Annotated in this window: 79 protein-coding genes and 1 pseudogene (2 of these 80 cut by a window edge); 15 read left to right on the forward strand and 65 right to left on the reverse strand. The window is 43.5% G+C overall.

The genetic code is table 11. The features are described 5' to 3' along the window. Window positions 1-499 carry the 5' portion of a hypothetical protein gene (locus tag ACFYKX_RS11390; protein ID WP_389361108.1) on the reverse strand. It extends 167 nt beyond the left edge of the window, so the window shows 499 of its 666 coding nt (coding positions 1-499); the start codon lies at window positions 497-499; its stop codon lies beyond the left edge, outside the window. 13 nt (window positions 500-512) lie between these two features. Continuing rightward, complete coding sequence (locus ACFYKX_RS11395) at window positions 513-920, reverse strand: LPD28 domain-containing protein (RefSeq protein ID WP_389361198.1); 408 nt, start codon at window positions 918-920, stop codon at window positions 513-515. Between the two features lie 162 nt (window positions 921-1,082). Here ACFYKX_RS11395 and ACFYKX_RS11400 point away from each other — a divergent pair, with 162 nt between their 5' ends. Beyond that, window positions 1,083-1,247 (forward strand): hypothetical protein, encoded by a 165-nt coding sequence (locus ACFYKX_RS11400; protein WP_389361110.1) that lies wholly within the window; start codon window positions 1,083-1,085, stop codon window positions 1,245-1,247. A gap of 74 nt (window positions 1,248-1,321) precedes the next feature. On the opposite strand, the gene ACFYKX_RS11405 is transcribed toward ACFYKX_RS11400, so the two are convergent. The 26 genes from ACFYKX_RS11405 to ACFYKX_RS11530 all read right to left on the reverse strand — a co-directional run bounded on the left by ACFYKX_RS11405 (window position 1,322) and on the right by ACFYKX_RS11530 (window position 13,435). Next, window positions 1,322-1,780 carry a hypothetical protein gene (locus tag ACFYKX_RS11405; RefSeq protein ID WP_389361111.1) on the reverse strand — a complete coding sequence of 153 codons (459 nt, stop codon included), beginning with the start codon at window positions 1,778-1,780 and terminating at the stop codon, window positions 1,322-1,324. A 48-nt stretch (window positions 1,781-1,828) separates the two neighbouring features. After that, window positions 1,829-2,269 carry a hypothetical protein gene (locus tag ACFYKX_RS11410; protein ID WP_389361113.1) on the reverse strand — a complete coding sequence of 147 codons (441 nt, stop codon included), beginning with the start codon at window positions 2,267-2,269 and terminating at the stop codon, window positions 1,829-1,831. 9 nt (window positions 2,270-2,278) lie between these two features. After that, window positions 2,279-2,479 (reverse strand): hypothetical protein, encoded by a 201-nt coding sequence (locus tag ACFYKX_RS11415; protein ID WP_389361115.1) that lies wholly within the window; start codon window positions 2,477-2,479, stop codon window positions 2,279-2,281. Between the two features lie 10 nt (window positions 2,480-2,489). Further along, window positions 2,490-3,038 (reverse strand): hypothetical protein, encoded by a 549-nt coding sequence (locus tag ACFYKX_RS11420; RefSeq protein ID WP_389361117.1) that lies wholly within the window; start codon window positions 3,036-3,038, stop codon window positions 2,490-2,492. Between the two features lie 2 nt (window positions 3,039-3,040). After that, window positions 3,041-3,181: a hypothetical protein gene (locus ACFYKX_RS11425; protein WP_389361119.1), complete on the reverse strand. Its 141-nt coding sequence runs from the start codon at window positions 3,179-3,181 to the stop codon at window positions 3,041-3,043. Beyond that, window positions 3,181-3,756 carry a hypothetical protein gene (locus ACFYKX_RS11430; RefSeq protein ID WP_389361120.1) on the reverse strand — a complete coding sequence of 192 codons (576 nt, stop codon included), beginning with the start codon at window positions 3,754-3,756 and terminating at the stop codon, window positions 3,181-3,183. Before ACFYKX_RS11430 ends, ACFYKX_RS11425 begins: the two co-directional genes overlap by 1 nt. After that, on the reverse strand, window positions 3,753-4,193 hold the full coding sequence (locus tag ACFYKX_RS11435; RefSeq protein ID WP_389361121.1) for a hypothetical protein: 441 nt from the start codon (window positions 4,191-4,193) through the stop codon (window positions 3,753-3,755). The genes ACFYKX_RS11430 and ACFYKX_RS11435 overlap by 4 nt, the downstream gene beginning before the upstream one ends. A 23-nt stretch (window positions 4,194-4,216) precedes the next feature. Continuing rightward, complete coding sequence (locus ACFYKX_RS11440) at window positions 4,217-4,945, reverse strand: hypothetical protein (RefSeq protein ID WP_389361123.1); 729 nt, start codon at window positions 4,943-4,945, stop codon at window positions 4,217-4,219. Beyond that, window positions 4,942-5,088, reverse strand: a complete 147-nt coding sequence (locus ACFYKX_RS11445) for a hypothetical protein (protein ID WP_389361125.1) — start codon at window positions 5,086-5,088, stop codon at window positions 4,942-4,944. The genes ACFYKX_RS11440 and ACFYKX_RS11445 overlap by 4 nt, the downstream gene beginning before the upstream one ends. 628 nt (window positions 5,089-5,716) lie before the next feature. Continuing rightward, window positions 5,717-6,091, reverse strand: coding sequence for a hypothetical protein (locus ACFYKX_RS11450; RefSeq protein ID WP_389361127.1), 375 nt, complete (start codon window positions 6,089-6,091; stop codon window positions 5,717-5,719). A gap of 8 nt (window positions 6,092-6,099) precedes the next feature. Further along, entirely contained in the window at window positions 6,100-6,435 is a 336-nt protein-coding gene (locus ACFYKX_RS11455; protein ID WP_389361129.1) for a beta barrel domain-containing protein, read from the reverse strand. 80 nt (window positions 6,436-6,515) lie between these two features. Continuing rightward, window positions 6,516-6,944, reverse strand: coding sequence for a hypothetical protein (locus tag ACFYKX_RS11460; protein ID WP_389361131.1), 429 nt, complete (start codon window positions 6,942-6,944; stop codon window positions 6,516-6,518). Window positions 6,945-7,195: 251 nt separating this feature from the next. Further along, complete coding sequence (locus tag ACFYKX_RS11465; RefSeq protein ID WP_389361133.1) at window positions 7,196-7,630, reverse strand: hypothetical protein; 435 nt, start codon at window positions 7,628-7,630, stop codon at window positions 7,196-7,198. A gap of 181 nt (window positions 7,631-7,811) precedes the next feature. Beyond that, complete coding sequence (locus tag ACFYKX_RS11470; protein WP_389361135.1) at window positions 7,812-8,000, reverse strand: hypothetical protein; 189 nt, start codon at window positions 7,998-8,000, stop codon at window positions 7,812-7,814. After that, on the reverse strand, window positions 7,997-8,434 hold the full coding sequence (locus tag ACFYKX_RS11475; RefSeq protein ID WP_389361137.1) for a hypothetical protein: 438 nt from the start codon (window positions 8,432-8,434) through the stop codon (window positions 7,997-7,999). The genes ACFYKX_RS11470 and ACFYKX_RS11475 overlap by 4 nt, the downstream gene beginning before the upstream one ends. Window positions 8,435-8,918: 484 nt before the next feature. Further along, entirely contained in the window at window positions 8,919-9,536 is a 618-nt protein-coding gene (locus ACFYKX_RS11480; RefSeq protein ID WP_389361139.1) for a hypothetical protein, read from the reverse strand. Further along, the gene (locus ACFYKX_RS11485) at window positions 9,530-10,039 is read right to left on the reverse strand and encodes a hypothetical protein (RefSeq protein WP_389361141.1); all 510 of its coding nucleotides are present in this window, start codon (window positions 10,037-10,039) and stop codon (window positions 9,530-9,532) included. The genes ACFYKX_RS11480 and ACFYKX_RS11485 overlap by 7 nt, the downstream gene beginning before the upstream one ends. Before the next feature lie 24 nt (window positions 10,040-10,063). Continuing rightward, window positions 10,064-10,240, reverse strand: a complete 177-nt coding sequence (locus ACFYKX_RS11490; protein ID WP_389361143.1) for a hypothetical protein — start codon at window positions 10,238-10,240, stop codon at window positions 10,064-10,066. 31 nt (window positions 10,241-10,271) lie between these two features. Further along, window positions 10,272-10,742, reverse strand: a complete 471-nt coding sequence (locus ACFYKX_RS11495) for a hypothetical protein (protein WP_389361145.1) — start codon at window positions 10,740-10,742, stop codon at window positions 10,272-10,274. A gap of 69 nt (window positions 10,743-10,811) precedes the next feature. Beyond that, a complete protein-coding gene (locus ACFYKX_RS11500; RefSeq protein WP_389361147.1) occupies window positions 10,812-10,955 on the reverse strand; it encodes a hypothetical protein in 144 nt (47 codons plus the stop codon). A gap of 26 nt (window positions 10,956-10,981) precedes the next feature. Continuing rightward, entirely contained in the window at window positions 10,982-11,182 is a 201-nt protein-coding gene (locus tag ACFYKX_RS11505) for a hypothetical protein (RefSeq protein ID WP_389361149.1), read from the reverse strand. An 87-nt stretch (window positions 11,183-11,269) separates the two neighbouring features. Further along, a complete protein-coding gene (locus ACFYKX_RS11510) occupies window positions 11,270-11,782 on the reverse strand; it encodes a GNAT family N-acetyltransferase (protein WP_389361151.1) in 513 nt (170 codons plus the stop codon). Between the two features lie 69 nt (window positions 11,783-11,851). Next, on the reverse strand, window positions 11,852-12,043 hold the full coding sequence (locus ACFYKX_RS11515) for a hypothetical protein (RefSeq protein WP_389361153.1): 192 nt from the start codon (window positions 12,041-12,043) through the stop codon (window positions 11,852-11,854). 29 nt (window positions 12,044-12,072) lie between these two features. Then, complete coding sequence (locus ACFYKX_RS11520) at window positions 12,073-12,591, reverse strand: hypothetical protein (RefSeq protein WP_389361155.1); 519 nt, start codon at window positions 12,589-12,591, stop codon at window positions 12,073-12,075. Between the two features lie 75 nt (window positions 12,592-12,666). Continuing rightward, window positions 12,667-12,987, reverse strand: coding sequence for a hypothetical protein (locus ACFYKX_RS11525; protein WP_389361157.1), 321 nt, complete (start codon window positions 12,985-12,987; stop codon window positions 12,667-12,669). Between the two features lie 4 nt (window positions 12,988-12,991). Then, window positions 12,992-13,435, reverse strand: a complete 444-nt coding sequence (locus tag ACFYKX_RS11530) for a hypothetical protein (RefSeq protein ID WP_389361159.1) — start codon at window positions 13,433-13,435, stop codon at window positions 12,992-12,994. A 144-nt stretch (window positions 13,436-13,579) separates the two neighbouring features. On the opposite strand from ACFYKX_RS11530, the gene ACFYKX_RS11535 reads away from it, so the two are divergent. Both ACFYKX_RS11535 and ACFYKX_RS11540 read left to right on the forward strand, forming a co-directional pair. After that, a complete protein-coding gene (locus ACFYKX_RS11535) occupies window positions 13,580-14,086 on the forward strand; it encodes a hypothetical protein (protein WP_389361161.1) in 507 nt (168 codons plus the stop codon). Window positions 14,087-14,097: 11 nt separating this feature from the next. Then, on the forward strand, window positions 14,098-14,283 hold the full coding sequence (locus ACFYKX_RS11540; RefSeq protein ID WP_389361163.1) for a hypothetical protein: 186 nt from the start codon (window positions 14,098-14,100) through the stop codon (window positions 14,281-14,283). Window positions 14,284-14,497: 214 nt separating this feature from the next. On the opposite strand, the gene ACFYKX_RS11545 is transcribed toward ACFYKX_RS11540, so the two are convergent. The 9 genes from ACFYKX_RS11545 to ACFYKX_RS11585 form a co-directional block, all read right to left on the reverse strand. Then, window positions 14,498-15,499, reverse strand: a complete 1,002-nt coding sequence (locus tag ACFYKX_RS11545) for a DUF2325 domain-containing protein (RefSeq protein WP_389361165.1) — start codon at window positions 15,497-15,499, stop codon at window positions 14,498-14,500. 289 nt (window positions 15,500-15,788) lie between these two features. After that, window positions 15,789-16,019 carry a hypothetical protein gene (locus ACFYKX_RS11550; RefSeq protein WP_389361167.1) on the reverse strand — a complete coding sequence of 77 codons (231 nt, stop codon included), beginning with the start codon at window positions 16,017-16,019 and terminating at the stop codon, window positions 15,789-15,791. 24 nt (window positions 16,020-16,043) lie between these two features. Further along, entirely contained in the window at window positions 16,044-17,180 is a 1,137-nt protein-coding gene (locus ACFYKX_RS11555; protein ID WP_389361169.1) for a hypothetical protein, read from the reverse strand. Between the two features lie 626 nt (window positions 17,181-17,806). Continuing rightward, a complete protein-coding gene (locus ACFYKX_RS11560; RefSeq protein ID WP_389361171.1) occupies window positions 17,807-18,796 on the reverse strand; it encodes a hypothetical protein in 990 nt (329 codons plus the stop codon). Window positions 18,797-18,849: 53 nt separating this feature from the next. Beyond that, entirely contained in the window at window positions 18,850-19,137 is a 288-nt protein-coding gene (locus ACFYKX_RS11565; RefSeq protein WP_389361173.1) for a hypothetical protein, read from the reverse strand. Between the two features lie 49 nt (window positions 19,138-19,186). Beyond that, complete coding sequence (locus ACFYKX_RS11570; RefSeq protein WP_389361175.1) at window positions 19,187-19,339, reverse strand: hypothetical protein; 153 nt, start codon at window positions 19,337-19,339, stop codon at window positions 19,187-19,189. Between the two features lie 143 nt (window positions 19,340-19,482). Next, window positions 19,483-19,863, reverse strand: coding sequence for a hypothetical protein (locus tag ACFYKX_RS11575; RefSeq protein ID WP_389361177.1), 381 nt, complete (start codon window positions 19,861-19,863; stop codon window positions 19,483-19,485). A gap of 37 nt (window positions 19,864-19,900) precedes the next feature. Then, window positions 19,901-20,164, reverse strand: coding sequence for a hypothetical protein (locus tag ACFYKX_RS11580; protein WP_389361179.1), 264 nt, complete (start codon window positions 20,162-20,164; stop codon window positions 19,901-19,903). Window positions 20,165-20,168: 4 nt separating this feature from the next. Continuing rightward, on the reverse strand, window positions 20,169-20,453 hold the full coding sequence (locus ACFYKX_RS11585; RefSeq protein WP_389361181.1) for a hypothetical protein: 285 nt from the start codon (window positions 20,451-20,453) through the stop codon (window positions 20,169-20,171). Between the two features lie 145 nt (window positions 20,454-20,598). On the opposite strand from ACFYKX_RS11585, the gene recD2 reads away from it, so the two are divergent. Continuing rightward, window positions 20,599-22,761, forward strand: coding sequence for an SF1B family DNA helicase RecD2 (gene recD2 / locus ACFYKX_RS11590; RefSeq protein ID WP_389361183.1), 2,163 nt, complete (start codon window positions 20,599-20,601; stop codon window positions 22,759-22,761). Between the two features lie 42 nt (window positions 22,762-22,803). After that, a complete protein-coding gene (locus ACFYKX_RS11595; protein WP_389361185.1) occupies window positions 22,804-23,157 on the forward strand; it encodes a DUF192 domain-containing protein in 354 nt (117 codons plus the stop codon). An 89-nt stretch (window positions 23,158-23,246) separates the two neighbouring features. Here ACFYKX_RS11595 and ACFYKX_RS11600 read toward each other — a convergent pair whose 3' ends face one another. The 7 genes from ACFYKX_RS11600 to ACFYKX_RS11630 all read right to left on the reverse strand — a co-directional run bounded on the left by ACFYKX_RS11600 (window position 23,247) and on the right by ACFYKX_RS11630 (window position 28,092). Further along, the gene (locus ACFYKX_RS11600; protein WP_389361187.1) at window positions 23,247-23,426 is read right to left on the reverse strand and encodes a hypothetical protein; all 180 of its coding nucleotides are present in this window, start codon (window positions 23,424-23,426) and stop codon (window positions 23,247-23,249) included. Between the two features lie 21 nt (window positions 23,427-23,447). Further along, window positions 23,448-24,254 carry a PadR family transcriptional regulator gene (locus ACFYKX_RS11605; protein ID WP_389361188.1) on the reverse strand — a complete coding sequence of 269 codons (807 nt, stop codon included), beginning with the start codon at window positions 24,252-24,254 and terminating at the stop codon, window positions 23,448-23,450. Window positions 24,255-24,705: 451 nt separating this feature from the next. Beyond that, window positions 24,706-24,897 (reverse strand): hypothetical protein, encoded by a 192-nt coding sequence (locus ACFYKX_RS11610; RefSeq protein ID WP_389360551.1) that lies wholly within the window; start codon window positions 24,895-24,897, stop codon window positions 24,706-24,708. After that, entirely contained in the window at window positions 24,894-26,354 is a 1,461-nt protein-coding gene (locus ACFYKX_RS11615) for a hypothetical protein (protein WP_389360553.1), read from the reverse strand. Before ACFYKX_RS11615 ends, ACFYKX_RS11610 begins: the two co-directional genes overlap by 4 nt. Before the next feature lie 4 nt (window positions 26,355-26,358). Beyond that, on the reverse strand, window positions 26,359-27,084 hold the full coding sequence (locus tag ACFYKX_RS11620) for a class I SAM-dependent methyltransferase (protein WP_389360555.1): 726 nt from the start codon (window positions 27,082-27,084) through the stop codon (window positions 26,359-26,361). Then, window positions 27,053-27,811 (reverse strand): glycosyltransferase, encoded by a 759-nt coding sequence (locus tag ACFYKX_RS11625; protein ID WP_389360557.1) that lies wholly within the window; start codon window positions 27,809-27,811, stop codon window positions 27,053-27,055. The genes ACFYKX_RS11620 and ACFYKX_RS11625 overlap by 32 nt, the downstream gene beginning before the upstream one ends. A 116-nt stretch (window positions 27,812-27,927) precedes the next feature. Next, window positions 27,928-28,092 (reverse strand): hypothetical protein, encoded by a 165-nt coding sequence (locus tag ACFYKX_RS11630; protein WP_389360559.1) that lies wholly within the window; start codon window positions 28,090-28,092, stop codon window positions 27,928-27,930. 161 nt (window positions 28,093-28,253) lie between these two features. On the opposite strand from ACFYKX_RS11630, the gene ACFYKX_RS11635 reads away from it, so the two are divergent. Next, the gene (locus ACFYKX_RS11635; RefSeq protein WP_389360561.1) at window positions 28,254-28,856 is read left to right on the forward strand and encodes a hypothetical protein; all 603 of its coding nucleotides are present in this window, start codon (window positions 28,254-28,256) and stop codon (window positions 28,854-28,856) included. A gap of 11 nt (window positions 28,857-28,867) precedes the next feature. Here ACFYKX_RS11635 and ACFYKX_RS11640 read toward each other — a convergent pair whose 3' ends face one another. From ACFYKX_RS11640 to ACFYKX_RS11650, 3 genes are all read right to left on the reverse strand, one after another. After that, the gene (locus ACFYKX_RS11640; protein WP_389360563.1) at window positions 28,868-29,227 is read right to left on the reverse strand and encodes an endonuclease domain-containing protein; all 360 of its coding nucleotides are present in this window, start codon (window positions 29,225-29,227) and stop codon (window positions 28,868-28,870) included. 259 nt (window positions 29,228-29,486) lie between these two features. Further along, window positions 29,487-29,666 (reverse strand): Spo0E family sporulation regulatory protein-aspartic acid phosphatase, encoded by a 180-nt coding sequence (locus tag ACFYKX_RS11645; RefSeq protein ID WP_389360565.1) that lies wholly within the window; start codon window positions 29,664-29,666, stop codon window positions 29,487-29,489. A gap of 151 nt (window positions 29,667-29,817) precedes the next feature. After that, on the reverse strand, window positions 29,818-30,561 hold the full coding sequence (locus ACFYKX_RS11650) for a hypothetical protein (protein WP_389360566.1): 744 nt from the start codon (window positions 30,559-30,561) through the stop codon (window positions 29,818-29,820). A gap of 630 nt (window positions 30,562-31,191) precedes the next feature. Here ACFYKX_RS11650 and ACFYKX_RS11655 point away from each other — a divergent pair. From ACFYKX_RS11655 to ACFYKX_RS11665, 3 genes are all read left to right on the forward strand, one after another. Continuing rightward, complete coding sequence (locus tag ACFYKX_RS11655; protein WP_389360568.1) at window positions 31,192-31,710, forward strand: hypothetical protein; 519 nt, start codon at window positions 31,192-31,194, stop codon at window positions 31,708-31,710. A 136-nt stretch (window positions 31,711-31,846) separates the two neighbouring features. Further along, window positions 31,847-32,335, forward strand: a complete 489-nt coding sequence (locus tag ACFYKX_RS11660; protein WP_389360570.1) for a hypothetical protein — start codon at window positions 31,847-31,849, stop codon at window positions 32,333-32,335. Then, the gene (locus ACFYKX_RS11665; protein ID WP_389360572.1) at window positions 32,328-32,645 is read left to right on the forward strand and encodes a topoisomerase DNA-binding C4 zinc finger domain-containing protein; all 318 of its coding nucleotides are present in this window, start codon (window positions 32,328-32,330) and stop codon (window positions 32,643-32,645) included. Before ACFYKX_RS11660 ends, ACFYKX_RS11665 begins: the two co-directional genes overlap by 8 nt. A 17-nt stretch (window positions 32,646-32,662) precedes the next feature. On the opposite strand, the gene ACFYKX_RS11670 is transcribed toward ACFYKX_RS11665, so the two are convergent. Then, window positions 32,663-33,769 carry a helix-turn-helix domain-containing protein gene (locus ACFYKX_RS11670; RefSeq protein ID WP_389360574.1) on the reverse strand — a complete coding sequence of 369 codons (1,107 nt, stop codon included), beginning with the start codon at window positions 33,767-33,769 and terminating at the stop codon, window positions 32,663-32,665. Window positions 33,770-34,135: 366 nt separating this feature from the next. Here ACFYKX_RS11670 and ACFYKX_RS11675 point away from each other — a divergent pair, with 366 nt between their 5' ends. Further along, window positions 34,136-34,705, forward strand: coding sequence for a hypothetical protein (locus tag ACFYKX_RS11675; RefSeq protein WP_389360576.1), 570 nt, complete (start codon window positions 34,136-34,138; stop codon window positions 34,703-34,705). Between the two features lie 129 nt (window positions 34,706-34,834). Then, the gene (locus ACFYKX_RS11680; RefSeq protein ID WP_389360578.1) at window positions 34,835-35,575 is read left to right on the forward strand and encodes a glucosaminidase domain-containing protein; all 741 of its coding nucleotides are present in this window, start codon (window positions 34,835-34,837) and stop codon (window positions 35,573-35,575) included. A gap of 135 nt (window positions 35,576-35,710) precedes the next feature. Here ACFYKX_RS11680 and ACFYKX_RS11685 read toward each other — a convergent pair whose 3' ends face one another. Both ACFYKX_RS11685 and ACFYKX_RS11690 read right to left on the reverse strand, forming a co-directional pair. Beyond that, a complete protein-coding gene (locus ACFYKX_RS11685) occupies window positions 35,711-36,247 on the reverse strand; it encodes a protease complex subunit PrcB family protein (RefSeq protein WP_389360580.1) in 537 nt (178 codons plus the stop codon). Between the two features lie 513 nt (window positions 36,248-36,760). Further along, window positions 36,761-36,850: pseudogene (locus ACFYKX_RS11690) on the reverse strand (JAB domain-containing protein); the annotation flags it as partial. Window positions 36,851-36,986: 136 nt separating this feature from the next. On the opposite strand from ACFYKX_RS11690, the gene ACFYKX_RS11695 reads away from it, so the two are divergent. The 4 genes from ACFYKX_RS11695 to ACFYKX_RS11710 all read left to right on the forward strand — a co-directional run bounded on the left by ACFYKX_RS11695 (window position 36,987) and on the right by ACFYKX_RS11710 (window position 39,895). Then, the gene (locus tag ACFYKX_RS11695; RefSeq protein ID WP_389360582.1) at window positions 36,987-37,277 is read left to right on the forward strand and encodes a hypothetical protein; all 291 of its coding nucleotides are present in this window, start codon (window positions 36,987-36,989) and stop codon (window positions 37,275-37,277) included. 207 nt (window positions 37,278-37,484) lie between these two features. Further along, complete coding sequence (locus ACFYKX_RS11700) at window positions 37,485-37,631, forward strand: hypothetical protein (protein ID WP_389360584.1); 147 nt, start codon at window positions 37,485-37,487, stop codon at window positions 37,629-37,631. Window positions 37,632-37,748: 117 nt separating this feature from the next. Further along, entirely contained in the window at window positions 37,749-38,813 is a 1,065-nt protein-coding gene (locus ACFYKX_RS11705) for a helix-turn-helix domain-containing protein (RefSeq protein ID WP_389360586.1), read from the forward strand. 188 nt (window positions 38,814-39,001) lie between these two features. Then, on the forward strand, window positions 39,002-39,895 hold the full coding sequence (locus ACFYKX_RS11710) for a tyrosine-type recombinase/integrase (protein WP_389360588.1): 894 nt from the start codon (window positions 39,002-39,004) through the stop codon (window positions 39,893-39,895). Between the two features lie 199 nt (window positions 39,896-40,094). On the opposite strand, the gene ACFYKX_RS11715 is transcribed toward ACFYKX_RS11710, so the two are convergent. The 15 genes from ACFYKX_RS11715 to ACFYKX_RS11785 form a co-directional block, all read right to left on the reverse strand. Continuing rightward, entirely contained in the window at window positions 40,095-40,292 is a 198-nt protein-coding gene (locus tag ACFYKX_RS11715; RefSeq protein WP_389360590.1) for a hypothetical protein, read from the reverse strand. A gap of 28 nt (window positions 40,293-40,320) precedes the next feature. After that, window positions 40,321-40,587, reverse strand: coding sequence for a hypothetical protein (locus tag ACFYKX_RS11720; RefSeq protein ID WP_389360592.1), 267 nt, complete (start codon window positions 40,585-40,587; stop codon window positions 40,321-40,323). Window positions 40,588-40,601: 14 nt separating this feature from the next. Beyond that, window positions 40,602-40,868, reverse strand: coding sequence for a hypothetical protein (locus ACFYKX_RS11725; protein WP_389360594.1), 267 nt, complete (start codon window positions 40,866-40,868; stop codon window positions 40,602-40,604). A gap of 415 nt (window positions 40,869-41,283) precedes the next feature. Then, entirely contained in the window at window positions 41,284-42,024 is a 741-nt protein-coding gene (locus ACFYKX_RS11730; RefSeq protein WP_389360596.1) for a PP2C family protein-serine/threonine phosphatase, read from the reverse strand. Window positions 42,025-42,083: 59 nt separating this feature from the next. Then, window positions 42,084-42,449 (reverse strand): hypothetical protein, encoded by a 366-nt coding sequence (locus ACFYKX_RS11735; RefSeq protein ID WP_389360598.1) that lies wholly within the window; start codon window positions 42,447-42,449, stop codon window positions 42,084-42,086. Between the two features lie 170 nt (window positions 42,450-42,619). After that, entirely contained in the window at window positions 42,620-43,216 is a 597-nt protein-coding gene (gene tmk, locus ACFYKX_RS11740; RefSeq protein ID WP_389360600.1) for a dTMP kinase, read from the reverse strand. Further along, complete coding sequence (locus ACFYKX_RS11745; RefSeq protein WP_389360602.1) at window positions 43,216-43,554, reverse strand: hypothetical protein; 339 nt, start codon at window positions 43,552-43,554, stop codon at window positions 43,216-43,218. The genes tmk and ACFYKX_RS11745 overlap by 1 nt, the downstream gene beginning before the upstream one ends. Further along, entirely contained in the window at window positions 43,551-44,156 is a 606-nt protein-coding gene (locus ACFYKX_RS11750) for a DUF4046 domain-containing protein (protein ID WP_389360604.1), read from the reverse strand. Before ACFYKX_RS11750 ends, ACFYKX_RS11745 begins: the two co-directional genes overlap by 4 nt. 83 nt (window positions 44,157-44,239) lie before the next feature. Continuing rightward, entirely contained in the window at window positions 44,240-44,584 is a 345-nt protein-coding gene (locus tag ACFYKX_RS11755; RefSeq protein WP_389360606.1) for a hypothetical protein, read from the reverse strand. Between the two features lie 81 nt (window positions 44,585-44,665). After that, window positions 44,666-44,959 carry a topoisomerase C-terminal repeat-containing protein gene (locus ACFYKX_RS11760; protein ID WP_389360608.1) on the reverse strand — a complete coding sequence of 98 codons (294 nt, stop codon included), beginning with the start codon at window positions 44,957-44,959 and terminating at the stop codon, window positions 44,666-44,668. Between the two features lie 435 nt (window positions 44,960-45,394). Further along, a complete protein-coding gene (locus tag ACFYKX_RS11765) occupies window positions 45,395-47,578 on the reverse strand; it encodes a type IA DNA topoisomerase (protein WP_389360610.1) in 2,184 nt (727 codons plus the stop codon). Between the two features lie 119 nt (window positions 47,579-47,697). Further along, window positions 47,698-48,393, reverse strand: a complete 696-nt coding sequence (locus tag ACFYKX_RS11770; protein ID WP_389360612.1) for a hypothetical protein — start codon at window positions 48,391-48,393, stop codon at window positions 47,698-47,700. Between the two features lie 165 nt (window positions 48,394-48,558). Beyond that, window positions 48,559-49,221: a JAB domain-containing protein gene (locus tag ACFYKX_RS11775; RefSeq protein ID WP_389360614.1), complete on the reverse strand. Its 663-nt coding sequence runs from the start codon at window positions 49,219-49,221 to the stop codon at window positions 48,559-48,561. 160 nt (window positions 49,222-49,381) lie between these two features. Then, window positions 49,382-51,922 carry a cobaltochelatase CobT-related protein gene (locus tag ACFYKX_RS11780; RefSeq protein WP_389360616.1) on the reverse strand — a complete coding sequence of 847 codons (2,541 nt, stop codon included), beginning with the start codon at window positions 51,920-51,922 and terminating at the stop codon, window positions 49,382-49,384. 49 nt (window positions 51,923-51,971) lie between these two features. Next, window positions 51,972-52,886, reverse strand: the 3' portion of a protein-coding gene (locus tag ACFYKX_RS11785) for an AAA family ATPase (RefSeq protein ID WP_389360618.1). It continues 606 nt past the right edge of the window; the window shows 915 of its 1,521 coding nt (coding positions 607-1,521); the start codon falls outside the window, past its right edge; its stop codon occupies window positions 51,972-51,974.

Genomic DNA, 52,886 nt, shown 5'->3' on the forward strand with positions numbered 1-52,886 from the left:
GGCTTTTCTTTTGTTCCAATCGTTGATGATGATGGAACAGGGAAAGACTTGAGACATAGCCTCTTTTGTGGTCCTTTGACACATCTTTTGGGGTGCGAGGGTGTGCAAAACACCAAAATACCCACTCCCGAAATTCATCAAGGGTCATGTTTAGACTATCGGCTAAAAAGGTGACCACATGCTCAAACACCTCTTGATAGGCAAGGGATTGTTTTTGAATCCAAAGGTAAGGGTTTTGGTCTTGTTTGGAGGCATTTAAAGAAGGATGAAGGGGGAACACGTTGCCGACAAACGTTCCGGCATGGTACAGGGATTCGGGGACAAAATGGTCCATGGAGATGTCATACGTTCCGGTAAACGGGCATCGACCCCCAAAATGGTTGAGGATGTCTTCCCATTCGGCAACATGTAAATTTCCTTCAAGTCCTTTTGCTTGAGATTGTTTGTTATGAGAGGTCACACGTTGAATTTCAAGAGGGGAAAGAGTAAGTGAGGGCATGAAATACCTCCATTTAGGAGCACGTTGCAAGTAAAGCGGCTTCTTCAGAGGATAGAATGTCTTCGAGGATTTCTAAGCGTTCCGAGCTGATGATGGTTCCGAAGAAATTACTGGTCACACTTTCAGCAATCCGAACGGGAATATCTGGGTGATCTTCATGTTGCAGTTCATAGTAAAAGCGAAACGGACTTCGTTTTTCGGGGCGAATTCTTGCTTCCATGAAGACGACTTGTTCTCCACGAAATAGGATGTTGGCGGTACGGATTAGGTACGAAAACTTGTTTTCCACGTTTTCCGTATAGGACTTCACCGCCTGTACCAATACTTCACTTTCGGTCGTTCCATCGAGGGCTATGGCTTTGGTTAACCGGTCTTTTAATGATTCCGTGACACGTGCTCGAACCGTTGCGTTTTTGGCCATTCGACCCACTCCTTTCATTGGTCTAGTACCTCCATTGTAGCACAGAAGAGATACATTTTCAATGAATAACGGAATAAAATAAACTTGAAAGAGGGGAGAAAGGAGCGCTACGCTTACCCCAAGAACGATATTTTTTTCACGATGATTTAGGGGGAGTATACGATGAGAACATTAGTGGCGAAGAAGGAAGTAGTAGTACCTGTTGAATTGGAGCATGATCCTGCACTAGAAGCGAAATTCATTCGTTTTGCAGAGCGTGTCACCAAAGTGTTTTTTGTGGGAGCGATTGTGTGTGCCGTTCCTGTTTTTGTGTCCATTTTGTTCTAGTAATCCGAATTTCGTAAGAATTTCGGACTAAAACCAATTAGAGCATAATCCAAGAAGCCACATGGGCTTCCTGGTTATCGAATTTCTACGTTTTTGTTCGTTAAGTAATTGAAACTGTTTAACCAGTGCTGCGTATCGGTTTTCGGGTAACAAAGGGTTACACGAAAGGTGATATGGTTTTCTGTAGAAGAAATGTGCTGAAGGTAGTGCGTTCCCTCAAATTCAGGTGCCCAGCTCATCACGACCGTACGGAACCGATTGCGACCGCCTTTAGCAATCTGCGGAATGAGCCCATCCAACGCATCTCGATTCTTTAAACAATGGCCAATCAGTTTCTTCTTAAAGTGATCAAACATCTCGGTGTTTTTGACGTATTGCCACAACACTTCTTTTCTCACATCGAGGTTCGTTTTCGCACTTACTTCCCACGTAATGCCATCGATGATGTCGTTTCCTTTTGCATCTGGATGAGAAGAGATAGACTCTTTCACGTGTAAATCCGATAGTGTTAATGGTAGTTGAATCGTCATCATGATTACTCCCCCTGTTCATCGGTTAAGATTCCTGCTTCATCGTGCAGACTAACTTCCTACCTTGATATTCTTTTTCTTCAGGCTTAATCCTTGAATGAGTTCAAAGATGTCTTCTTTGGTGTTAAGCGGTTGTTTTACATAGAGAAGGGCATAGATCGTTTTGCCTTCAGCAAACACACGACACTCCCCGTGAACCGGGCGTTTATCATATCGATTAAACAAATCCGAGTCGTCTTTGATCTCGCTGATCGGAATGATCCATTCATCTTCTGGAAGGTTTGATAGCATCTCTTTAAAGGTGTGCTTGATGTCCTCTAATAGATTCGTCTCCTTGAGCAGTAGGTGAAGATAGGAGTGACTCATCCGGCGATTCGCTTGGAAGTTGAGTTTGATTCGAACTTCACTCGTATCCATTTTGTTAATGGTATTGTTTCTGGAGCGCGTGTATCCTTCTACAAACGATAGGTGAAAAGGAATGGTATAGTTCATGATTTCCTCCTAGAGAACTGTAATGGCTTTGATTTGTTCAAACGCAAACAAGTATTGGCTACGAATGACTTTCGGCTGCAGAATCAGAATGCCAAATTCCGTCTTTTGATAGCATCCTTTATAGGAGCGACCATCAGTTAACGTGACCAAGAGGTGTGATTCGTGAGGTGTAAGAGTTTGGGTAAGAGAGAGAATGTCTTCTGGTTTCATGGTTTGCCTCCTATTTATCGAGATGAACGATTGCATCAACAGGCGGGAAGATTCTCATATAGTCTAGTAGGGTTTCAGTTAGTTCCACTTCCCACACATCTTTGAAATCCTGGTAGGGCTTTGCTTGAATCATCTGAGGTTCTAAGAAAGTTAGAAAGGCCTTGCTTTCTCCTTTTTTTAGGTAAACCGCATAGGGTTTCTTTTTGCCTGTGTGGCGACGAATGAGTTCTTTTGCTCGGGCAAAATCCGTATTCTGAAGGGTGAGTTCTGTAACTTTTTCGTAGGTTTTGGATTTCTCCGGTTCTTCTTGACTTTCAGCCAATTGTAGAAGGTTCGAAATGTCTTGCTGGTAGTCAAGGAGAAACAAGTCAAGAATTTTCATCGCTAACACGGGAACAGAAGAAAAGGTGATGTCTTCGCCCTTTAAGAAAGCCACAGCCTCTTTGCATTCGTTGATTTCTTTTTCACGATACTCCTTGTTCACCACATCCGGGTAAAACGTAATGAAGTGGTGAGAGAATTTGGCATAGGACTGAAGCGATACAATGGCTTTTTCCATGCTTACACACCTTCCTTATCGAATGATTTTTGATCCCTTTCAAGCCACCCTCTAAAAGCGATGGCTTTTTCAAACAACCAAATGAAAACGAGGAGAAGAGACCCTAAGCCAGCAGCAAGAGCAAGAAGGAAGAGGAGGGTCATTATTCCGAATTCCCCTTGGAATTTCGGACAGATGACTCCTCTAACCGAAACGGGTAAATCGATTGACTTACGGCGAACTGGATTTGAGCAAGGGAGAATGATTTCCGATTCATTTCCTCGTACCATTCTGGAAAATTCAGTTTTAAGGCTGTCGTCAACATGCTGCTCCAATCGGTTGATGGATACTTCCATTTCTCGTCTGTCGGGGCATTCTCCAGATACTTGAACATTTTTAGTTGCCAACTGTGAAGTCTGTTTGCACAATTGGCGACATGCAGCGCATGAATCCCTGCTTTGTTTTGAAGCAGATCGTCACGAGTCGTCTGAAACACCAACGGTTCAGGAGAGAAGGAAGTCAGGTATGAAAGTTGTTCAAGCCAAGGAATGGTTGTGTCATCGGTGGTTTTCACCAGCAACGTAAAACGAGATTCATCTTCCTGTTTGTAATTGAGATCCATCATACCGGCAATTCCTTGTTTGTGATGGTCCTCAAAGAACGTGAAGCGTTCACTTTTTGGAACCAGCACCGTAATGAGTGTAAATGAAATAGTAGAATTTGAGATTGCAGTTGTCATTGGATTTCCCCCTTAGAAATTTCTTTGTCCCGATAGAAGTCGTTCTCCACTAAATCTCGGTAATACGCCACGCATTTGATTTTCTTGTCTGCCATTCTAAAAAGACTGGTTCGATGTTCACCTTTCGGGAATCTCTTGCTGTAGCCTTTAAGATTCGTACCGAGTACATGGATGATGTTTAACACTTCAAGGATGTCTTCATTGGTAGGTTTCGTAGGAGTTTCTCTGGAGTCATGGTTCATATACGGGTAATTGAATAGAGTTAGCCAAGTCACGGTGTTGTAGATACGAGTGAAGGATGGAATATCAAGTTCATGTGGACCAAACCAAACGGTGTTTTCTTCGATGGGTCTTCCTATTTCCTTCCGATAGTCAATGAGGTGCTGAGAGTCTCTACAACTCATGTAAAAATCCCAGATTTGATGTTTAAATCGCATGGAAATTCCCCCTTAATAGGCTATTAGACACCTTGTTCCTGATTTTGAATTTCACTCATTTTGTTTTTGATTCGGTCATAGACCGTATTTAAGATGAGTCGGTCAAAGAGCCCATTGGCGCGACCCGTGTAATCGAATTGCTTCATCTTCTTATCATAGAGAAGGCGAGCCGTACGATTGCCTCGGTTGCGGAAGTACAAACGACCAGAAGTTTCTTTGACGATGATGAACCCAAGAGCGGAGAGGGCTTTACGCACCAGTTCTGTTTGCTCGGTATCATCCTGGAGACGGTTATGGCATTTGGGTTGCCGTTTTGAGAACACCTTGTCCACGGCTTCCTCAAACGAAAAAGACTCCTTCATGATTTCCAACCATTCTTCATGGTGGATGAGGAAGTTAAAACGATCTGCTTTTTTGGCAGGAGTCCCATTGATGATGACCAAATGATGTTTCTCATGATTTTCAATGTACTGCCCACATACACGGCAAGCGTGGGTTTTTGCCGGGTGCTTCTTCCAGTGATGAGAACCGGTTCCCATATCTCGAGCCATCAGCACTTCACGAGCTCTCCAGCCATCCCAAACGGTTGCGTCTGGAAAATACACAGAAACTTCGTCATAGCCAACAAAGCCGGTTTTCCCATCTACAAACGTGACGGATAGCGGTTTTGGGGTGGAAGACGAACGCCCGTCAATCGTTTGAATGCATTTCCCGATATGTTCTCCCGTGTACACAATCAATTGATAGTTCATTCTTGTTCCTCCTGTTCTGATTCCGATTTCTCTAGTCCGAAGATAGAGAATTCGGATGATTGATCCCATGCTTCTTTTTGCAAGAAATGAAGAGACTTTAATAGGGATTGACAATGAGATTGCCACATTGGTCGAGTGCCCATGGTGTATCCCACCTTAAACAATAGGAGCTGGATGGCGTCCATGCGTTTACGAGGAGGGAGTGTACGCAAGTGGTTCACGAACTTGTGCGTATCGAGTCGTGGAGTGGATTCAAACCAAAGAGTCTTATTTCCCTAGAATAGGGAAATAAGATTGATGTTGCTTTCACTTGTGAGGGTGGAAACGGGTAGTGAGGGTACGGAAATGGTCATGATTTTTCCCCTTTCAATCTGAAATCAAGTTCAGAAGCCTTTTTCTTCGTATACACAAAATGTAGATACATGTATTATACCACGAATATAGGAATGATAAAAGAACATAAGGTAATAACGGTGAACATAAAAAAACACCCTCCATTCATCCGAATCTGTTGTACAGAATTGGATTGGAAGGTGTTCGGTATGTAAGAAGTTGGATAACTTTTGACCGTTCCGTTCGGTACGGGTACTCACTTATCCTCCGATGATCTTGCCGAATCTCGATACGGGTCAATCAATCGTATGGTTATTGTACTAGAAGTGTAGGTAGTCGTTCAAGAGAGTTGAGCGTAAAAAGAGGAATAACAAGAAAGGAAAACCCCTTTCTTGTAATGCTAGAGGGTGCTAGTAGATTGATAGCAAGTGCTATCTTTTAATCTAGTACCACTTTCGCAAACTCTGAAACATGTTTCACGTAAGGAAGAGAGGCTAAAAACGAAATGTCCAGCTCCGGAGAGACCAGCACTTTTACGCCGTCAAAGGCTCCCATTTGGACTCGTTTATGAGGCAATCCTTTTCCTTGCAGCAACTCAGAGAAGGTTCGAAGGTAGGTCATATCAATCGTGATTTTTAAGCGGATGGTATCAACAGGAATCTGGATGAACTCGACTTGCTCCTCATAGTAGGCGTTTCCTTCCCCAGTTGGGAGTTGAACTTCTACCGGATAGGAGACAGCAGGGCGTCTTGATTTGACCAACGCAATTTTTCCTTGATAGTCTCCAGTTAAGATTTTTACGTATCGTTCCATAGTACCTCCTAGTTATCTCGTTTGATTTGTAAGATTTCGAGGATTTGACGACTTTGCTCGACTGTCATCTTCTTAATGGCGGTTTCAATGCTCCAGCGATTTCGCATGAGTTCTTCTTCATCCAAAATCTCTTGCTTGGAGAAATACAGTTTCCATTCTGGAACGTATTCACTCTTTTCATCTAGCGTGTCTCGATGATATTGCTTGACGTTAGAACCAAACCGAACAGTGACGTATTTACGCCCGATTTTCTCCACAACGCCTTCCGCAATCTCTTTGTCCCATCTCGCCCGATTTTCCACGGGTTTCCCATATAGGGTTTGACCGATTTGTAATGGTTGCATCGAAATTTCCTCCTTCAAGTACATCGTTCTCGTTTAATATTAGAATTCTTCAATAGTCGTTACAGACATCTTCAACCCTCCTACCAGTCATGATCGCCAGCCAATTCATCCATGATGTCCTCATGCAGTTCATCGGCTTTTTCTTGCTGAATATCTTTTTCGTAGGATTTGGAGATTACGATTTTGACGGTTTGAATCAAGGAAGCCAAATCTTCTGCTTGAAAGGTATTGTTGTTTACCTTTTCCTCTAAAGAAGTGAGTTGAACGATGAGATGGTCATGTTCTTCCTTGTAGGATTGGCATTGATTAAGATTCGATAGGTTCATATTTTCGACTCCCTTTAATGGATTGGTAAACACATCATCACCAGCTATCGCATATTTGTAGTGATGGTTGGTCAAGGTTTGAGCCAATTCGTTTCTGATTTTTCTTTCTTCTGTGATTTGTTCAAACACACCTTCACTTTTCATGAGCACACTCACCAAAAGATCTAAACGCTGTGATTTCACGGAAAAACCCCCTTATCGAATTCTGGTTTTTGCCCAGCGACGAAACGTAGATTCTTGACAGACACGGGCGTATTGATACATGGCATGTTCCTCAGAAAATGCTTGTTTTCCGTCATGAAGAAGAACGTAAGAAATGAGGTCTTCCCGCTCCTTTGAGCGTTCGCTGTAGTCGGTAGAAACTCGAATCACCAGTCGTTGTTTAGAGCCATCGGAATAGACGGCTCGGGTTTTTATCGGGTGAGGAAACATGATTATGCCTCTTTAGAAGCAAGACTCAATTCAGCTCGTTCTCGGATGGTGCGTTGGATATACATGTTCGTGGTGACGGCTACTTGGTCCGCATCGATTGGGTCATAGTCTCGGTAGACCTTGCTCAACAACTCAGAGAAGGCTTCCATCTCGTAGTTAAAGAAGAGGTTCACGAGACGAGATACTAGAATCTTGACTTCGAGTGGAGCGGGAGAGTCCGGTGCATCCTTGGTGCGAATGTCGGAAATATCCAGAAAGTAAGAGGAGGGAAGGTCCCGTAAGTCGCCTTCAATAGAGAGTTTCTTAACTCCATTCTCTTCCACAATTTCACCGTTCCAGGCTCCGTTACATACATAGAACGTCGTTCCCACATCTAGTGTGCTTACATCGATTCGAGTGCCGCCGTAAGGGCCTCTTTCCACATCTAATAGTTTCATAGGATTTCCCCCTTATGATTGGTAGAATGATTAAACCCAATATTTCTTCTGACAACGCATGCATGTACATTCGCCTTTAACCACATAGGCTCCATCAGGTAACTTATTGCTATGACCGAACAACCAGCACAACCAATTTTTCAATCAAATCACTCCTTATTAAAAGTAGAATGTAAGAGAGTTAATCACAATTTGCTAACGCCTTCTCCGCAAGTTTGATGACTTGTTGATGACCACTTTCAGAAAATCCGGTTTGTTTCGTATCAGCGATCTGCTGCAGGGCGGTTTTCAGGATGGAGATTTCTTCTTTTAAGTAACACGTCTCGCAACTACGCTTCAGAAACCCGTGTTCACAGATGGTAGAACTCATCGGGATTTCCCTCCCACCGTGACAAAGTCATCCATGGAAAACTCATTGATGATGGAAACCATTCCTGCTCGGTCTTCTTTGGCGTAACACAACTGGAAAGTTCGCTTTTGGTAGTCTACTCGTCTAGCAAACCCCACAAACTCGCCATTGGTCACGATTTGCCCTTCTCGGATGTCATGTTCTTTGCGGTAAGCATCCAGATGAATCGCAAGGAGAATATTGTTCTTATAGTGAGTGTTGTAGGTGTGGTAGATGGCTCGGACTTTTTGAAGGGTCTCGTCTTTGATCCAGTGCTTGTCTAACACTTTGTCAAATTTAGAGGTGACGAGCAATTGAACAATGGTGGATACATCGTAATGTTTCGCCTGTAAGTCTCTTGCCCACTGAAGAATCGTTTCTTGTTCATCGGTAATGATGGGTGCTTGCATGTTCATGAATATTCCCCCTAATGTTCTGAATTCCGTAAAACGGATTTCAGAGTTTGAATTAAAATCCTTCATTCATCGTGTCAAAAAACAAGTAGATACGTTTAGTATATCATGAATATAGGAATAAAATAAGAATAAATAAATAAAACAGAAAGAAAAAACTCTTCCTGTTTCAAGTCTTTATTTCAATCGAGCCGTTCCGTTAAAGCCTTTCTTTTTGAGGTCATCCATGTTGCCGTTGCTCCGGCATCCGCATCTCGAACACGTGAATGGATACTTGGGTCCTGAGAAAATCCACCCGCCGCTTCCGTGGTACACCCATTTGTGGCTGGTGGCTAAACAAATCGGGCGGAGTGGGAACTTCAACAGACTGACCACAAACGTCAAAATGGTTTCAAGGAGATTCGCAAACAAAAACAAGAGGGCGAGAAGAATCTCTCCACATCCTGCTAGCACTTTTCCTAATGGTCTCATATAGGGTCTCCTTTCTTTACACAATGTCTTCATACTTTGCTACCCATACAATTTTCTTTACTTCGATGGGCCAGACTTCACCCTTTTTTTCTCCCTCTAGGTGTTTGACGTTCAGGATGGGATGATTCGTATGTGCATAGGAGAGGGAACGATAGGCAGCAAGAATGTGTCTCTTCTCTTGGCTGTCTGTTTCATAGTAAACAACTAAAAGTTCGTTTCCTTGAAAATGGGGGTCAAGAAATAGGCTCTTGGCATCGTCTATACGTCGATTGAGTAAGGCTTGTTTTTGTTTCTCTTTTGGAGCACTGTTTTCATCTTCTTGCACAAGAAAATCCTCGAACCAAAAGAGAGGTACGTTCACAAATTGCGCTCCATGTTTATCTACGTACTCTTCCATCTCTTCCGGAAAAGGCTTAGTTCCTGGATGAGTTTGATAGGCTGTAAGGGTAAGAGTGTCGTGACGTGTATCCTGCGGGGATTGCCGAATTCCCACCACCGTTCCTCGAACTTCTCCAAACGGTTCACTGACAATCCTCACAAAATCCTTTCGTTTCACCAAACGTTCCTTTATGCCTAGTGGGTGATGAAACAAAAATCTACCCCAGACTCGATTCGTATGAACACTTGCTACCATTTGATCTCCACATGATCCGGGATGTCTGGCAAGGTGAGGGGAGAAAAATCCATGGATTGATAGAGTGGAAGTTGTGTTAACACACTCGTAAACCGGTCCACGACGGTGGGATTCGGTAGATAGTTTCCACAGGTGAGAATATGACTTTCGAAGTCTGGTTGGCGAAGAAACCGTGCGAGACAAATGCCTACGGCTGCCGAGCGGCTTACCCCAGCATGACAATGAATGACAAACGTATCAGCATCTTGATGGGTTTGGAAAAAGGTGAGCAAGGCTTGGGCATGAAAATCCTGAAACAGATTCACTTGAATGGGAAACATTCTGTCGGCATCGTCTTGGGTGAGGTCATGAAAGGCAAGGTGCAGGGTATCTGAGAAGCGGTCTTGATGAGGGTGAAGAGGGAAGTCATCGTTTGGATCCTTGACTCGGATGAGAACGGTTTTACCTTGAGCATCCGGCTGGTACCGGAGACAGGCATCTTGCGAAAAAATATGGACTTTCATGAGTCTCACGCTCCTTTTTGTTTTTTAGCAGGGTTTATCCATGACCGTGTGGGTTTTGCTATGACCCCAATCTTGTTGAGTAACCTTTAAGCGATTTCCCTTTAAAGCGAAGGTCACGATGTCTTCACGTCCTTCTGCTTTTGCTTCTTTGACGATGCGCTCTAATTGTTGGATGGTTAACGAGAATTGATTTTGTTTCACTTGGTTTCTCTCCTTTTAAGGGATTAACAGATTATTTAATACGATCCGTCACTTTCGCAATCCAGTAGAAGTTTCCATCTTGCTTGCTCCTCATGTCGATGACTAAGGAGTAAGCCTCTTTGAAGGATAGATTCTCTGCTAGTTGAATCACTTCTCCTGTTGAGGTTCTCATCGCTACATGCGTCTGATCTCTCTTGTTAGAACTCTTTTTATCCCGAATGGGAATTCCTTGCCTTCGGTACACGTCAATCGCAAAGGCTGGAGCATACTTCGGGGAACTCCATTTCACTTCATCGATGAAGGCGTTGTGACGCTCGGCAAAGTACAAAAAACCCATGCTATCCACATGGAAAATCGGAATCTCATCCGTTTTATGGGTATCGCAAGATTCATTAGGGCAGCCTGAGTACGGAACTCGTTGTAACATTCCGTTTTCACCCGTTCGATATTCCTCGATCCAGTGAAACAATCCGCACCCGCAGCAGAACAGTTCACGTTGCATGACTTTTCCTCCTTCCAATCTTGTTTCCTTTCAGAAAACAAGAATCGAAACAAATAAGAAGAGGAGCGATTAACATTCCTCTTTGTTGCAGCAATTCTCACAAAAGTCTTCGCACATATCCTCGCAAGATTCTTCAACCTCTGTGCAGTTGCCTTGGCAATCGCCACAATCATCACAATTTCTTACAACCTTTTTCACTTTTTGGTCTACCATCTGCAAACCTCCTCGAAAAAATGAGGCTAGACGGGGCGTACAGAGAGAATTTCATCTCCCAGGCAATCAAAGGCACGAGTGGCTCCATCTGGCCATAAGGTGACATACCCAATCCCGACTCGTTCGTCGTACCAAAATCCTCGAACCTCATAAATACCCGTACCTTCTCCCATAATCTTGATTTCATAGCGTTTTCCTTTTTCTAGCTGGTCGACAGGCTTTTTCAAGAGAATTCCTCATTTCGGATAGGTGTTAGGTTTATTGTACCACGAATATGCTACATATTCAATGAATAACGGAATAAAAAAGACTCCTTAAGAAGAAGGAGTCGGGTTGTTTTTGGGGAGCATCAGATACATGTACGGTCGTCCATGGAGGCAAGTATCTCCTGGCATCGGCTTGAATCCTAATCGACTCCAGAAGCGGGTGCTGTTTTCATTTTCACTATGTAACGTCACCGCTCGGATGGAGGTTTTTTGAAGTTCTTTAAGAAGGTACTTCATCAGTTTGGTTCCCATCCCTGTATTTTGATCCGTGAGGAAAAAGTCGGCGATAAACAAGGTCGAATCCTCATACGGAAACAACTCTTCTAGGTAAATGTTTCGTTCCACTCTCGTGTAAAGGGTTAGCCCTTTCCCACTGTAGTTGATCATCCTATTGCCGTTCTTTTTTTCAAAGAGATGGCCGACATCTGCGTTCACTCTTACCGGTTCTCCGAAAATGTCTCCGATTCCCTCTGCAATGGTATAAAACAACTGCTTTTCTTCCTCTCGGGTTAAGGGTTTGTTCTTCATGGGTTCTGGAAAATGCCACGTGTGGGTGGTCATGCTCATCCCTCCTTTTTTGTTATGTATAGTAGGGGAGAGAAGAAAAAAGACCTCTTCGTCAGAAGAGATCTATTTTGTAAGAGCATTCCATTTTTCCTCGGTACATTCAATCGTGTAGTCCTCTTCTCCAAACTCCTTGAGGTGAATGAGTTTTTCTCCGTCTTCTTCAATGATTCCGACGACTAAAGAAGGACCGTAAACAGTCTGAATGGTTTGACCGATATAGGATTTGACGACCTCTTCAAATGATTTTGGTTTCAACAAGGGTTCCTCCTTAAAATGGAATCGAGTTAATCGGCTTGATATTCACTACGAATGGCGATGCGATCATTGGGAAGAAGGGCGGTGGCTTGAATACACCCAGCACCATGCACATACTCGAGCCAATAACACACGTCTTGATATTGCTCTTCCTTGCAGACCACGGTTACGCTCTTATAAGGAATCGAGTCCCCAAAGATGGGGCAGACTTCCGGATGTCTGGCGACCACCATGCCTTCGGAACGTTTTTCGATTCGGTTTTCATCCCATGCTCCCCACACGTCTTCTTCGGTTAATGTAGAAGGAGATTTCGCTGAAGACTCGAAAAGATAGGCCATTACGGATAGGGGTGGTTCGGTTTGAGTTAACGTGCCTATATGTCTCGGCTTCTTTTTCTCAGGTTCCTGTTGTTCCTCACGATGTTCGGCTTGTTCCAGTAAGAGTTTAACGACATCAGTGATGTTACGAACGGTGGATTTTGGCATGGTTTCTACCATCTTCGCCACTTGCCTCCAAATTTCCACATAAAGCGGGGTTTCTTTTTTCATAAGAATTCCTCCTTGTGATCGATCTGAAAGAACCTCCTATCCAATAGAAGAGGGAGGAGGCTCTTTGAGTAAACCTTACAATCCTTCATTTAAGATGACTTCTTTTTCTTCTTCGGTCAGAACACGCCCAAATTCATGAACATCAATGAGGTGTTCGGCAAACACTTCTTCATCGGTTTCAAGGTTCTGCTCGGCAAAGTACGTGTTCATGCGAGACTGAAATTCTTCCTGAGCCTCATGGTTCATACGAATCATCGTGGCTCCGCCGTTTCCTTGATTTTCTATGGTGCCGACTTCTTTTCCATCAAGCAGAAGGGGAGCAGTATACGCCACGCCTCGTGAGGTTTCTAAGTAAGAAATGCTCTTAATCGAAATGCCGTGTATGGCTTGGTTCATTGAATTACGCTCCTTTTTTAAGGGGATTTTCGACCCCGTATTTATCACACAACAGTTGTAATGCTTTCATATATCGCTCAAATCCTTCATGGGAGAGTGGGGCTTCTAAACTCTTTCTCATCCAAAACAAGCACTCTTCTTCGACCAGCCAATACTTCGAATGAAGCGGGATTCGTAAGAGTTTTCCGTTTTTGGCTTCCAGTAACACTTCATCCACTTCTCGAATTTCCTGAATGCTTTCAAGTTGCTCCAGTTTCAGCATGAGAATATGATACTTCCAGTCGAGCATGTTCTCCAAGTCGGCAATTCGTTTCTGATTCAAAAGGGTAGAGAGAGTTTTCAGTTTCTTTCGATGAAGTGGGCTAGGGTTGCTTTCCCAACTAGAGGATAACCGCTCCACTTCTTTGGCCACATCTTCTTTCGATATTTTTTTTAAGACTCCCAACATCTTTCCCAACCTCCTTCTGTTTCATTCACTTATTCAGGTTCTATTCATATTGTAGCACAATTGTGTTTCAAAATCAAAGAATAAAGGTATATAATAAGAATATGTGAATATAATAAAAATAAGAACCAAAAGGAGGAGATTCGTTTGAATGTCGCATGGCAAAAACGGTGCAAACAGCAATTCAATGAATTTCGGATGGGAGCCTTGCATTCGTGGTTTCAGAAAATCGGTTGGGAAGGAGAGGGGGTTCGATTTGAAGAAGCGTCATTGGTTGCATTCGAACCCTACTTTTTCCTTCACATCCGCCCCAATGCTTTGTTTGAAGAAAGTTTGCCGTTTGTTTTTCTGTTAGGAGAAACCTTAATTCGACAGCATGAGGAGATTCGCTGGGATTTTCGTTTCATTCAAAACAAGATAGGAGAAGGGGTGTTGCTTCGAATCAACATGAGTGACACGCAGCGACTCTATGTTCATCCTTTTCTCTTTTTACAGGATTGTGCCAAAACCGGGCAATCGTATCTTACGTTTTACCACCAGCTCGATTCCTTGCTCCAAAAACGAAAAAAGACACGAGGAACGATTGAAGGGTCGCCTGAGTGGTTGTGGCTTGAAGTCATTCCATCTGAAATGGAATTTCAAAAAATTGGGTAGGGGGATTCGAGATGAAGTTAGCGCTGTACTGCAATGAGGAATGGTGTCCAGTCGTGGGGTTTCAAGAGGGAGAGTTCTTGGTCGTGACGAGAACAGGAGAAGCCGTTGCTCCGCGCCCTCTGGTGCTTCGTCAGGTCTCCAAAAAAGAACACGATGAATTATTGGAGAGGTTTTCGATTCAAACTCAAGCCAGTTAAAAAAGAGGAGTATGTCTTACTCCTCTTTTGGGCACTACCCTCTCGTATTGGATCAAAAAACATCGGATCCTTCTCTAGCCTTCTCGCAATGTCACGGTCTGATAAGTGTTTATACTGAAGGCTTCAACCCTTGATAGAAGTGGGTTTCGACAAGTTCATAATCGTTCGACAACACCAAAAAACCTCCCCAGGCTAGTGGGGAGGTCAGGATGGATTAAGAGGTTTGAAGAAGATCTTCGGAGGCTTCCATATACAGGTCAGGTTTTTGAAGAGCAGAAGCGGTCTCGACCAGAAGCATATTGACACCCATCGTGTTCCGAATGACAAACGGCACACCGTACTGCTTACAGAATTTTACCGTATCCCAAGAAGATTGGTGAGAGGTGTATTCTATCATGATGGCGACCACATCCGCACGTTTAATCGCAGATTCTAAGCGAGACTGATCAGCCGTTCCTTCTAAAAGGTTGAATTCCCCGTTGCAACGTTCAATCGCTTCTTGGTAACGGGCTTTCCGGCAATCCCCACCTACGACTAACACGTTTGACCCGTTGTAGTTGACGGTGACGGTATGTTCTTGTGGCTCTTGGTCCTCTTTGGATTTGTAATGAGAAGAAGGAAGAGGGGTTTTGTGAGTAGGGCCATCAGTAGAGTGTTTCCAAATGACTTTTACGCCCGCATCGGAGTTGTTGTCGTAGTAAGCAATATCAATGACATCGCCTTCTTCTAAGAAAAATTTCATAGAATCGGTGGCGCTGATACGAAACGTGCGGTAACGTTCTTCTTCGGTAAGGGCTTCACGGTCAACAGGTTCAGCAAACATCTCTCCCGCCACTTTCGTCACCACCGCATGGGAGATTTGACGTCGGGAAGGAGCATCTGCTTTGGTTTTCGCTTTCTCTACCACTTCGAAGTAACATTGAGGAGGATTCGAGTGTGGATTTTTCACGGTGGCTCTTACCACATCGCCATGTTCAATCCCAAGGCTACGGATGATACTCTCTGGAACAAAGATATTGCCTTCCGGAAGGAATCCGCCTTGTAGTTTTCGTTCAAACACATAGGCATCACTTGGTCGTTCTTTTTCTTTTTTAACAAGAGGGGGTTGGATGTCTGCTGCAGGAGCAGGAATAGGGGATTCTGATAGGGGATGAATGCTTAGAATAGAAGTCACAAGATTAGGTAAATGCTCAAGTTCAGTTAGTATGTTCAGCAAGGCATCAATCTTCGGTCTCATTAGGGGAACATTTTCTGGAGTCAGGTTTTGAACATAGTGGCTTAAGCCAGTGTGGATTTGTTGAAAAACGGTGGATTTGTTCATGAATGGAGCCTCCTAGTCAATTTTTTCGGGGATTTAATAGAAGAATCTTAGACGGTTTATATGCGAAGGAGAAAAGAAACGATCGTTTTTTTGTTCACCTCAATTCCGATATTCATAAATAATTCATATATGTATGATACCTCAAAAAAAGAGCCTCTGTCAACGAACAGAGGGCGCTTATGAGCTATTTTTGACGAATTTGTGACGAACCTCTTCGCCCGTTGGCTTTGCTCTTTTTGGCTTGAAAATCTCTGCGTTTTTTTCGCTCCATCTCTCTTTTTCTCTCTTGATGTAACCCCCAAAAGAAGACGATGTGAGAAACCAGAATGACCAGGAGAAGAAACCCTCCCATCACCAGTAAGAGGAGCTGTTCTTGTTTTGCAGATAGAACGGTCGATACACCAAAGACAAACACGAGTTCATCTCCTTTCGGATTTATCTATTTTTTCTTGGGTGGAATGGGGGCTTTTTTCAGTTTCGAGGCGACTTTTTTAGAAATCCGTTTGACGGGAGGTTTAACGGTTTTTTTGGATTCTTGTAGAAGAATAGGCTGGAAAGGGTTGGTCGCATCAAACCAAACCGCTTCTGAGTACACAATCTTTTGGGAGAGCGGGTGAAGGGCATAGACTTTTACAAAGACTTTACTTCCATAGAAAGCGGGTTGAATGTCTTGGTGAGGGAGAGTGAATACGGGAGAGGAGGAAATAGGAGATTGATAGAGGTTAAAGTGATGTTCTCCCCCTTGTTGACCAATAGCCATGAGGTAGGAGAGTCGTTGAGGGCTGGTTGTAGCAGGCGTGAACGTAAACGTGTAGATTGGGTTGTAAGGGTCTTGAGTCGGTGAAAGTCCTAATGACTTCATCTTCGGCTGCAGGAGAGAAGAAAGGGTTGGTTTTAGTTTCGCAAGTGACTCCCAATAGGTTTGTACGTTCGGAAGGGAAGCGACAGGCGGGATGGATTGATTCTCAATGAGAGATACATAGGTGCTGTTGTAGTAAAAGTCTTGAGGGTCTCGAACGAGTTTCGATTTTCCGACGGGTGATCCAAAAAGGATCACAAAGTCATCCGCCATGATTTCAGAGGGACTCCACAGGTGACTATTTGGGAGTGCGGAGTTGCGCCAGCGAACATCTGGGTGTTGCTGAATGCCTCGATGAGACGCCCACTTCGTCTTTTGGTCATCCGGGAATTTTTGTTCTTTTAGAATCATCCAGTAGTACGTGAACAAGTGCCCATACTCATGAGAAAGGGTGAGGTTAATCGTTTCGATGGAGGTAATTTGATCGCCGTAAAAGAGCACAATCTCGGCGTCGTTCAAGAGGTTGATTGGCTTACCAGTTTTCGGGTCCAGGTTGATTCGCATGATGGTCGCCCCAAGAGGCATGTTAACGGATTCCTTTGTCACCACAATGCGTTTTAACGCTTTTCGTTCTTCCCCTTTGATACTCGGCTTGAATGCTTGATACAAGGCTTTTAGTTTCTCATGGTTCCAAGTAGGGGTATCGCTAACAAACAGAATACCCTCTGGAGAAGAGTATTGAAAGGGGAAGGTAGAATCTTGCTTGATTTCGTGCATCTCTTCTTTCGCGGTTGGTAAATCACTACCTTGAGTAGCGGATGGGGTGATTTTTTCTTGGTGGGTAATGATTTCAATGGTCTTGGCTTCTGCTTGAACCGCTCCTACAAGGAGGAAGGCAAGAAGAGCAAGGGAAGACCAGGAGAATCGTTGGATGAGGTGTTTCAGTTGGGTGGGCAGAACAATCCCTTCTTTCTAGTTTAATTTCTTCCTATGGAAGAGTCACAAAAGTACGGAAGATAACCCCCTTATGACGAAGAGGGGGTGGTGGTATGGGAGAACCATGGCTCGGTTTCTGGGTGCATCTCCAAGAACAAGTGGAGCGTAGAAACAAGGGGTTCCGGGATCCGGTAAGCCGGATACACAAACTGCTCCATCGCCCATATGCTTTGTAAGGTTTGTTGATTTGTATATTCGAGGAATACGAGAATAGGGGTGCGTTGAGGAAGGTACTCCGCATAGCAATCTTCTAAAAACACTTGAACGACAAAACGGCAGGATTGAGAGAAGGGTTGCATGGCGTGAAACTGAAAGGTACAGGTAGGTTTCATGGGAAAACTCCTTTCTTTGTAAGAATGATGTAAGGCATAAGCAAAGAAGAGCTCTGCTCTTCTTCACAGACAAGGCTAACATTTTACCACCACTTGAAAGGTTTTGAAGTCAGGAGCGTGTTGCGAATAGATCGAGTACGTTGGAAGGTTTAAGCGATTCACAACAGAGGTTACCCAATCCACAACGCCCGTATAGTCACAGTTCCGAGCAAAATCAACCGTAACACCCGTTGCATACGTGGTTGCTTTTACGAAATCCTGATGAGGTTGTTCGTTCAGGAACCGTTCGATTTCCTCTAAGAAATAGGTTTTGACGGGAACGGCTAAGAAGTTCCCTTTTGCATCAAAGTAGTTCGCTCCAAAGTAGAACTCTGGAAACTCCTTTTTCACGATGTTCTCGGCTTCACGGCAAGAATCGGCTTCCACGTAGAACGTGGATACCTTACCTCCTTCTCTGGTGGATCTCACTTGAATGAGAGGTTGAGTAAACACCTGTTTAGTATTCGGAAACAAAGCCTTATCCATCTCTTCATCGATTTGGTTTAGAACCAAGATGTTATCAATGGAAATGGAATAGTCACACCCTTCAATCCACACGAGAAACGCCTCTGTATCGACTTCCGTGACCACGAAACGATTCATCTCTTGTTCTTCCAGCCATTCTAGTAAATCATCGTCTACTTGGTTGTGAAGAATGGATATGGCGCAACCAACAGAAAGACCAAGGGCTTTGACTTGTTCTTCGAGGGAAGGTTCGGATTCCTCTACCAGCCTAACAAAATAGTAATCCCACTCGGAGTGATGAACCGTCTCAACCAGAATCGAAACGCCACACTCAAAACGAACGGTGTCTTGGCGACAAGGAAAGCCGTCATCATCGATGAAAAGGGTTCCTTCCTCAATGGTGAAGGTAGCCACAGAGAGACCGACAGACGCCAAGTAATCGCACAAGAGCGACTCCATTTGGTCTGGGTACTGATTCTGGCCAAGTTCTAATTCATGCTCATCAAATGCACCAAAAAGTCCTTCTACTTGCTCGCTAAGTTTAATCGTTGTGTTTTTCATTAAGATTTCCCCCGTAAGAATAGTTAGTTTTTAGAAAGTGAATGAGAGAGACTCTACTGGAGAGTCCCTCCACAAACAGATAGAATCGCATTTAGTGAATTGCAATCCGTAATGCCAAGTTTTTCGAGTTGAGCGAGTTGTTCAGGTTCTAACTCTTCATCCGTTTCGGTATGAAGGTATACCTCTAACTCCCCGTCATCATCCCTAGATTCTAAGGAAGGATAGTACCCAAGGATGTATCCAAGGCGTTCATACATCCATTCCCGAATCTGTGTTTCGTCTCCAGACACTTGATACGAATGTCCAACTTTCACCGTATACGTTGGTTGAGTAGCGTTCATGAATCATTCCCCCTAATAGTGATGATTGAGAGTGAAGAAAAAGCAGGCGTTACCCTGCTTTCACTTCGAGAATGGCAGCACCTTTGTAGGTGCGTAAAAATTGTTGTTTCGCCTGCATGGGTGAACTAGCTCTCCAAATTGCAATGCCTTCAGAACCAAACATGAAATACTTGATTTGATACTCTTTCATTTTTTTAGCCATGGTACATTCCCCCTATGAATGTAAGTGTCCTTCTTCTTCTCGATATACATGCTGATATACTTATATTATACCGATATTCATAACAATAAACAAATAAAAGTTGGAGAAAAGAACCCCTTCCGAACACAAGAAGGGGCTGTGCCTTACCCGACGAGACTTAGGGTTTCTTGTTGTTTTGCTGAAATCCAATCCATCACAGCATGTTGTTCCTCATAGCCCAAACAGCCATCATTGATGAGCTGAAGTTCCTGGATCTCCTCTAACGTAAGTCCGAGAGATTCAATCGTCTGAGTGACTTTTTGGGAGACGAGGTGATTAGAAAGACGTATCGCCTCGATAGAGAGAGCGTGTCGGTCTAGGGATTCAATTTCTTGAGGGTTCATGCCGCCTAAAGAGAGAACATAGCCTGTTGCACAATATCGAATAGAAGGAGAGGAGGGAAGAAACTCAATGTACTGCCCACATAGAAACTCTTGTTGTTCGCCGTACGCTTGTAACATCTCTAACACTCGACCTTTGTTCATCTCGATACACTCCTTTAATCTCAATGATTGATTAGGGTTATACGGGTTGTGTTTCTCGTTTCAAGACACTTTCGTAAATGAGAGCGGGGTGTGTGGCTTTCTTAAAGAGAGAATGATAGACAGGGTCTTTAGCATACCCTTCCTTGTGATAGGCTTGAGCCGACAGATAGCCGAAACGATTCCGAACAAAAAGGGTGCAACCTTTGTTCGAGATGTAAGCGTCATACACATTTCCTTCTGAAAAACCGGGGGAGTTTTTCTTGGCCACGACTTGAAAATCAGGGGCTTTGGATTTTTTCATAGAATCACCCTTTCAAACGTTCCAATGATTCTTGTACCTTTTCAAACCCAAACCGTTCCACGAGCTCATGTAAATGAGAGAGGAGTTCTGGTTCCGTTACTCCTTGAAAGAGTTGATAGGTTTCAGGTTCTATGCTTATGTCATCTTGACCAATCTTGGCGTAATGATTGAATTCTTCCAGAGCTGCTTTCTGCTGGTCAACGAGGCGTTTCATGGTTTTCGATTGAGGAAGTTTTTTCGTTTGCTGGTGAATCTGGTGCAACTTCGACAGGCTCGTAATCACATACATCTGCTAAGTTCCTCCTTGTTGTTTCTACTATTATTGTAGCACAGAATGGCTACTTTTTCAATGAATAAAGGTTATAAAAGTAGAATATCGGTATATAATGTGATATAATGAAATTACGATAAACGAACGAGGGGGATGATGATTCATGCAGATTGAAGGAGTCATAGACTACATTCAGTACCCAAAATATTTTAAAAATGCCATGGAGTGGGCAGTGTTACAGATTCGTACGGCTCAAGGAAAAGTCAAAGCCGTCGGGGAAATGATGACGTGTAAGCGAGGCGAATTGTTCTTGTTTGAGGGAGACTTCACTCAGAGCAAATACGGAAAAGAATTCCGATTCACAAAAGCCACTCGGAGTGATCAAGGGGAGGCGGGCGCTCTATCGTACTTGTCTCACTTGTTTGGACCGAAAACGGCTCAAAAAATCATTAAGCATTTCAAAACCGCCGAAGAAAGTTTAAAAGTCTTTAAGGAAGATTCAGGGCTACTCACCCAAATCAAAGGCATTAGTCACAAAACGGTGAAAAAGGCTCAACTGAAACACCAAAAGAATAAGGTTGCTGAAGAGTTGTTCACGAATCTAAAACCGTATGGCATTAGCATGAACATGGCACTCAAAATCTTTAAACGCTACGGTGACGAAGCGATGGACACGTTGCGTGACAATCCGTATTGCCTCATGAAAGACTTTGAAGGAATCGGATTTGACCTATGTGACTTGTTAGCGGATTACTTCGGCATATCTCTTGACCACCCAAAACGACTTCAAGCAGGATACATGCATGCGATGAGAATGAGCATGAATAATGGTCATTGTTTTCAAGAAGCGAACGAGTTAAAGATGAGAGCGGAAAAAGTGTTAACAAAAAAAGGAAACGTAGCCAAAGCGATTCTGACTCAAACCTTCTTAGACATGATCCGCACAAATCAACTAGCGATGGAAAAGGGAGATCGCGTATATCTTCCGTATCTCTTGAAGTATGAAAAAGAGTTAGCGACTCATATTAGACGATTAAGAGGAACCAAAAAGTATGATTTTAGCGAAATGGATGCGATTCTCACCTCTTTTGAACAACAAGAAGGGTTTACGCTTCACCACCAACAACGAGAAGCGATTAAACGTTCCTTAACGAATATGGTATCCATCATCACAGGACCACCCGGAAGTGGAAAAACGACCATCATCAAGGCGATTCTCTATTGCTTAGAACAACTAGAGGGAAGAGTCATTCAGCCGGGGCTATGTGCGCCAACGGGTCGAGCTGCAAGACGCATGACCGAATCCACTGGAACGAGAGCCTACACCGTTCACAAACTCCTAGACTATAAACTCGATAATGGAAAATGGGATTTTAAACACAATCAATTCAATCCAATTTCCTATGAGTTACTCCTAGCGGATGAAGTGTCGATGCTGGATTTGCCTTTAGCGAATCACTTGTTTCAAGCCATTCCAAAGGGTTGCAGGGTCATTTTAGTAGGAGACGATGACCAACTTCCGAGTGTAGGTCCTGGTCAAGTGTTAGCCGACCTCATGAACAGTGGTGAAGTACCGTTTACGACGCTAAAAGAAGTATATCGCCAGAAGAATGGAAGCACCATTTTAGAACGTGCCTTAAACGTATCCAAAGGAAAAATTCCATGCACCGCAAACGACCCTTACTTCTCCTTCATTCATCATGATGACCAAGCAACGCTTTTAGATGATGTGGTGGAAGCATACGTGAAGGCGGTAAAAGAAGTGGGGTTAGATGAAGTCATTCTCCTTTCTCCGATGCGTAAGCATTTGTTCGGAGTCGATGAAATGAACCGAGTGCTTCAAGACGTGATTAATCCTCCTGCTCTCTTTAAATCCGAAGTGAAATTTGGAAACACCGTATTCCGTCAAGGAGACAAAGTCATCCAAATGACGCAAAACGAAGAGGAAGGGTTAGTCAATGGGCAAATCGGATATGTGGAGTTCTACCAACCCGAAGACCCAGCCAACGGAGAAGAAGAACGATTACTCATCAATTACGAGGGAGACATTAAACTCTATACCCGTGACCGCTTTGATGAGTTGAAACTTTGCTATGCCACCACGACTCATAAATCCCAAGGAAGTGAGTGGAAAGTCGTGTTCCTGCCATTTTGTGCCGAGCATCGCTTCATGATTCGAAGACGCATCATCTATACCGGCATGACAAGAGCCAAAGATAAATTGAATCTCTTCGGAGACATCGGAGAGTTCAAACGTGGGGTTCACTTTGGGCAAGAACCCAAGCGATTAACCCTGTTAAAAGAACGGATTCAAGGGGCTTGTTAAGCCCCTTTTTATGAGCATCTATTACCCATAAGGAGGCCCCTCATGCAAACTCGTATTCTCCCCATTCAAACGAGACAAGGTCAAGTCTATCTTCCGGTGAAATTCGCCCTCACCTTCACTCAGCGACTCAAAGGGTTCATGTTCACGAAACCCACCCCAGATTACGGCATTCTATTTCCGAATACCCGCCAGATTCATATGTTCTTCATGCGTTTTCCACTGGATGTGTATTACTTGGATCAAGCGGGGAAAATCATCTACGCCGATTCGATGGAGCCGTGGAAAATCGGTCCCAACATCCGGGAGGCTCACTACGTTTTAGAGTTCCCGCAAGGCTTGTATCCTTTACAGGCAGGAGATCACGTGATTTTACATGCACCCAAAACAGCGTACTGATCCGAATTCTTACAGAGATTTCGGATAGAGCGAGTCATCTGAATTCCTTCGGGCGTTCAGATTTTTTATGCAAAAAAAGAACCCTCTCTTTATTGAGAGGGGTTGATGTTTTCTTTACAATCAACGATTTCATACTTCTCGTACCCGGCATCCTCGTTTATCCATTTGAGGAACAAGGGCGCTAACAAATCTTCCGCATCCTCATCGCCACTACTCGTGATCACCACTTCAATTTCCATGTCTCGAAAGTTTCTTCTTTTCTTCTTCATATGCAAGTCACCTCTTTGGATTCATCCATGTACACGTTCTGTTAACGTCTTCGGAGTGAACGTAGACGTGTTGTAGACAAATCGGGCGATGAACTCGGCTTCTTTCTGCTGCTCTTGTAACTTGGTTAAATAGCATTCTCCGAAACTCCGACGATACTCAATGCCTTTTGAGGTCGTGTCATAGAGGCGAATGGTTCTTCTTTTCGGAGGAGAACCGTCTTCGACATTGCCCCAGCGACTTCGTAGGAGTCCAGTCATCTCGAGCTGAGACAGAAGTGGATACAAGGTGCCGTCCGAAATCTTCCAGTCGGGAAGCCGTTCTTCTAGTGCTCGTTTAATAGAAAACGCATAGTGAGGCGTCTTTTCACACTCTTTCGTGACCCAATAGGCTAAAAACGACTGTAAACTCACTTTTTCTTCGTTTCCCTCTTTTTTGAGGAATGATTCCTCACTTACTTGAACCACGGTATTCATGAAACGAAGGTAGGCATCTGTTTTCGCAAGGAGGGAGGCTTTTAATTCCTGGTAACGCCGAACCCCAGCATCGGTGAACGAGTAGAGACGCTTTCGCTTCGTATTCGGATTCTCATGCCGCTCCCACTCACTTCTCAAAAACCCTTCCCGCTCCCACTGGTGGAGGAGTGGATAGAGGTGCCCTTGAGCAATCCCAACGAACCCGCCGGATTCTCGCTTGATTTTCTCATGAAGGTCAAACCCGCTTCGTCTTGCCGGGGCATGATATAGAGCGGTCGTGATCAAGAGCAAATACAATTCTTTTTTCGTCGTAAATACAGTGAGTAGACTACGGGTACGTTCCGTTTGAGCCATCTGTATCACTCCTTACGTTTCTGGATTTGTTCTATCCTTTAGAACCAACCTAGTAAAAATGCGAAAGAATCGGCGCAAAATCGTGAAAATCGGACATGACAAGGGATTATCGTTCGCCAGCCCTCTTTTTCCGGCTTTTTCCGGCGATTTTCTTCTTTTTTTAGTAGGTATAAGGGAAAGGAAAATAGATTCTCAGGTTCGCTCATCGAATGGTTCCGAAATCTCTACAAGAATTATTTGGATTTATTGTACCACACTGTAAGCCCATAGAGAGGCTCGTCTTCTTCATAGTCCGAATTTCTTGTGAAAAATTCGGATAATCTGAAATCAAGTAGTGGATTTTCTGGATCAAGTCCGAAATCCTTAAAACAGAATTCAGATAAAAGAACCCCGTCTCTTCTGAAAGAAATAGGGTCCAAATCCGCTTGAATTCTCGTACATTCTACGTTTTTTACCACGTCTTGAAGAAAATCCAAAAGGGGAGAATGACAAACAGCCATAGATTCCACGAAACAATACCCGTCAAAGGGAGAAGGGAGAAACCAAACGCTCTTCGCCACTTTCGTTTTTCATCCAAGGTTTCCGCTTTTCGCCACTGACGGTAGAGGGCTAAAGAAGAGGAGAGCATGACAAACGTGGTCATGGGGTTTCCTCCTTCACATCCCATACTTTGCCCCACGTTCCTTCAAAGACAGGCTCTCCAAATCGCTTCGTGATCGCTTCTTCTTCAAATGGGCGAGTGCCGTCAGGATTGTGCGGAAGAAGTAGCACATCTGGGTGAGAGAGGGAAATCTCTTCTAGCAGAATCGGAAGATGCCCTTTCGTGATGTAGTAAGAACGCTCAAGAGCGGTAAAGTTTCGGGAACCTTTTCTGCTTTCATCTTGTTGGAACGGATCCCAGCGACCATCCGCTAACACCGAACCTCCCTGCTGCAGAATGTAGCTCGACACATTAAAGTCGGCTAACACTTTAGGCTGGTGGTAGTGTTGATTCACATAGGCCATCTCTTCGACTGGATAGTTAGGGTTCGCTTCTGCTTTTTCAGGCAAAATACCGGCTCCTGCATAGGCAACAACCCCTAGTGTAAACAACAAGAGAAAACGAGAGAATGATAGAGAAAAACGTAGCAAGTTCGTATTCGGAACCAACCCCCAGAAGAAGGGCAAAAACAAAAACAAGAAATGAGCCTGTTTGAATCCTGAAACGGCTAACGTTCCAATCCCTAGAGCAAGGAAGAGGGAAAGAGGATTTCTCTTCATGAGAAACACACAGAACAAAAACAGCAAAAAGACTAGAAGGAGAGTGGGATGTGATGTGTAAACAAGTGGTTTCCATTCCTCGTTCCATTCTGCTACTCGTGGATCTCCTCCAACAAGAAGAATGTAAAGAATGTTTTCGAGACCACCCGGATTGAACAAAGCCACCCCAAATTGAGAAATGGAAAGAATCACAAAAGAAAGGGGGAGTCTTTTTTCCTGATACACATAGGCTGCGACAACAATGCCCCACAAAACGAAAAGGACAGGCCACACTCCTCCATGAACATTGGCTAAAACAAAGGAACTTCCTACTAGGATGAGAGCTCTCCACATCCTCGGTTTCTTGGTAAACCGCACCATCCAGACAAATGCCCACACGATGAGAGGCGCGGATACGATTTGAGGGCGGATCGAGAAAAACATCATCATCATCGGCAATAGAAGAAGGAGAAGAATGAACACATCCATTCCGGTTAAATCTTTGGTTTCTCTCCCTTCTTGTAAAAGACGGACCATGGCATAGACGGTAAAAAACAAACAAAGAGAGGAGGCTAGGTGAACCAAATTCCATCCTCCCTTTTGGTATAGCCAAGCAAGGGCCCATTGAAACCAAATCTCATGAGTCACATAGGGAAGAGAAGGATCAAAACTGTTAATGGCGTAAGTGGGAATTTGGCGATGGTCCAACATCCACTCTCCAATTCCCAAATGAAAGTACATATCTGAATTGAATATGGCGTAAGCAGGAGTCAGTCGACCAAAGAGCAGAAGGATGATCACCATGGCAAACGAGTAAAACAACCAGGATGGTAGAGTTAGATTGGATTGAGGAAGTCTCATGAAACTAGGCTCCTTTCTTCAGGTAGGCAAAGTAACTTAAGCCGTAAGAGTGGGTTTTCTTTTGAAGCAATGAAGATTCTTCTCTTTTAAACAACTGATACAAGCGTTCATTCAACCACGGAGCAGGGGTTTTTTGTTCATCGAGCGGAACTCCCATCTTTTTTAAAAGTCGAGACATGACAGCAAGCGGGAACGTATGGGTTTGAAAACACGTGCCGTACTCGAGAGTCCATCCGGTTTCCTGAAACAAGGAGAGTAGTTCGTCTTTTCGGTAACGGCGTTCATGATGAAGGGCTTCGTCGTGACTTGTCCAGAGCCACGGATGAAGAGGCACGGTAAGGAGCAAATGCCCATCTGGTTTGGCAACGGATTGTAAGTGAATCAACGATTCTCGGTCTTCTTTCACGTGTTCTAACACATCTAAGAGCAACACGGTATCCACTGGAACAAGGGAAGGAACGTGAGGAAGGCATCCTTCGATGACCTCAATGCCTTTTTGTTGGCAAAGAAGAAGGGATTCTGTATGAAAATCCATGCCATAGCGGTTCACACCGCTCTCTTTTAACGTATCTAAGAAAAAGCCAGTGCCGCACCCGACATCGAGAACAGAGTGCGAAGGGGATAACACCCCTTGAGCCGAGAGGAAAGAAAGAATCATTTCCTGTCTAGCTCGGTGCCACCAGTGGGAGGTTTCTTGTTCATTCATATGATGATAGATGTTGGGATTCAAGAGCGAGTCGCTCCTTTCGAATGAGTTGTTTTCGTAAACGAATGAGGGTCGTAAGCATACGAAGGCCATCTTGGATGGGGTGAACGGTCGAACCTGGTTGATCTCGCCAAATGCACGGCAGTTCGAGTACCGGTTCTTGAAGGCGTCGTGCTTTAAGGAGAAGTTCTACATCCATCGCAAACCCTTGTTCTTGTAAGGGTTCAAACAGAATTGGCACGAGGGTATGGTGAAAGACCTTGCAGCCACATTGCGTATCGGGATAGGGAAGGTGGGTGATGAGGCGGGTAGCATAGCGGAACAAGAGTCCGGTGAGTTGACGGAAGAAAGGTTGTTTGGGGATGAGTTGAGACTGCGGATGAGCCCGGGAGGCGATGATGATGGAAGGCAGAGGGGTTTGAGAGAAGACTTGGGTGAAGAAGGAAAAGTCAGTCGCCCCATCGGCGTCACAGAAGGCTCTCCATTCGCCATTTGCCTGTTTCATGCCATGTGCCACGGTTCCACCCTTGCCAAGTCGTTGCTCATTCTCGATGACGGTCATCCATTCATGGGTGTTGGCTAATGAACGTGCTACATCCAAGGTCTCATCAGGGGAAGGTTCAATGACGAGGATGACTTCAAGGGAGTGAGGGAAGGTTTCTTTCCAAGAGAGTAGGGACTTTATGGTAGAAGGAAGTCGTTCGGCTTCTCGGTAACAGGGGATGATGAGGGATAGAAATGGGGAGGGCATGGTACCTCCTCCTTTCAAGGGAAATGAAATACGAAGGGTTGTGCCTTTATTATACGATGTTTTAATAGGTGTTTTCAATGAATAGAGGAATGAAATAACAGGAGAAGAAATCTCCTTTACGCATAGCAATCCATGAATTGCCCTAAATGACTTTCAGGATGGTGATAGATTCGTTTTTGTTTAGGAGAAGTATATTTAGGGGGTGGAGCGGATTTTCGCTTTTTACGGGGTTGTTGGTGAGCAGAAGATCCAAACTCTTTTGTGACAGGTGTTGATTTCATGGGCATAGCCTCCTTATTTATCGTGGAAAAGTCGAATACATCTTTATCGTATCGAAGATTGAAGAGGGTTTTCAAGGAAATTAGGAATAAATCAAGAATAAGTGAATAAAAAAATAACCACAGGGAGAAAATGAGAGTAAAACGTGAAGGGAAGAACACCTATGCAAATTCAATCCACCCTCGCCAAAGCCTGGAGCAAGGCACTCACGCTTACAACTCTTTCTCCCAGAGAGCGGCTTCAAGAAGCAGGTATCTCAATTATTTTTCATACAAAAGAGATTCAGTGGAAAAAAGAAGGGTTTTTGGTGTATCTGGAAGTGATCTTAACCGAAATCAAGTCAGGGGATCGGTGGGAGGTGATCCAAGGCGGAATGGGGGCGACGCTGCCAGAAGCCTACCAAGAAGCCGTACATCTCTTTTTTGACTTACATCTTCCGACTGGAACTGCTCCAGTGGTAGGAGTTGAACCAGAACGCGAAACGCAAGAACCAGAGCCAAAGAAATGGATGACCGAGCCTCAGCGCAAGTGGCTCTTAAAACTCATTGACGAATTTGAGCGGATGGGGGTTCCGCCTCTGTTCTTGAAAGAAAAAATCACGGATGAAGTTGGCATCTTTGCTTCGTATGAAGAATTGACACAGACTCAAGCCAGTAAAGCGATTGACGCGTTAAAAGCATGGAAACACGGAGGAAATAAAGACCTAGTGGAAGCCTCCGTCAAATATCGGTTTCAGAAGTTGGAGGCATCCGCTCCCACGCATTAGAAAAACGCCTTTTAGGAAGGCGTTTTTTCTTGTTTCTGTGGATGTGACGTTACTTGGTCCATGATGACCTTCAGAATGCTTCTCGCCACTTGTTCGCTTCCCCAATTTAAGAACTGTACAGGAATCCGGAAGACATGCCACCCATTCGATTGTAAGTAGCGGTTCCGCCTTTCATCCCACTCTTGTTGAATAGGGTTGTCATGGTGAGGACCATCGACTTCTATTGCAAACTTAAGTCCTCCACACCACAAGGCAATATCAATGTAGAAACGCTCATCCGGGCATTCCAGTACCGGTCCAATCATACCTTTTCCTTTGTATTCGTACATCACGATCCGGCGAATCGCTTGAAACAATCGTCGCTGAGACATAGAGGGCTCAGGTACAAAATCACACCAATGTTTAGAGTGAGTCGGGAATGGGTAGACGGGTGGTTTCCCTTGAATCGCTGCTTCTTTCAAAATAGCTCACTCCTTTTCATAGAAAAACCGAATATACTTTTGGTGTTCCCTGATTCTCGTGCTTTATGCGCGTAAAGCAAAAAAATTCCCCCAAAAGAGATCATTGGGGGATTTCCGAATGCAAAGTGCCTGAACTTCCCATGTGATAGGTTGTCCAGCAAAATCATTTCTATTCAAGAAAGTAATTCTTAACCTCAAACGATTTTAATATCAATTGATCCAGTTCTTCACTTGTTTGAACCGTGAGGGGGTGGGTAAGACCAAGTACAAGCCCCAACTGGATTAAAGAACGTCTTTTTTGTTCAATGATTTGTTTTAAAGATTCAGGAGCGGATAGGACGGTGGACATACATATTCTCCTTATCATAGGCAAATAGAATGAGTTTGAGTCCTATTATAGTATGGAATTGAATAGGTAAACTAGGGAAATAATGACAAATCCGTGAAAGGTGATAACCCGAAAGCCCTAAAGGCTTAAGGGGAGAGAGTTACAATCAAGTTCAGATGAGGGCGACTTTGACGATTTCCTTCATGCCTTCACGCTTGATGCCAGAATAGGAGTCATCGTTTTCATCCATGACGGAATCAAACGGAATGACGAGAAGCGGGGTGCGGTAGTTGAACACGATGAACCGAGTAGCCATATCCTCATACGAGCCTTCGTTATCTTCCACGGTATACTGAAGCGTATAGCCATGGTTTGGTAAGATGCCTTCTGCTTGTAAATCCATGAAGAGGCTTGGTACATCAGATACGTCTACGGTAGAGTTTGAATCATCAAATCCTGCCTCATAGTTCGTGAGGAGATAGAGGTTCATCTCATCCAAGACGTTTTCCACTAATTCATCAAACGAATCGGTAAAAGGAACGATTTTTTCAACCAATGGAGCAAACCCTTCCTTTTTCAATCCTTTGTAGTCCCCATCTTCGTTTTGAGAAAAGAGGGTTTCTACAGGCAGAGTTAGGAGAGGATTCGTAGATCCGTTTTCTTTTAAGACAACCTCTTCTGCTACAAACACATCTTCAACAAATGTGCCGACCACACGAACAGATACCTCCTTGGGAAGAATGTTCAGGATCTTCAGAGAGTCAAAAAAGGGAGTAAAGGTTTCTGGAGACACCTCATTGCCTTCATTCCAAACTGCTGAAACGTCTTCATTGCTCCAGCTATCGGCTAGCACGTTCTCTATGTTGTTTAAGATTCCTTCTTGAATACCATTCACCGTTAACATCGTCTTAGTCAAATGTAACTCCTCCTTCAATATCGTGAAAAATGAACATCCAATACCTCTCCAGTATAACATAAAAGGAATTATTAATGAATAAAGGAATAAAACAAAACGTTCAAGTATCTGTCACATCTTTCCTAATTTTTCCCTTCTATTTCTTGAACAGAAGAAAGGGAGAATGATAGAATAAAGGTATACCTAGAAACTAAAAACTGCACCCTCAACCTCCATAGGAGTTTGGGAGAGAGATGCAGAACGAAAGATGAAGATTACTTTAGAACAGTTCAACTAACATACGAGGAAGGACCTCATGAGTTGAAGATGTTCATAGAGGACAGTTCGCAAGAATAATGACGAAAAGTGCAAGACCAAGCCTGTCGGAGGACAGGATACGTCTACCCATCACCCACTTTTATTCATATTGCGGAGTGTTAACTTTATGGCCATCTTGAATTCGTGGGGTTTTTTTATTCCTTTATTCCCAATTTGTTCATAGATTTTTATGAATAGATGGGTTAAAATAGGAACAAGTGTTCTTGTTTTTGCGAAAAATGAGGACAACCCCCGCTCAAGTGGTCATAACTCGATAATCCAGAACGACTGGTGATGGAACCCAACCATTTGTACGAAGAGAGGAGAAAAAACATGAGTCAAATTCAAGCCATTCAACCTAACAACGAATCCATTCACCCTATTTTTTCGGAGATTCCTCCGCTGCCACCGCTCCGCAATGGAAGTGAGGTGGACCTCTGCCGATTGGCTCGTCAAGGGTTGCTACGAAAGGGGAAAAAGGGCTACCAAAAGCGGGAGGAAGGGATGTCGATGTTCGGGGAAGTAGAAGAAGGAGAGTGGTTCTGGATCGAAGAGAGCATCCAATACGTGAAAAAGGGATACGAGGAAACCGCTCAGGAACTCATGGAGGTCAAGCGTGAATGGATAAAAGGTTCTTCGTTCGTTCCATTTTCAAAGATTCTAAAACTGGAACATACCCTACGCCTCTACCTCATTCTATGGGAAGAGGCAGAGCCGTTCTTCTTCCGCTCCCCACGACAATTAGAAGACTGGATAGACGAACACTCAACGCTCGAGTGCTGGTTTGAGAATCTGCTCATGGGAGATGTATTTGACCAGAGCCTTTCGCAAACCATACGTGAAATATGGTAAAGTCAAGACCCCTTTCAAAAATGGAAGGGGTATCTTTCTATTTTCCTAGAATTCCGATATTCATTCATAGTATACTAAACTTACAAACCATAATCCGAATTTCCTTTGGAATTTCGGAGTAGAAAGAAGGGATACCATGCATTCTCTGATTCAATCTGATGTGCAGCACTTTCTTCCCATCATGGAGGCTCACACCGGGATTAAATTCCAGAAAATCAACGTGACGGAATTTGCAGACCTCACGACTCACCCTGAAATTCCTCTGTTTCTTGCCTCTTTGCAACCTTACCCTGCTAACCCTCTTGCCCTTTCTGCTCAAGCCCCTTTTTACGGTACGATTGGTTTTGAAGCCGATCCGCAACTACAATCCTCTATTCTTTCCTATCATCATCACAAAGTCGGCTTAAAAACGGTGTGTAAGGATTTGTTCTTGCATGTGACAGGCATCTTAGCGAAACAACGTCAGCAAATGATGAGTTTTCATATTCTTCCGGTTCTTTCAGGGGAAGCCACCATATTGAGTGAAGGCATTGGGATGTCGTTTTTCTCAGAGCAAGGCGTGTGTACGCTCTTCTTTTTAGATGGATTTCAATGGACTCAAGAAGGAGAGATGACACGTGGCTAAGAAATCGTGGGATTACTTAAACTTGGTGTGTGGCAACTGTGGGTCCCCGCTAACCATTCAAAAAGGCGAATGGGGAACGTTCTATGCCTGCAGCGAATACCCAAAGTGCTACAACCGCTTCACCACCAATCTTTACGAACTCTTGCTTGATAAAGTCTATGACCATGTATTAAAGCATGGCCATGCCAAAAACTTTAAATGGAACGTTCGTAGAAGCCGTCTTCATGCCGTGGTACAAACCGTGAAAGAAACGGACCAACAAGTGACGCTAAGTGTGTTAAACGTGGCTTTTGCGAAAAAGAGAGCCTAACAGAGAATACCCTCGTCTTAAACGACGGGGGTATTGATTTTGGGCAATCCCAGGTTTTCAAAGTATTTCTGATAAGAAGGCGGAACCAGATGAGGGTATTCCTCGCCAAGGTGATGACAATTCCACGCATGCTCTGTCGCTTTCTCCTTTTCTCCAAGAGCATGATACGCGAGTGCGATTTCCATTTCACTCATGATGGAATACCACACGACATTCCCTTTTGAAAAACATTCTCTTCCTTTTTCTAGTTCTTCGATGATTTTTCTTCGGTTCGGTCGTTTCTGGATGTGCTCATCTTGAGAGCGTAATAAATAGTAAAATCCTTTGGCTTGGGCATGTACAGTCTCATTTCGGTGCAAGAGCTCTGCACATTTCTTTTGATAAGATTTGGCGGCAGAATGATTTCCTAGCTCGTAGTAACACATGCTGAGACCTAGACAAATCGCCTGTAAAATTGGGTGATACGTATGATAGTACTTGACGAGTTGAAAGGCTTCTTGGTAGGATTTTAAGGATTCTCGAAATAACGCTCGAGAGGCTTCAGAAGGGCGATGAATCATGGTGTTGTGATCAAAAAGAGAGACAGATCGTTTAATCTCAAATCCTTGTTCAAGCAAGCAATCACCTTGAATATAGTACACTTGCCCTAAATCAAGTCGAGTACCCACCTTCTTTGGAGATGACAAAATACTTCGACAAATGGATAAGGCATTCACAAACTGATGTTGATTTCGCAAAACACGTGCTTCGTAGATAGATAGTTGCAATTGGTGAACGGGGTTTTGAAAGAGTGGGTCTTCTCGGTGTTTCTTCACTTGTTGCAGCGTCAACTGTAACGCATTCTGCTTTAATAGCATTTCTAGTTCATACAGAGCATCTTCTACTTCAAAGCAGCAAGGATCTTCTTCTGATGGAGGTTCTGCCGGGATGTTTCTGTGCTGTTCTCCGTTTAAGGTTTGTAGCTGTTTTAAAATATCCAGATACAAAGAAAGAGCAGGAACGGTTTTTCCTTTCTCAATTTGACTGATCATGGATTGTGTAACCCCGAGTAGATGAGCCATTTTCCCTTGTGTCAGATTCATTTCTTTTCGATACTTCCGTATCATTTCTCCTAAGTCATTCATCCTATTGACACCTTCATCCCAAAATATAAGTATTACTAATATTTTTATTATAATCGAAGAATATTCCTCTATTCATTTAGAAATATGTCGGTTTTATGGCGTTTTTTGTCTATTCCCGCCTTTTCTCCTATTTTCCAAAAAAGTTTAGGTATGGTTTAATATGGAATATACAGATAGATATAAAGGGTTTGTACAGCGTTTGTACAAATTTTGTACGTGCTAGTCGGGAACGGGGTGATGGTGGTCTTTCTTGTATGGCTACTTTGTCCTATTTCCTTTGGGCTAGATGCGATGGAGATTTGCAAAAGAAAAAGAGCATGAGGGAAACAGAAATCTACACACCCAAGTTGAAAGGAGTTGACCCAGTTGAATGCTCAGAACTTTTGTTCCAACAATGTCGTGTTCGAGCGTATGGTCAAGCAAGGTCTAATCTGGAAAGATCAAAAAGGATATTATGCGTTTGAGAAGGAAATTAACTTTTTTGGCGAAGAGGTAAAGGGCGAAAAATACTACCTTGTGGATAGTTATCAAGCGTTTCTATCCATGAAGAACGAATGGAGACATCTTCACGAAACCTTACAAGAAAAAATGAGTCACACCATTCCTTCCCCATGGAGAATTGAATATTTCAAAGGGTTATTGTTAGCCTTATGTGTAGCAGATTACAAGTTAGCCAAACTCGAAGAACTGCATGTGGAGTTGAAACAAGGGCATTTCAAATCTCCTCGTCAGATGGAAGAATGGGTGAGTGATTGTTCCAATTTGGAATCGTTTACAGATAGCATCCATGAATTGGTGTATGATTCTCCATTAAAAGTGTTAAAGAATACGTTACAAAGGATTGATACGATGTTGGCGATGGATTCACTAGGTATCCATCAATGGCTAGGGGCAGCTGAACCAACAGACGTAAAAGACGTAAAGGAAGCACAATAGGGCGAAATATTTCATTTTCATTACATTTTCAATGAAGAACGGTATAAATAGGGCATATCGTGTTGTAATGTGGTAAAATGGGTACAAGCCGGTCCTTCCGGCTTCAAAACCATTTAAAGGAGTGTTGGGATGAAGAAATCGTGGAAATCCCTTGCCTTCAGCGCTCTAGCGTTGTCGTTTGCTTTTGTTACTACTTCGAACGTTCTTGCCTCAGATATGACCTCGACGTCTAACCCTCTCGAAATCGAGTTTCTTCCTGAAATCGGATTTGAATGGAAGAACTTAACACCGTCACAGACTCCCATTTTCCTACCGAGCTCCAGAGTCAATGCCTATGAGTCTCTCATGAAATACAAGTTGTCACTGACTGGTGACACGAAAACCGATGTTCATAAGGCGTACAATGTTCAAAACATGTCGGTCATTACCGCAGAAGACCTTGAACAGTTGTTTGACGGGAAACTAAAAGGGAAAGGGCTTAAAACCATTGAAGTAGGTCAAAAATACAAAATAGACCCAGCCTTTTTAGCCGCCATCATGATGCATGAAAGTGCCAACGGAACCAGTGATGCCATCCATCGTCTGAACAATGTCGGAGGAATCATGTACTACGAGGGAGGTCTTCGTAAGTTTAAAAGCGTGGATGAATCCATTGAGGAACTTGGAGCTCTACTGGATCGATTGTACTTGCCGAATGGGAAAAACACACCGGAAACCATTCAAAAATGGTACTGTCCGGTGGGGGCTTCGAATGACCCAACCGGCCTTAATGTGCATTGGCTAAAAGCCGTGACGTACTACTGGAAAGAAATTCGTTCCTATGCTGTACTAAATGAAACGGACCTTCCTGTCGTAGCTCAAAAAGATTAACCGAGTATGTCATATCCAAGTCTATGAACCTCTAACACTCTGAATTTCTAGGGAAATTCAAGAAAATCTTAGCGGTTTAGGAGAAGAAGAGCCTGATAAAAGCAAGAAAAAAGGACCTCTTTTGGAGGTCCTTTTTTAGTATGGAGTAATCACGGGTGTAGGCTTTTGAAAACCAGGTTTCTTGATGGGTTTAACGGGTTGGGGTTTGGGAATGGTTGGTTTCGGGATATGGATTCCATGAGAAGGAACAATGGTTCCTTTCACCGCTAGGCTTGTGGCTGGAATGCTCACGACCACATAGGGTGTCGTAAGAACTTGCATCACCATGTCATCCTTTTTCGGGCTCGTATGTTTGGCTTGCGCCATGATCACGGCAGGGGAAACCGAATAGATTCGTTCGATGGCGATACTGTGACCACCAGACGTTTGCTCCCCTAATGAAGCCAAGATGTACGTCTTATCTCCAACGGTTTGAGAGAAAATGCCACGTTTCTCTGCCTTTGGTAGCAAACCTTGTTTGATTTCATCTGGCAAGGCTTCCTCCGTTTCCATTAGATAGGGAATGGATTGGAATTTCGATTTCGAGATGGATTTTCCCATCGGGGAGCCGGGAAGTTGAGAAGCGGATGCCGCACTTCCAAATGCGAGCAAGAGAATCAAACTCGCTAGCAACCAAGTGAATCCTTTTTTCATTCAAACACCTCCTACAAAAATGGACACATCGCTTAGATATGTCATAACCAAGTACAAGGGGTGTAATAGGGTTTTATAGCATGTTAAAGTCAGGTTTAGACCAGTTGGAAGGAAAAGACGATGGAAGTGATTCAGTGACAGAAGTAAGAGGATGGAGCGAAAGGAAAATACATAGAGAAAAAACGCACAGATGATGTTGAAGAATTTCTTTTCTGTCTCAAAAATACGGGTATACCCAAGAAACTGAGATAGTGAGAATAGGAGAATCAAGTGATTTCTAATGGCACTTCTCCATTGTACCACAAAATTGCGATGTATACGAGTATTATTTATGAACAACGGAATGTTTAGTCGGGTTTGAATTTCACAAAATAACAATTTTGTGAAGTTGACAGATTCATAGAGAGAAAATGGGCTGTATAACCTCCACTACCTTGGTTGGTTCTTATTTTCCTGCTGAAAATAAGATTGGTAGTTGAAAGGCGTGAAACTTTAGATGTATCCTTTCTCCTTCAAACTCACAAACTTCGTTTGGGTTCCAATGATGATGTGATCCAAAACAGGAATGCCTAGTAGACTGCCTAGTAGTTTAGAGGAACGAAAGTTTTCCATTCCTCTAGTAGACGAACAAAGGAATCTCATAGTATGATAGAGTAACAACCATATTATGGTAGATATGATCCTGAAATCTTCGATTTCGGATTGGAGGAATTTGCACATGTCTATGATTAAAACCCGAGTATCATTCGAGCAGCTCCCTTCTATTCTTCAAGAGGTGGTAAACGAAGAGGTTATCCATCACGCTGGGGTGGTTCGAGAAGCCTTGTTTACAGAAGAAAACGGTCATATTGTGAAAACCTACTCTGTATTTGTGGAGCTAGAACGAGCGTGGAGCATCCATTCTCTACATGTAAGCCCTTATAACGAGCATCAAGAACTTAAAAAAGAAGATGTACAAAGCGTAACGATTCACAAAGAACACATCGAAATCATCAAATCTCTTAGGTAGAACAAGGGTAGTTGGTTTATGAAAAATCTGTGAACATGTCGAAAAATGTCTTGATATTCATGATTTGTTTTGATATTCTACATATACGTTCTGTTATTGCTGAAGTTCTGAATACATAGAATTCAGATAGATGTCTCCTGTTTATGAAGAGTTGTATCTGTATACTCAGACACCTCTCTTTTTAAAAAGAACAGGAGTGAATGACACATGAAAAAACGTAGCATCTTTTCCATTCTATCGGTAGGAGTCTTGGCAGCATGTATCGGGTTCGGTACCTTTGCCCCGAATGAGGCAGAAGCATCTCCCCCACCATGGCCAACCTTCTCATCCACCAACTCTGAAATCGTAGAGTAAGTTCTCGAATTTCAGGTAGGAGACATCACTCAGCAGCCATCCAGAAAAACAATCAAGAGTAACACACGGCGATGGAGAGTGGAAACACTCTCTTTTGTTGTGACAGGAGGTCCTTTTATGCCAAACTTTCAGCAACAGATTGGCCTAATGGTGAAAGAAAAACGAAAAGAAAAGAAAATGACGCAAGCCGATCTTGCACGAGCGGTTGGGGTCACTCAATCGACCATCTCACAAATGGAGAAAAATATACTCACACCAACCATGACAGTGCTGGTAAAGGTGTCTCACGCACTTGGAACCACTCCCTCCTTCTTCCTGACACTTCATGAAGATACAACCGTCTATTACCCGAAAAAATTTGAAGGATTCCTAGAAGAGGTAGAGAGTTATTACAATCGTTATGAGTACGAAAAAATGGGTACACTCATCCAACAAGCAGAAGAGGAAAAATGTTGTATAGATGATCCACACCAGCTCCCGTGGGTACTCATGTGGAAGGCAAAATACCTTCTTCAAACCTATCAATTGGATAAGGCACTCTTCCTGTGCTTTCAGATTTTAGATGAGATGCATATATATCTCTCTAATAAACTAAAGGGAGAGATTCATCGTGTGTTGGGTGATATTTATTACGCTCAATCGGTCGTATTAGAACCGATTCACATGGAAGTCGAGCCACATACCGAATCTTACCGGAATTGCGAAGAAGCCTTGTTTCATTATCGCAAAGGTTATTCCTACCTTCATTTTGAAAACAAAACAAGTGATTCGTATAAAAAAATCTTGTATGGCATCGGTGCTTCTCTTCAGCGTATGGGAGAAGATGAAGGAGCACAAGAATACTACGAGAAGTGTATCCGACGAGGTGCCCAGGATATGAAGAATTACAAAAGTTACGAGGGAAGTATTCACTTAGCGAATGCTCACGTATGGCTTGGGAGAAAGGATTATGGAAAAGCCCTTTTTTTGACGCAAAAAGCCTTAATGGTCTACGAAGAAATTGACGATTTTCGCAACCAAATGACGTGTCACCTCATGTATGCAGAAATCTATGAAGACATGAAGAACATAGAACAGGCTCAACAATCGTATCAGTCTTGCTATGACGTCTACCTAGCTCATCCGGAGCAAAGTCGACTAGACTTTATTCAAACATTAAAAGAAAAGGGATTTGCTTGTTAACCATCGATTTTAAACGATCAAACATCCCTCTTTTTGGAGTGCCGCACCCCTTTGAGGGTGTTTTTTTGTTTGGAATACTTGGTGAATTCTAGTAAGATTAAGATACTAATTCTGAATCGTAGAATGAAGATGAATAGACTTGTATAAAGAAAGGAGTGTCTTCTTTGACTCCAGAAAAAGCCTTGAACGTGTTCTCAACCTGGATGAAAAATCGAGAGTTATCATCTGGAACCCAACAAGAATATCTCTACAATGTTCGTCGTTTTCTTGTCTTTTTAAAGGAGATGTCTTTTGGGGAAGCCACCAAACTAGAGGTCATGGAGTTTCTAACTGAAGAACGAGAAAAGCATCAAAACACAGCCTCCACGAGAAATCGAAAACTGATGGCCATTCGAGCCTTTTACCGCGCGTTGAATGATTTGAACGTCTATACAGGAAACCCAGCCAAAGAAGTGGATGCTGCGAAGACGGTGAAAGAGAAACTGCCGACGTATTTGGACCGTAAGGCATGGCTCGCCTTTTTAGAATCCGTGCCGAATAGCCCCTTTGAAATTCGAGACAAAGGAATGTTTCGGTTGATGGTGGAAGCAGGGCTGCGGGTGTCAGAGGTACAAAAGATGAACACGACCCATCTTGACCGGGAAAACAGTGGAATTCATGTCACGGGAAAAGGCAATAAACAACGGTTTATTCCCATCTCCCCTTCTCTCATGTCGTTTCTACAGCTCGTGATCGACCAACGGATCCCGCCAAAACCAAGTGACCCGTATGCTTTATTTGTGTCTCGAAACGGAACCCGTATTACCAGAAGGCGGATACAACAAATCGCAGAGGGCATTTTTGAGAAACTCCCTGCGATGGAAGGATTGGAGCACTTAGAAGGTCTGGGATTATCGTGTCACAAACTTCGTCATACCTTTGGAACGAACCTTATGCGAAGTGGCGCAGACCTACGTACCGCTCAAGAACTCATGGGACATGAATCTCCTGCCACGACGCAGATTTATACCCACGTAAACAATGAACAAAAGCGAAATGCGATTGATCAACTGCATTCTTTCTTAAATTCCTCTGATGACTAAAGGGATTCGGATGAAAGCAAACAAAAAGCACCGGTCTTTCCAAAATTCTTGGAGAAACGGGTGCTTTTTTATGGATTCTGTCTTGTATGAGGGTGTAGGATATGGTACCCTCCCTTCTTACTACATTTGCTTTAGGCGGATGATTTTTTATCCTTGGATATGACATACTTGGGTAATGGTTTACGGTTCCACAGGAATGTTATAGAGGTTGATAGATTTTCGGAATCGATGGAAACATCTTCTCTATTTTCTTAGCGGTCGCTGCATGAAGGGTGACATAGAGATAGCCATTCCAGTAGCCCACGACGGCCAGCAACTCCTCTTGTTGTTTTAGGTTGTAAAGGGTCTCCCCGAAATGTCCCGTATGACGTTTTTTCGTCATTTTGACGCCTCTCATTCCAATCCCTCCTCTCTTCATTCCATCATTACTTTCGCTTCACCTCGTTGATGAGTTCTTTCAACAGTTGAATACGGGCTTCTTTCCTTGCTGCATCTCTTGTATACGCCCCATCATCCCCTGAGTAGAAATACTCTCGGTGGTCAATCGGGGTACGCTCTTCTCTTTTTAGTACATCCTCTAGTACCGATAGAGGCAACGACGATTGAGATTTCTTTTTTAACTTCTTACGTAACCTTTTCACCTGATTGGATTTTTTCGTGTGATCCTGTTTGATTTTTTCGAAGTGTAGCATAGAAACCCCCTCCTTTATTTGTCTCGGATTCTTAATTCTTTACTAGAATTAAGATTGATTGCTTCTCGTAGGTCCCAGATGTCTTTGCACGAAACCCTAGTCGAGTAATCTTCCCGGTCCGCTTTTGAGCCTCCGTGAAAGTTTTTATCTACAAAATTCTGTACGGTTGCTCGTAACTTCTCGTATTCACGGATGAGTACCATGGCTTCTTCTCCGTTTGCAACGTTTTGTTCACATATGTCGTTTCTCATTCCTTCAATCATTCTCTCTATAGGGGTCATGTCATGTTCCTCCTTTTGATTCTTAATTAGGGTAAAACAATAAAAACCCCGACTTCTTGGCGTACAGTCGGGGGGGCATAAACCAAGACACATCCGTTTTGGGTCTTGGTGGCTCGTCCCTCACAAGGGGAGGTGGGGAAAAGCCTTGAGGAAGTTAGATGACTCAAGTGATCACCACTTTAGTTCGGTTTTGAATCCTACTCTCACAGGGGGTTGCGAGATTCATAGATTCAGAGGAGAAAAGTTGTTCTTTAGGGGGATGAACAACTCTTATACTCTTATTTTATACCGATATTCATTGTTTATCAAGTAGTTCAACCCTTTAAAGGGTAAAGTCCTTCTCTTGTTCACAAAGTTGTCACACTTGTCTGAATATCCCCAGAAACCTAGGAAATCTAGCATTCTCAGAAAAAGACTAGAAGTTCACATAGGACAACACGGCTGATAGATTGTCGTATCCTCCACGTTCATTCGCTCCGTTGATCAAGTGCTCAGAAGCCGTTTTGCAGTTTCCACCTTGAGCAATGAGTCGAGCCATTTCATTCTCATTGAGGTGTTCTGTAATTCCATCTGATACAAGTACCAGTAAATCCTCTTGTTGAACAGACCCCGAGCGAATATCCGGAGTGACAGCGGAAAACACGCCTACAGCATTGGTCACGGTAAAACGTTCTGGATGATGTTTGATTTCATCTTTGTTGATTTTTCGGTCTTTAAAGAGCTGTTGGGCGACCGTTTGATCTTCAGTCATGCCAATGAGTTGTCCTTCTCGCATGAGGAATAGTTTGGTGTTCCCCACATGAGCAAACGTTATTCGTTTCCCTGCGGTGAGTGCTACCATCGTTAACGACGTACACAATCCCTGGTAACGACCTCCCCCTCCTTTTCTGGCTCCTTCAATGACTCGATGAGCCACGTAAAAGGCTTCTCGAAGCAACGGTTCAAGGGGCATATGAGGTTGAAAACGAGCCTCTAAGAAGGTTTTCATTTCATAGATAGCTAGGGTTGAGGCAGCGAGCCCTCCTAAGTGACTTCCTTGTCCATCGGCCACCATTAAAAACAAGGTGTCGTGTAATTCAAAGGCTTCAATCGCATCTTCGTTATAGTCTTGTTTATCTCCTTTATGCGTGAGCGCATAGAAATCAAAACGACTCATATTCCATCCTCCTTTAGGAAAATAGGCGAAAATCGCCATAAAGGAGTCTATCGAGACTCCTAAAGAAGATGAAACGTGTCTGGGAAAATCCCAGCCGCCAAGACAAACAGCAGAACCAGAGCAAGACGAATGACAAATGCCATGACTAACCAAAGAAAGGTCCAGCCCATTACTCTTCGGTATCGAACCTCCCCTGTCGTCGCCCGGTCATAGTACCAAACCGCAATCCCAAATAGAATTGAAAATACTCCTACGATGGGTTTCCATACCAAGAGAGCCGCAAGGAGCCATTTCCATTTAGAGGTATAGAGGTAGAACCCGTTGTCTAAGAAAGGGTCAATGCCCTTTTCCCCTTGTTGAATCGCCTCTTTTACCGCCTCTTTAACTTTTTCCTCCACATCCTTTTCTTTTTTGTTCTCACTCATCTTTCTTCCTCCTTTGATTCTCAATTCCTTACCATCTTTTTTCCCGTGGGAAAATAAGAATCAGGAATTAAGATTGCAGGGATCATTCTTTTGTAGAGGATAGTAGAGTCTTTTTTTCCTCTACGAAAAAAAAGATTGGGTAGGTCAAAAGAATATAACGCACTCCTTTCTTAAAGGAGAGGAGTCACGTATTCGAGAATTTCTTCAAACACTTCATGTTCGGTTTTGCCTGATACTTCTAGGAGAACCGCTTTTTCGGCTTCCTGTGCATACCGTTTCACTTGATTGGTCATGGCGTCTCGGTGTTCGTCTGAGAACCGATCGTAATGGGTTTTTTCGTCTTCTCTTCTCTTTCCCACTCTTCCTGTAAAGAGAAGTTCAAGAGCTGGTGCGGGCGTGTGATGTTTAAGTCCATGGTGGAAAAACCAAAGCAGTTCTTCTGAAATTCCTTGTAATCCTTGAAACAAAAACGTCGTTTCAAAGAACCGGTCGCATACCACCCATGTTCCGCTTTGGATGGCTGGTCGAATGACTTTTTCTAAATGCTCTTCTCGTGCAGCGAGGTAAAGCAGCCATTGAGTTTTCGGTGAGTAGGATTCTTTCATGAGAAGAGAACGTAACTCACACCCAAGGGGGGTTCCTCCTGGCTCAAACGTGTGAATCACGCTCTTTCCTTGTTTTTCTAGCCACTTTGTAAGATGGTTGGTTTGGGTAGTTTTACCTGTTTGATCTAACCCTCCGCAGATGAGGAATTTCCCTGCCTTCATTACTCACACCCCTCTTCGATTAAGAGAGAGAGTTCATCCACATTCCCTTTGATTTCCCTACTCATGTCTTGGAACCGTTTCGCAAGACTTCTCACATTCTCATCTTCCGCCCGAGATTCTAGCACAAGCGTTACGAGTTCCTCCATCATTTCTTGTTGGAGGCGAATCATTTGAAGGGTTTCATACATGATGACTTCTTCGGCAAACTCAAACTCAATGACCTCGACTCTTTCTTCCTCTTCCTGATCCTTTTGTTGTCTCCACTCGTTTAATGAGACGATTCTTAATTCCTTACAGGAATTAACATTAATCGTGCGTTTTTTCTGGGACTTCTTCAAGAGGAGAAATCCTTGTAGGAAAGTTCCGGATAGGTTTTCGTCAGAAGATCAAACAGAGAATCGAAGAAGAGGTTTAAGAGAATGCGAAGTTTGTATTGAGCGAGGATGTCAGGAGTAAGCGTTTTGGCGGCTTTTTGAGGGGTGAGTTGAAGAATGTGTTCCACGAGATGCTGTACACAAATATGTGCTCTCAGCTCCCCGATATTTCCATGGAAGTAATTCGGAGGAAACCGTTTACGAGTGCCATCTAACACTTCTTGATAGACACTTTTCACGCGAGATTCTAACGATTCTTCAGGAAGGTGAGGATACGCTAGTCGAACGAGCCACTGAATGCTACGTTCTTCGTTTTTTTCAGGAAAATCTTCTACGTATTTTAGAAGAATCTGTAATTGGTGCTGTTCGAGGATGTTTATGGTGAGGGTTTCATAGGCTTCTTCTGGAGTCAGGTGAAGAATATGCTCCACCAAGTAGTGCATGAGTTCTTGGATTCGTCGTTTGCGAACGGGTTTTGTAAAAAACAGTGGGGAGAAGTGCTGAATCTCTCCTCGTAGGATCCGTTCGTAGGTTAAAACGCTCTCCGTTCGGTCGAGAGTTTGCAACCAAGTCAACCTCCTTTTTCTAAATGGTATATTTCTATCTCTATTATACTGGATTGTTGTCCAAAAAGCGTCCTGTAGAACGGTTAAATTGGCAAATCTGGGAACGAAAAACTTGGCATCATCGCTTGAAATTCTGATACATGTACCGCGACCATCAATACGCCTACCACCAGAAAGATCATGAATACAGGCGGTTGTTCTTCAGACGTGTAAAAGGAAATCGCTGTCCCTACTAAAAAGCCGAGGACAAAGAACACTGGCGTAAACGAAGCATCTAAGAACGAGTTCGCAATCGACGTAACCACCCCACCTACACCTGTCGCAGCAATTCCGATTAAGACGTACTGAAAGGAGCGAAACATGAGAAGGGCGACAACCAAAAACAAGACTTCTTTGGGGATGAATGAGGTTGCAGCAAGTACGTTCATCGTTTCATTCCTCCTTTCACAATTTCTGAACCCCGTTTAGGCATTCAGATAAGAGGGTTCCCCCTCTCCAATCCCAGAACATCAATCAAACGCCAGTTGTAACTTGTACTCTTCATCCAACACCAAAAAGGCGTCAAAATCTTTGTCGGTCTTGGTAGAGTGAAGCGTCACTTTCTTCGAGGTTTTGCCATTTGTGAAGAGCTGTTTCGCTTCCACTTTCGAGATGGCTTTTTTGCCGAGTTTTTCAAACTGGTTCTTCCAGATCGTGACGGTACACCCGCCGTCTTCTGCTTTCCAATTTCCACACCCGAAGTTTTTTTCGTTTTCAAAGATGTTGCCCCCGCATTTCGGGCATTTGCACAAAATATCTGCCAATGGTATTCCTCCTTATACAAATAGAACCGATTCTGAGTCTTTTTATCTTTTTTCCTTCCAGGAAAAAAGAATCTTCCCTGCAATCTTTTTTCTTTAAAGGAAAAAAGAATAGGGAAAAAAGATTTTTTGAACCGATTCCATAAAAATTTTGATAAGGAGAGGCAAATCTGTACGGCCCATCGTCTCATTGTAGGGTTTGGCCACGTTTGCCTCTATAATTTGAATTCTATAAAGAATTCGGAATCAATCCGAACATTAATAAGAACGTTCGGGATAATAGAGAAGGAAAAATCCTTCTCTTATTTTCCAACAGCGACAATATACACATTGATGCCTTCAATCAAAAGATAGAACAGAAACACACAAAGGAGAATAGCTACCAGCAATGCCTTCCACTGAATCTTTTCTTTTGGAGGTTTTGACATCGTCATTGCCTTAAAAGACCAGTTCGACTTTGTTGTTTTTGTATTCAAGGAAGGCTTCAAACTCTTTTCCTGTTTTCGGTGATTTCAGTTTGACTTTCCTTGATGTTTTACCTTTTGTAAAGAGCGTTTTGGCTTCTGTAGCAGTGATTTTCTTCTTGCCGAGTTTTTCTAAACTGTTTTTCCAAATGGTGTTCTTACAGCCGTTTTTGTAGTTGTTGCAACCGTAAGCCTTTTGGTTCTCGACAATATCGCCCCCACACGAGCATTTCGCAATGGCGCCTGTAGTGGATACACCTTTCTTCGGTATGACAGGTGCAGAAAGTTTTTGAGCATTGGACCCAAAAACACTTGCGACCATGCCTTCTACTTCCGTTTTGAGTTCACTCATGAACTGAGCCCGAGTAAGTTTTCCTTGCTCCACATCGGCTAGTTTTTGTTCCCAGCGAGCGGTCATCTCAGGGCTTGCGAGAGTTTCAACCGGCAAGACTTCTAGCAAACTCATTCCTTTTTCTTGCGTCGGAACCAAGGCTTTTTTGTCTCGCTTGACATACCCACGCTTGATGAGTTCTTCAATGATCGAAGCACGTGTCGCTTCGGTGCCGATTCCCATGCCTTTTAAGGTCGCTTTCAACTCATCTTCTTCGACGAATTGACCCGCATTGGCCATGATTTTTGGCATCTCATGTTCTTGAATACGACTTGGTGGAGTGGTTTTCTTCTTCTCCACTTTCGCTTCTTTCGTTTGAACCGCATCTTTTTCTTTGACAAGCGGAAGCACGTTGCTATTTGGAATCCCTTCTACTTCCCTCCAGCCTGCTTGTTTCAAGGCTTTTCCGGAAGACTTGAAGGCTTCTCCTTCTACGGTGGTCGTGAGTTTCGTAGAATCCCACACACACGGCGGATAGAAGGCTGCCACGAATCGCTTCACGATTAAAGTGTACACATTCTTCTCTTCTTGAGAAAGTTTCGATAGATTCGGTTTCTTTTGAGTCGGGATGATCGCTTCGTGGTCACTGGTTTTGCTGTCATTGACCATGTATTTTGCAATTCCCCACTTATTTTGAATGGCTTTATCGGCAATGGAAGAAAACTCACCCGAAATGGCTTCCAGTCTTGCTTTCGTCGTCGCACCTGTGCCACTTGCTAGATAGCGAGAACTCGAACGAGGGTACGTAATGAGTTTGTGTCCATCGTACAACTTCTGAGCAAGTTCAAGCGTTTTGTTCGGATTATATCCAAAGGCTTTACCAGCCGCTCCCTGTAACTCTGTTAAGTTGAACAGAAGAGGCGGGTTTTCCTTTTCTTCTTTCACGATGCATTCCGTGATGACCCCAGGCTTGCCCTTTACTTTTGCAAGGATCGCTTTGGCGTCACTTTCTTTTGAGAATCGATCTTCTTTGCCTTTTGCCCACTGCCCTTCGTAGTCCCCGTTCGGGTGAGCAAATACGGCTTTTAAGTTCCAGTAGTCTTCCGGCACAAAGTTCTGAATCTCTTGTTCTCGTTTGACAAGGATGGCTAAAGTAGGTGTTTGAACCCTTCCAATAGAAAGAACATTCTTGAACCCACCAAACTTTAACGTCATCGCACGGGTTAAGTTCATCCCCACAATGTAATCACTTTCGGCGCGACACACGGCGGCATCGGCAAGTCCATCATAGAGTTTCCCGTCTTTACGTGACGTGTACGCATCCAGAATTCCTTTTTCCGTCATGTCTTTTAACCACATGCGGGTAAACGGCTTTTTGCATTTCGCCATCTTGTAAATGGTACGGAAGATATGCTCTCCTTCACGCCCGGCATCAGTGGAGCAGATGAGTTCTTTGGTCGTCGGGTCGTTAAAGAGTTTCTTGATGGTATCAAATTGGGATTTCTGTAGTTTATACATCGTGCCACCCGACATTTTGAGTGGAATGGTGTCAAAAAAGAACGGCAATGTATCGGCTTTCCAGTTCTTTAAGTTCGGGTCGACTTCATGCGGTTCTTTTAACGTGAACAAGTGACCAAACGCATAGGTCACGATATGGTTCTTTCCTTGTAAGTAGCCTTGTCTTCTCGCTTCTTTAATGAAACGATCGTATTTTGGATTCGACAAGTGCTTCGTTTCTAGGATTTCTCCGTTTGATAGAGAAACTTCTTTCAAAGCCGCTGCCACGGATACCGCTTGATCTGGTTTTTCACAAAGAATCACTTTCATATGAGAGTTTCCTCCTCTTTCTGATAGATATAGTATACCACAGTTATCGTAATATTGTAAGAATATCGGAATGTTATTTGTAGAAAAAGGACCACTTTCAGCAGAAAGTGGCAGGATGGTTATTTCGTTTGGTCAAACCCATCTGGAAAAGAAGGAAATGGTATGCCGAAAAACGTAAATCCTGGTGTTGGTGCTGGAATTACTTCAGGAGACGTAGACCCCTCTTCTGGAGCAGAAGGTTCAGTGACGTTGCTCCAAAAATCTCCTAGACTGATAGAAGTAAAAGTATTCTTTAGAGAGGTCATGGCTTCTTGGAAAATTGGGGTTTTAAATTGCTCTGGCATGTTTTGTTCGGCAAGAGTCAACATTTTTTCTTGCAGTTCAGAGTTCTTGAAAAAGTCTTGAACCGTCATACCTTCTGGAAGAACGACGCTAGTTCCTTTTTCAAGAGCGACTTGGTCGTTTCCACTCATCAAATCATCCCATAGAGCCCAGTGACTATCTTGAGGAGCGTTCCAATTTGCCCACTCTGCACTTCCCCATTGCTTTTGCATTTCTTCAAAACCGGGAACTGTGGAATCCTTGAAGGCATCTACATCAATCTGACTTTGATCAAATCCTCCTTTGAAGGATTCAAAGTCAATGCCTGCCTCTTCAATTTGTTGCTGCAGTTCTGGAGAGAATTCACCTTTCATGTCTCCAAATTTTTTCTCCCATTCTTCGGGGGTAATGGCAGAGGTTTTGTTCCCTTCTGCAAACACAAAATTCGGAATGGCTAGAAGTAGAACGAGTGCCATCATTCCTATTTTTTTCATATGATTTTCCTCCTTTGATTTAAAAAATGGGAGGTGAGAACCACCTCCTATCTGAAATCTTACAGAATTCAGATTATCTGAAATTCCTAACGAAAATTCAGACTATCTGAGAGTCTAAAAAAGAATTTCAGAACTTCCGAAAACCGGAAATAACAGAAAACGGTCTTAAAAATGACCGTTTCGAGCCATGCTGTAATACCCGCTTCGTGAGACAATGATGTGATTTTTAAACCACATGCCGTTGGCACGAGCAAATTCAAGTACGGCTTCTGTTGCTTCGATGTCGGAGTCGCTTGGGAAGGCGTTCTTCGTTGGATGGTTGTGAACGAGGAGAAAGTATTTCCCGTTCATTTGCTGGTACAAGGATTTCATACTCGGAAATGGAGGAAGGTAACAATAGTCACGCGTTCCAATTCCAATGAGATGATCCGTGTAGTTTCCTTCAGCATCCACGATGAACATCATGAGATGCTCCCGTTTTTGCCGAACGATTTTTTCGACTTCCGGTAATCTCGCCCAATCTTTGGCTTGACCCGGTGCCTTTTTCTTGCCATGAAGTCCAGCTCCATCACTCAACTCATAGAGGAGTAAAAGGCTTTGTGACAAGACAATGGCTTGTTCATAGTTGATTTCGTAGTCCCTTGCCAACTCTTGAATGCTTTTATTCTTAATGTCTGCCCAAAGTGTCACATCAGTCGGAAACCCCTTTAACGGAGATCCCACCATGAGACGAAGTCGGTCAGTGTACGTTAAGGCTTCTGGAAGTGGAGCATCAAGGCTTGGGGAAGGAGACGAGGTGTAAAAAAAGTCTTTAATCTTTTCTAACATGTAAATTCCCCCTTTAATCTCAATACAGTGTCCTGAGACATCGTCGTAAAAAAAGCCCCAAAAAAAGGCTGTGAAGTTACTCTTAGTATGTCATGAATAACGGTATTTTTCAAGAATAGATTGTTTATTACCAGAAAAAAAGAACCAAAGCCAGAAGGCTTTAGTTCTTAAACAAGCGTTTTTCTAAGATTTTGACCAATTTTTTCGGTAGGCCTTCTAAGTTGTTTACGGAGATGAAATTCTTGTAGATCGACGCAATCGCATCTTGTCCATCTCCAATCGCAATCCCGACAGTCGTAATGCCGTATTTCTTTTGAAGGTCTTCGACAACCGCTGCCGCATCTAGTTGTGCTCTAGTCTCCATGAAGTACCCGCTTCCATCATTGTGGAATGGGTCACCGTCACTGATGACGAGAAGCAGTTTGTCTTTTTGCGGTTGTTGAGCCAAATACTCACCCGCATATTTCAAACTCATACCTTCCCGTGTGTTGTGACGAGGATAGATTTTGCACACGTTTTGCTTTTGCTCAGCAATCGGTTTCTCAAAACGAATGTAGTGGTTAATTCGCGTTTGAGGGCGACCATTCACCGCATCATGACCGGTAACCGCAAAAGGAATCTTTAGACTCTGGCACACTTCCGCCATCATGATACAAGCACGAATCGCATGCATGTAGCGACCGTAATCTCTCATGGAGCCACTTTCATCGACTAACACTTCAATCACAAGGTCGGCTTCATCTGACTTGTCGATTTGTTGATAGTAGATTTTTTGGTCTTTGCGGTACAGTTGGTTTTGAGCGATTTTCCCAGATGTTAAGCCGTAATGCTTTTGGTCTAAGTTGTACTTGATCGCATTCTTCAAGTTTTTGGTAAGGTTGCGAGTCACTGGTTTGATGGGTTCAAAGAGCTCTTTGTAACGACTCTTTAACTCATCTTGAGAAAAAATCGGTGAAGCCGTAGGTGAATCCACATTCATGGAACAATGCTTGTGGTTATCGGAATACTTAACGGTTTTTAAGTATTCTTTGATTTTATTCGCACGTTGCTCGGCTTTTTTCGCAGCCTCTTCTTCTTTTTCCACGTCACTCATGATTTCTTCCATCTCCTCAGAGATTTCGTTCATGAGATTCTCCATTTCTTCTTGGAGTTGACGCTCCATTTCTTCAATTTCTTCATCAGAAAGTTCAGGAGAAGAAGAAGGGTCATCCGACTCGCCTTCAGGACGTTTGCCGTTGCTATCATCAGATGATGTGTTTTGGTTGCTTTTCGAAACAGCATCGTTTTGGCTGCCAGACTCACTTGCAGACTCATCATCCTCTGAATCTGAATCTCCAGAAGAACTTCCTTCTGAATCATCATCAGACTCTTCAGATTCTTCATCAGAATCATCGCCAGTACCAGAACCGTTTTCAGATTCCTCTTCATCCGAAGATTCGTCTGAAGAACCATTTCCACTTCCTTCACTCTCTTCATCAGAAGAAGCGTCAGAGCTGGAAGATTCGCCATCTCCGTTCTCACTTCCTTCTCCTTCTTCGTCTCCTTCTTGTTCAGAAGCATCAGAAGAAGAGCCTTCACTAGAAGAAGATTCGCTGTCAGAAGATTCCTGAGCGTCTGATTCTTGTGTGTCGGAGGAAGATGAAGATTCTTGTGAAGATTTATCATCGGATTCGGAAGGGTCTTGAGATGGATCTTGATTTTGAGGATCTTGCTGTTTGTTTTGATTTGGCATTTTCACCGGTTTACGGAACTCTGTTGGGTCCACAGGCATTGGTCTTGCTTGACCTAATGCGTTTGGATCCATAGAACCTTTCATGCTTTCAAATAGGTCAAACATCAGGTTTCCTAAACGGATTTCCTCTTCAATGAATGGTTCACACAATGCATACAACTCTTCTGCACAAACTAAGCGGTCTTTGGTTGTACGAGCGCGTCTGCCTTTTTCCATGATCGGAATGCCTTTTTCAATGATTGAAGCAATTTCAGGATTTTGAGCATTTCCTTTCACGTACCCTACACAACCATGCATGTTCATCGCGACTTGAAACACTTTGATGGCGTTGTTCTTTGCCTCAAATTCTTCAAGCATTGGGTATTGATTCATAGCCGTTTCATTTAAGAAACGAATGTAAGGAGCAGCACCCGGAAACTCGGTGCAAAGGGCTAACTCAATCGCCGCATCCTCCACAATGTTCAGGAAGGATTTTTTCTGTGTGATACGGAAACGGTCTTCAGCACTCAGGCGTGGCCACTCATTCTGCCATTTCTTAAGCGGAGAAAAATCGGTGTACAGGATATGAGCCGCTTCGTGATAGATTTGACCACGAACGCCCATGATTTTTTGAACGAGTGGAAACCCGGCTAAAAATTGGCTACGAGGATCTGCCCAAACCGTTTTTCCATCGGTACACACTTTTCCAATTTCCTTCAAGATGAGTTTATTCGAGTAATCGCCTGTTGTCGCACGAAGGAAACGCTCCGAGCGAGCACGGAAAGCACCAGACAAAAGAATACGGTAATCTTTTTGATTATCGACTTTCTTTTGAGGCTTCGCTATGGTAGCATACAGCACCTCTACTGCTTTGTAGAAAGATTCCAACCCTTCAATCTGAGCCTTCATGAGGTATTCTGATTGAGTAGGTGTAAGAGTTTGTCCCAATAGGAATTCCGCTTTTTGATTGATATTGATATTGATATTCATATTTAATTCCCCCAATTATGATTAAAGTTAGAAAAAGAGGGGCAAGACATTAAGCCTTAACCCCTTGGAATTTCGCGAGGATGATGTCCTCTAAGATTTCTTTTTGCACATCTTCATCCTCGTAGCAACAAGCGACGACAACAGTAGACCTCGCTGCTTCGACGATGTTCAATGTGTTCTTGATGGTTTTACCCCAAGCAACCAAGTTACGAATAGAGATGATGGCTTCATCAATTTCGTCATTCTTGATTTTTGCTTTGATGGCTTGGTATGCCTCAATCATCTTGTCGATGACTTTCGCATTGGAGTACCCAGAATCTTCGACGATGACTTTCTTCATCTCAGCAGGGTCCATATCTTGGAACATTACCACTTGGTCAAAACGGTTGATGAACGCTTTGTTTAAGCGCTGTGTACCGTTGTAACCAGGGTTCATGGCACCAAAGAATCGGAAATTCGGGTGACGTTCGATGACTTCCCCGTTATCCAACACGATTTGACCGACTCCATCTAGTACGTTGTTGAATACCCCCATGACAGCAGGCTTCGCAAAGTTGATTTCATCTGCCAAATAGAACCCACCATTTCGGAAGGCTTTTAAGAATTCTCCATCAATCCAGTTAAACTTGCCTGGAACGGCTGGATCTGGAACAAAACGACCAACAATCGTCGACTCTTCTGCGTTCAAACTATAGTTTTGAATGTACACTGGAGCATTAAGCAACAGGGCTAATTGGCGAGCTAGTGTTGTTTTCCCTGTACCCGCACCCCCTAAGAACATGAGGTTTTGAGCATCTCCATTGCCAATCATTTTCGCCATCCAATCGTACTTAGATTGCATTGGTTTGCCTTGCAATTTTTCTAAGTTCTTTTGGATATTCGCCTCTTCTGCATCCGTGAAGTCACGGTTCCAGTCAAGAGGTTGAAACGAAGGAGAAGCAGAAGAAGGAGAAGAAGTTGGTGC

The sequence above is a fragment of the Cytobacillus spartinae genome (genome assembly GCF_042865285.1).
GTDB classification, from domain to species: Bacteria; Bacillota; Bacilli; order Bacillales; family Cytobacillaceae; genus Robertmurraya_A; species Robertmurraya_A spartinae.

Coding starts and splice junctions, on each gene's coding strand:
- ACFYKX_RS11395 (WP_389361198.1), bottom strand. CDS start 920: ATGGCCAAAAACGCAACGGTTCGAGCACGTGTCACGGAATCATTAAAA.
- ACFYKX_RS11400 (WP_389361110.1), top strand. CDS start 1,083: ATGAGAACATTAGTGGCGAAGAAGGAAGTAGTAGTACCTGTTGAATTG.
- ACFYKX_RS11405 (WP_389361111.1), bottom strand. CDS start 1,780: ATGATGACGATTCAACTACCATTAACACTATCGGATTTACACGTGAAA.
- ACFYKX_RS11410 (WP_389361113.1), bottom strand. CDS start 2,269: ATGAACTATACCATTCCTTTTCACCTATCGTTTGTAGAAGGATACACG.
- ACFYKX_RS11415 (WP_389361115.1), bottom strand. CDS start 2,479: ATGAAACCAGAAGACATTCTCTCTCTTACCCAAACTCTTACACCTCAC.
- ACFYKX_RS11420 (WP_389361117.1), bottom strand. CDS start 3,038: ATGGAAAAAGCCATTGTATCGCTTCAGTCCTATGCCAAATTCTCTCAC.
- ACFYKX_RS11425 (WP_389361119.1), bottom strand. CDS start 3,181: ATGACCCTCCTCTTCCTTCTTGCTCTTGCTGCTGGCTTAGGGTCTCTT.
- ACFYKX_RS11430 (WP_389361120.1), bottom strand. CDS start 3,756: ATGACAACTGCAATCTCAAATTCTACTATTTCATTTACACTCATTACG.
- ACFYKX_RS11435 (WP_389361121.1), bottom strand. CDS start 4,193: ATGCGATTTAAACATCAAATCTGGGATTTTTACATGAGTTGTAGAGAC.
- ACFYKX_RS11440 (WP_389361123.1), bottom strand. CDS start 4,945: ATGAACTATCAATTGATTGTGTACACGGGAGAACATATCGGGAAATGC.
- ACFYKX_RS11445 (WP_389361125.1), bottom strand. CDS start 5,088: ATGGGCACTCGACCAATGTGGCAATCTCATTGTCAATCCCTATTAAAG.
- ACFYKX_RS11450 (WP_389361127.1), bottom strand. CDS start 6,091: ATGGAACGATACGTAAAAATCTTAACTGGAGACTATCAAGGAAAAATT.
- ACFYKX_RS11455 (WP_389361129.1), bottom strand. CDS start 6,435: ATGCAACCATTACAAATCGGTCAAACCCTATATGGGAAACCCGTGGAA.
- ACFYKX_RS11465 (WP_389361133.1), bottom strand. CDS start 7,630: ATGAAACTATTAGATGTGGAAAGAGGCCCTTACGGCGGCACTCGAATC.
- ACFYKX_RS11470 (WP_389361135.1), bottom strand. CDS start 8,000: ATGAGTTCTACCATCTGTGAACACGGGTTTCTGAAGCGTAGTTGCGAG.
- ACFYKX_RS11475 (WP_389361137.1), bottom strand. CDS start 8,434: ATGAACATGCAAGCACCCATCATTACCGATGAACAAGAAACGATTCTT.
- ACFYKX_RS11480 (WP_389361139.1), bottom strand. CDS start 9,536: ATGGTAGCAAGTGTTCATACGAATCGAGTCTGGGGTAGATTTTTGTTT.
- ACFYKX_RS11485 (WP_389361141.1), bottom strand. CDS start 10,039: ATGAAAGTCCATATTTTTTCGCAAGATGCCTGTCTCCGGTACCAGCCG.
- ACFYKX_RS11495 (WP_389361145.1), bottom strand. CDS start 10,742: ATGCAACGTGAACTGTTCTGCTGCGGGTGCGGATTGTTTCACTGGATC.
- ACFYKX_RS11500 (WP_389361147.1), bottom strand. CDS start 10,955: ATGGTAGACCAAAAAGTGAAAAAGGTTGTAAGAAATTGTGATGATTGT.
- ACFYKX_RS11510 (WP_389361151.1), bottom strand. CDS start 11,782: ATGACCACCCACACGTGGCATTTTCCAGAACCCATGAAGAACAAACCC.
- ACFYKX_RS11520 (WP_389361155.1), bottom strand. CDS start 12,591: ATGAAAAAAGAAACCCCGCTTTATGTGGAAATTTGGAGGCAAGTGGCG.
- ACFYKX_RS11525 (WP_389361157.1), bottom strand. CDS start 12,987: ATGAACCAAGCCATACACGGCATTTCGATTAAGAGCATTTCTTACTTA.
- ACFYKX_RS11530 (WP_389361159.1), bottom strand. CDS start 13,435: ATGTTGGGAGTCTTAAAAAAAATATCGAAAGAAGATGTGGCCAAAGAA.
- ACFYKX_RS11540 (WP_389361163.1), top strand. CDS start 14,098: ATGAAGTTAGCGCTGTACTGCAATGAGGAATGGTGTCCAGTCGTGGGG.
- ACFYKX_RS11555 (WP_389361169.1), bottom strand. CDS start 17,180: ATGCACGAAATCAAGCAAGATTCTACCTTCCCCTTTCAATACTCTTCT.
- ACFYKX_RS11560 (WP_389361171.1), bottom strand. CDS start 18,796: ATGAAAAACACAACGATTAAACTTAGCGAGCAAGTAGAAGGACTTTTT.
- ACFYKX_RS11565 (WP_389361173.1), bottom strand. CDS start 19,137: ATGAACGCTACTCAACCAACGTATACGGTGAAAGTTGGACATTCGTAT.
- ACFYKX_RS11570 (WP_389361175.1), bottom strand. CDS start 19,339: ATGGCTAAAAAAATGAAAGAGTATCAAATCAAGTATTTCATGTTTGGT.
- ACFYKX_RS11575 (WP_389361177.1), bottom strand. CDS start 19,863: ATGAACAAAGGTCGAGTGTTAGAGATGTTACAAGCGTACGGCGAACAA.
- ACFYKX_RS11580 (WP_389361179.1), bottom strand. CDS start 20,164: ATGAAAAAATCCAAAGCCCCTGATTTTCAAGTCGTGGCCAAGAAAAAC.
- ACFYKX_RS11585 (WP_389361181.1), bottom strand. CDS start 20,453: ATGTATGTGATTACGAGCCTGTCGAAGTTGCACCAGATTCACCAGCAA.
- recD2 (WP_389361183.1), top strand. CDS start 20,599: ATGCAGATTGAAGGAGTCATAGACTACATTCAGTACCCAAAATATTTT.
- ACFYKX_RS11595 (WP_389361185.1), top strand. CDS start 22,804: ATGCAAACTCGTATTCTCCCCATTCAAACGAGACAAGGTCAAGTCTAT.
- ACFYKX_RS11600 (WP_389361187.1), bottom strand. CDS start 23,426: ATGAAGAAGAAAAGAAGAAACTTTCGAGACATGGAAATTGAAGTGGTG.
- ACFYKX_RS11605 (WP_389361188.1), bottom strand. CDS start 24,254: ATGGCTCAAACGGAACGTACCCGTAGTCTACTCACTGTATTTACGACG.
- ACFYKX_RS11610 (WP_389360551.1), bottom strand. CDS start 24,897: ATGACCACGTTTGTCATGCTCTCCTCTTCTTTAGCCCTCTACCGTCAG.
- ACFYKX_RS11615 (WP_389360553.1), bottom strand. CDS start 26,354: ATGAGACTTCCTCAATCCAATCTAACTCTACCATCCTGGTTGTTTTAC.
- ACFYKX_RS11625 (WP_389360557.1), bottom strand. CDS start 27,811: ATGCCCTCCCCATTTCTATCCCTCATCATCCCCTGTTACCGAGAAGCC.
- ACFYKX_RS11630 (WP_389360559.1), bottom strand. CDS start 28,092: ATGAAATCAACACCTGTCACAAAAGAGTTTGGATCTTCTGCTCACCAA.
- ACFYKX_RS11635 (WP_389360561.1), top strand. CDS start 28,254: ATGCAAATTCAATCCACCCTCGCCAAAGCCTGGAGCAAGGCACTCACG.
- ACFYKX_RS11640 (WP_389360563.1), bottom strand. CDS start 29,227: ATGTCTCAGCGACGATTGTTTCAAGCGATTCGCCGGATCGTGATGTAC.
- ACFYKX_RS11645 (WP_389360565.1), bottom strand. CDS start 29,666: ATGTCCACCGTCCTATCCGCTCCTGAATCTTTAAAACAAATCATTGAA.
- ACFYKX_RS11655 (WP_389360568.1), top strand. CDS start 31,192: ATGAGTCAAATTCAAGCCATTCAACCTAACAACGAATCCATTCACCCT.
- ACFYKX_RS11660 (WP_389360570.1), top strand. CDS start 31,847: ATGCATTCTCTGATTCAATCTGATGTGCAGCACTTTCTTCCCATCATG.
- ACFYKX_RS11670 (WP_389360574.1), bottom strand. CDS start 33,769: ATGAATGACTTAGGAGAAATGATACGGAAGTATCGAAAAGAAATGAAT.
- ACFYKX_RS11680 (WP_389360578.1), top strand. CDS start 34,835: ATGAAGAAATCGTGGAAATCCCTTGCCTTCAGCGCTCTAGCGTTGTCG.
- ACFYKX_RS11695 (WP_389360582.1), top strand. CDS start 36,987: ATGTCTATGATTAAAACCCGAGTATCATTCGAGCAGCTCCCTTCTATT.
- ACFYKX_RS11700 (WP_389360584.1), top strand. CDS start 37,485: ATGAAAAAACGTAGCATCTTTTCCATTCTATCGGTAGGAGTCTTGGCA.
- ACFYKX_RS11705 (WP_389360586.1), top strand. CDS start 37,749: ATGCCAAACTTTCAGCAACAGATTGGCCTAATGGTGAAAGAAAAACGA.
- ACFYKX_RS11715 (WP_389360590.1), bottom strand. CDS start 40,292: ATGAGAGGCGTCAAAATGACGAAAAAACGTCATACGGGACATTTCGGG.
- ACFYKX_RS11720 (WP_389360592.1), bottom strand. CDS start 40,587: ATGCTACACTTCGAAAAAATCAAACAGGATCACACGAAAAAATCCAAT.
- ACFYKX_RS11725 (WP_389360594.1), bottom strand. CDS start 40,868: ATGACCCCTATAGAGAGAATGATTGAAGGAATGAGAAACGACATATGT.
- ACFYKX_RS11730 (WP_389360596.1), bottom strand. CDS start 42,024: ATGAGTCGTTTTGATTTCTATGCGCTCACGCATAAAGGAGATAAACAA.
- ACFYKX_RS11735 (WP_389360598.1), bottom strand. CDS start 42,449: ATGAGTGAGAACAAAAAAGAAAAGGATGTGGAGGAAAAAGTTAAAGAG.
- tmk (WP_389360600.1), bottom strand. CDS start 43,216: ATGAAGGCAGGGAAATTCCTCATCTGCGGAGGGTTAGATCAAACAGGT.
- ACFYKX_RS11755 (WP_389360606.1), bottom strand. CDS start 44,584: ATGAACGTACTTGCTGCAACCTCATTCATCCCCAAAGAAGTCTTGTTT.
- ACFYKX_RS11765 (WP_389360610.1), bottom strand. CDS start 47,578: ATGAAAGTGATTCTTTGTGAAAAACCAGATCAAGCGGTATCCGTGGCA.
- ACFYKX_RS11770 (WP_389360612.1), bottom strand. CDS start 48,393: ATGAAAAAAATAGGAATGATGGCACTCGTTCTACTTCTAGCCATTCCG.
- ACFYKX_RS11775 (WP_389360614.1), bottom strand. CDS start 49,221: ATGTTAGAAAAGATTAAAGACTTTTTTTACACCTCGTCTCCTTCCCCA.
- ACFYKX_RS11780 (WP_389360616.1), bottom strand. CDS start 51,922: ATGAATATCAATATCAATATCAATCAAAAAGCGGAATTCCTATTGGGA.